Raw genomic sequence first — 56223 nt, 5'->3', positions numbered from 1 at the left:
GCAGCCGGTGCCACCAACGCCTCGCTCGTCACCCTGCTGGTGCCGCCGAGCGCCATCCTCCTCGGCGTGCTATTCCTTGGCGAAAGGCTGGCACTCGGCGAACTCGCCGGCATGGCGCTGATCGGTTTCGGACTCGTCATTCTCGATGGCCGCGCCTATCGCGTGCTGATACGCACCGCCTGAAAGTCGGTTGCAGTTTCCCTATATTTTCAACCGCTTGCGCGCCGGCCATGTTTTAGGCGCATAGGTAAATCTGTGATCGCCGGATTTAACGCCACGTTAAAAATTGTGAACAAAAATTTCGCGATAATTACATATTGATTTCAATTACTTGCGGAAATGCTGTTCGACTTATCCACCGCGCCCTTCTGCAGCGCAGCATAGAATTCGCTTTCCAACCGACATATTTCAGACATAATATCGACCGGTTAACGCGAGGAGACAGACATGGGACTCACGCAATCCTTGAATGTTCTGTTGGTCAGTGCAGCGTTTGCTTTCGTCTTGTCCATGCTCTTCATCTGAGCCGGCCGATACCGAGGCGTAATGACTGGTAGTACCTGAACTCCCCTGATCAATCCGCCAATAAAAAAAGCGCATGTCCCGCCCGACATGCGCTTTTCACTTTTGAACTCGAAAGATCAGGCGGCCGCGCCCGCACTTTTCGCCGCCCGCCGCGAGAGACCGAGATTGTCGAGCACAGCGGAAACCAGCGGCGAACGGTTCATTGTATAGAGATGGAACTCATGAAGGCCCCGCCGGACGAGATCGTCGATCTGCTCGGCGGCGACATCGGCTGCGACCTTCGCCCGTTCTTCGGGCTTGTCGTCGAAGCCGGCGAAGCGCTCGTCGAGAAAGGCCGGGATGATCGTGCCGCAGGCACCGGCGAAACGCTTCAACTGCGTCAGGTTCTGGATCGGCATGATACCCGGCACAATCGGGATCGAGATGCCGGCAGCGCGCACCTTCTCCAGGTAGCGCTCGAAATTGTCGTTGTCGAAGAAGAACTGCGTCAGCGCCCGGTCGGCGCCATTATCGGCCTTGCGCTTGAGCATGTCGATATCGGCAGCCGTATCGCGGCTCTCCGGGTGTTTTTCAGGATAGGCGGAGACCGAAATCTCGAAATCACTGATCGCCTTGAGGCCAGCCACCAACTCCGCCGCATTGGCGTAGCCGCCGGGATGCGGCTGGTAGGGCGCGCCTGCGCCTCCGGGCGCATCGCCGCGCAACGCCACGAAATGCGTCACGCCGACCTTGCGGAAGGTCTCGATCATCTGATGCGTCTCTTCCTTCGTCGCGCCGACGCAGGTCAGGTGCGAGGCGGTGGCAAGCGGCGTCTGCGACAGGAACCGTGTGACGGCAGTCAGCGTCGGCGCCTTGGTGGTGCCGCCGGCCCCATAGGTCACCGAGACGAAATCCGGATCCCAATCCTGCAGTTCGCTGACCGTCTGCCAGAGCTGGCCCTCCATCTCTTCCGATTTCGGCGGAAAGAATTCGAAGGAAATCCCGATATTGCGGCCGCGTTCCTCGTTATTCAAAGCCATGTCATACTCTCCCGGCAAATGTAGGTTCGGCGCCTTCGCTTAGTTGCGAAGCCATGAGGCGCCTCGGATCGCGCGCGAGCCAGACGGTGACCGTCAACCCCTGCCCGCTCTGCTGACCCGGATGAAGATCGACGACCTGCTCGACGTCGAGCCCGGCCCTGTGCAGCCAGTCGGATATCGCCTGGTGCGAAAAACCGAGACGGACATGCGCATGCTCGTCGCGGAGATATTCGAGCGTGTGCGGCGCAAGGTCGATGACCACGAGCCTGCCGCCCGGCCGCAGCATGCGCGCCGCTTCGGCGATCGCAATCTCCGGCTGGTCGAAGAAATGCAGTACCTGATGGATCGTCACCAGGTCGAAATCCTGGCCTTCGAACGGCAGGTTGAGGATATCGGCGTGGCGCACGGTGGCCTTGGTGATGCGGGATTTGTCGAGATTGGCGCGCGCCACGCTTAGCATGTCGCGGCTGGCATCGACGCCGATCGCCCGGCGGTAGAACCCCGACAAAAGCTCGAGGATGCGGCCGGTGCCGGTGCCGAGATCGAGCAGCGAATCGATCGGCTGGCTGCCGAGCAGCCGGATGACGGCGGCGTCGACCTCTTCATCGGCGGCATGCAGGCGGCGAAGCTCGTCCCATTCCGCCGCGTTGCGGCTGAAATAGGCCTGTGCCCGCTCGGCCCGCTGACGCTTAACCTGCGACAGCCGTTCGCCGTCGCGAAGCACGGTCGGATCGTTTTCGGAGACATGCTTGAGCAATGCCCGCACCAGCATGGCCGCCTTGCCGTCCTGCTTGAGGCGGAAATAGGCCCAGGCGCCTTCCTGGTAGCGTTCGATCAGTTCGGCCTCGCCGAGCAGCTTCAAATGCCGGGAGATGCGAGGCTGGGATTGGCCGAGAATTTCGGTAAGATCGGTCACCGTGAGGTCGCCGCCGTCGAGAAGCGCCAGAAGACGCAGGCGCGTGGGCTCGCCGGCCGCCTTCATGACGTCCACCAGGCCATCCAGTCCTAGCTTCAAGGGTTCGCTCATCTCTAGTCCAATCAAGATATAAAGATATCTTTATGTGATTTGGATTACGGTGACAAGCGACAATTCGCACTTGAGCGAAATTGCCTGCTCAAATTGCGACAGCGGGAATACAAAAAAAGCCCCGGCCGAACCGGGGCTTCTCGACTGCAAAAACGGCTGCGATCAGCGCGTCAGGCGCTTATGAGCCTGGCTGCCTGGGTTGAGCGCGTCGGGACCGAGACGGCGAATCTTGTCCTGTTCATAATCCTCGAAGTTACCTTCGAACCATTCGACATGGCCTTCGCCTTCGAAAGCCAGAATGTGCGTCGCCAGACGGTCGAGGAACATGCGATCGTGGCTGATGATGATGGCGCAGCCGGCGAACGCCTCAAGCGCGCTTTCCAGCGCACCCAGGGTTTCCGTATCGAGGTCGTTGGTCGGTTCGTCGAGCAGCAGAACGTTGCCGCCAGCCTTCAGCATCTTGGCAAGGTGAACGCGGTTGCGCTGGCCGCCCGAGAGGTTGCCGACCTTCTGCTGCTGATCGCCGCCCTTGAAGTTGAAAGCGCCGCAATAGGCTCTGGAGTTCATATCGAACTTGCCGAGCTTGATGATTTCGGCGCCGCCCGAGATTTCCTCCCAGACGGTCTTGCTGCCATCCAGTGCATCGCGGCTCTGGTCGACGTAACCGAGATGGACCGTCTCACCGATGCGCACGGATCCGGCGTCCGGCTTTTCCTGGCCGGTGATCATCCGGAACAGCGTCGTCTTGCCGGCGCCGTTCGGGCCGATGATGCCGACGATGCCGCCCGGCGGCAGCTTGATCGACAGGTCGTTGATCAGCGTGCGGCCCTCGAAGCCCTTGGTGATGCCTTCCATCTCGATGACCACCTGGCCGAGGCGCTCGCTGACCGGGATGATGATCTGTGCGTCGCCGGGGCGCTGCTTTTCAGCCGCTTCCACCAGTTGTTCATAGGACTTGATACGCGCCTTGGATTTGGCCTGACGGGCTTTCGGGCTAGAGGCGATCCATTCCTGTTCGCGGCTGATCGCCTTCTGGCGTCCTGCCTCTTCCCGGTTTTCCTGCTGCATGCGCTTGGCCTTGGCGAGCAGGTAGGCCGAGTAATTGCCTTCGTAGGGAATGCCGCGGCCGCGGTCGAGTTCGAGGATCCAGCCAGTGACGTTGTCGAGGAAGTAGCGATCGTGGGTGATCATCATCACGGCGCCCGGATAGTCACGCAAATGCTTTTCGAGCCAGGCAATCGTCTCGGCGTCCAGGTGGTTGGTCGGTTCGTCGAGCAGCAGCAGGTCCGGCTGCGAAAGCAGCAGGCGGCAGAGCGCGATACGGCGGCGCTCGCCACCCGACAGGCTGGTGACATCGGCGTCGCGTGGCGGGCAGCGCAAGGCTTCCATCGCCATCTCGACCTGGCTTTCCAGATCCCAGAGGTTCTGGCTGTCGATGATGTCCTGGAGCTTTGCTCCCTCTTCCGCCGTCTCGTCGGAATAGTTCATCATCAGCTCATTGTAGCGCTCGAGTACGGCTGTCTTCGAGGCAACGCCTTCCATGACGTTTTCGAACACCGTCTTGTTGGGATCGATGTGCGGCTCCTGCTCGAGGTAGCCGACCGTCGCTCCTTCGGCGAGCCAGGCTTCGCCGGTATATTCCTTGTCCTGGCCGGCGATGATGCGCAGCACAGTGGATTTACCGGCGCCGTTTGGCCCGAGAATACCGATCTTGGCATCCGGGTAGAAGGAAAGGTGGATGTTCTCCAGGATCTTCTTGTTGCCATAGGCCTTGTTGAGGCCGGACATATGATAGATGAACTGACGTGCCATGCTGCGCTGCTCCGGGCGGGAAACTTCGATTGTGCCGCTATGTAGGCGAAACAGCGCCTGCGGGCAACGCCGAAACCCGGTTTAGGCAGGATTTCCGGTCAGAAGCCCGCAGCGTCGACGACGCCCTCGTCGCAGCCGAACGTCGTTTTTCCCGCGCCCTGGATCAGATCCGCAAGGCCGGCGCTTTTCGCCGACGCCGCCCCGGCGGCTTCAGAAAGCCCGATCGTCAACCCGCTGACCATTTTGACATTGCCGGCCCGCCGGCAGCTCATCTTGACGCGATCGCCGGCACCAGGGCCGAAGCTCTTGTCGAAAGCCGCCTTGATTGCCTCGGCCTTAACCGGCTTGCCGATATTGGCGGCGAAGAGATCGCGCACGGCCGAGGTGTTGAGCGCGCCCAGAAGATGCACCCCGACGCCGAAATAATCTTCGGCGCTCATTTTCGTACAGGTGCCGTGCTTCGTCCATTCATGCCGTTCCAGGCCGGATTGTGTGCCGGGCATCGCCTTGGACAGCGCCGCCTGCGTCTCGGCCGAAAGCGTCACCTCAGGCAATGTGTTCCACTTGCCGTCCTTGTCGGCAGCCTTCTGCTCGGCGCTCACGCCGCAATAATCCTGCCGCATCGGCCAGAGCCCGTGCAGCGAAAAATTCGTCGCATCGGGGCGCTCGCCGGTCTGGCTGGCGCATTCAGCTTTCTTCTGGTTCGTCTGGCAAAAGGCCGGCTGCCAGCTCGCCGCCAGAATAAAGCGGGTCGTCCCGCCGCCCTCCTGCGCCATGGCGGCGCCGGCAATTACCATCGATACGGCGACCGTCAAGGTACGCAACTGCATGCTGCTCATTTCAACCCCCAAAAAAGAACAATACAGGAACAAATAAGCACGAAGATGAAAAGTCCGCAACCCTGAATCGTAGCGTTGCCGCATTTTGTTATCGGATGAACCCGGAATGGATGTTGCTTTTGGACGCTGATCTGGTCTGTTGCGTCGGGGAGGATCCAGATGTTTTCTGAAACGCAAAGGCTCGCGGCGCCGGGAGCATCGCTCGCCTATCACCATGCCGAGGCCGCCGGCCCGGGGCGCGGCATCCTGTTGATATCGCACGGTCTCGCCGAACATTCGAAACGCTATCTCACTTTTGCCGAAGCGATGGCGGCGCGCGGTTATCACGTCTATGCCCATGACCACCGCGGCCACGGCGAGACGACGGCGCCCGACGCGCCGGTCGGCCGTTTCGCCCGGCGGGGCGGCGTCGACAGGGTGACCGGCGACGTCCTTACCATGCGCGCCCACGCGGCCATGCTCCATCCCGGCCTGCCGGTCATCCTCTTCGGCCATTCGATGGGCGGCCTCATCGCCCTCAATACAGCCGTCACGGCGCCGGCCGATTTCGACGCCGTCGCCGTCTGGAATTCGAATTTCGCCGTCGGCCTGGCCGGCCGCGCCGCCCAGGCGATCCTTTTGGCCGAGCGCATGCTGAAGGGCTCCGATGTGCCGAGCGGCCTGTTGCCGAAGCTCACCTTCGCAGCCTGGGGAAAATCGATTCCGGGCCGCCGCACCGAGTTCGACTGGCTGTCGCGCCTTCCCGGTGAAGTCGACAAATATATCGCCGATCCGCTCTGCGGCTTCGATGCTTCGGTGTCGCTGTGGCTCGATCTCTTCGAACTGACGTTTCGCGCGCCGCAGAAGCTCTATTTGGACCGGCTGCCGCGCGATATGCCGATCCATCTGGTCGGCGGTGGAGAGGATCCGGCCACCGAACGTGGAAAAGCCATCCTCTGGCTGTCAAACCATTTGAAAGCCTGCGGCTTCTCTCGTATCAGCACTCAGATATATCAGGACATGCGGCACGAAACGCTGAACGAGATCGGCGCTGATGCAGCGATTGCAGCCTTCGTGGAATGGTGCGACGAGGCCGTCGTAAGATCCTGAGCGAAAGAGATTCCGTCATGAGCAGCACCTCCGCCCGCCCTGCTTCCTCAGCCTCCGAGGTGACGACGGGGCTCGCGCTGATGTTTCTGTCGGTGATGTTTTCGCCGCTCATCGATATTTTCGCCAAGCTTGCGGTTGTCACCATCCCGTCCGCCGAGGTCACCGCCGGCCGCTTCGTCGTGCAGGCGCTGTTCATGCTGCCGATCGTCATCTGGCGGCAGAGCTTTGCTGATTTCTCCTGGCGCCAGAGCCTGTTCCACGCTATCCGCGGCTTAATCATCACCGTCTCGATGATCTCTTTCGTCACCACGCTGAAATACATGGCGGTTGCCGACGCGATTGCGATCTTCTTCGTCGAGCCGATCATCGTGACGATCCTCGGCGGCATTTTCCTGAAGGAGACGATCGGCTGGCGGCGCTATACCGCCTGCGGCGTCGGCTTTTTCGGGGCCATGCTGATCATCCAGCCGAGTTTCCAGGAGGTCGGCTTTATCGCCCTTCTGCCTGTCCTTAGCGCCCTCTGCATCGCGATCTTCGTGCTGATGACCCGCGTCCTCTCGCACCGGGAAGATCCCTGGGCGATGCAGTTCCAGATGGGCATCTGGGGTCTACTCTTCTGCACTATCCTGCTTTTTATCGGCGAAGGAAGCGGCTCCGATCTTTTCGACCCCGTCATGCCGGTGGGTAGCGCCTGGTTCTACCTCGCCGGCGTCGGCGCCATGGCCGCGATCGCCGGCATCTTCGGCGTCTATGCCTATCGCGCAGCACCGGCCTCGACGCTGGCGCCGCTGCAATATTTCGAGATCGTCTCGGCGACGATCTTTGCCTGGCTGGTTTTCGGCGACTTTCCGAATGCGGTCAAATGGCTCGGCATCATGATCATCATGGCATCGGGCTTCTACATCCTCTGGCGCGAGCGCCGCTTTGCTTCAAAGCCTGTATCCGATACATCTGAGGTGACGCTGGCGCCGTAGAAACCGACGAGGGAATATGACGGAGACGACGAAGAAGCCGCCGCTTGCCGGCATCCGGGTGATCGAGCTTGCCCGGGTGCTCGCCGGCCCCTGGGCGGGGCAGATGCTCGCCGATCTCGGCGCCGACGTCATAAAGGTCGAAAACCCGGACGGCGGCGACGATACCCGCCAATGGGGCCCCCCCTTCGTCGAAGGTGCCGATGGCAAAAACCTCTCGGCCGCCTATTATCACGCCGCCAATCGCGGCAAGCGCTCGATCACCGCCGATCTGAAGACCCCCGAAGGCCAGGATCTCGTCCGCCGTCTCGTATCGACTGCCGATGTAGTGATCGAGAATTTCAAGCTTGGCGGCCTCGTCAAATACGGCCTCGATTACGACAGCCTGCGCAAGCTGAATCCGAAGCTCGTCTACTGCTCGATCACCGGCTTCGGCCAGACAGGCCCCTATGCCGGCCTCGCCGGCTATGATTACATCGTCCAGGGCATGTCCGGCTTTATGTCGATAACAGGCGAGCCGGACGGCCAGCCGATGAAGGCCGGCGTTGCCATCGCCGATATCTTCACCGGCATCTATGCCGTTTCGGCGATCGAAGCTGCGCTGATCCACGCGTTGAAAACGGGCGAAGGCCAGTTCGTCGACATGGCGCTGCTCGACGTGCAATCGGCCGTGCTCGCCAATCAGAACATGAACTACCTGGTCTCCAGCGCCGCACCGACCCGCCTTGGTAATGCCCATCCGAATATCTCGCCCTATGAGGTCGTGCCGGTGGCGGACGGTTATCTTATTCTCGCGGTCGGAAACGACGGCCAGTTCCGCCGCCTCTGCACCATCCTCGGCCTGGAGACAATTGCCGGCGACGAGCGCTTTTCCACCAACAAGGCCCGCGTCGCCAATCGCGGCGATGTCCGCCTTCTCATCTCCACCGAGACGCTGAAATGGCAGAAGGCGGATCTCCTGAAAGCCTGCGAGGAGAATGCGGTTCCATCAGGCGCGATCAATACGATCGAGGAGATGTTCGCCGACCCGCAAATTGAGGCCCGCGGCTTGCGCATCGACCTTACGGACGCCGCCGGCACCGTAATCCCCGGGGTCAGGACGCCCGTGGTGCTGTCGGAGACGCCGTTGCGTTACACCAGGCCAAGCCCGCGTCTCGGCGAGCATCAAACAGAAATTCTGGCGGAACTCACCGAGCTTGAGAGGAAGGCATCGTCATGAAAAAGGCATCACTATGAAAAAGACGGGCGGGGAACTGATTGTCGAGGCGCTGAAGGCGAACGGCGTCAAGCGTCTGTCCTGCGTACCAGGCGAGAGTTTCCTCGCCGTCCTCGACGCGCTGCGCGACAGCGAGATCGACGTGCTCGTCTGCCGCCAGGAGGGCGGGGCGGCGATGATGGCGGATTGCTGGGGCAGGCTGACCGGAGAACCCGGCATTTGCATGGTCACCCGCGGCCCCGGCGCCACCAACGCCTCCGCCGGCCTGCATATATCGAAGCAGGATTCGATCCCGATGATCCTCTTCATCGGCCAGGTGCAGCGCGAAGCCCGCGAGCGCGAGGCCTTCCAGGAGGTCGAATTCCGCCGCGCCTTCACCGAATTCGCCAAATGGGTGGGCGAGATCGATGATGCCGCCCGCATCCCCGAATTCGTCACCCGCGCCTTCGCGATCGCCACCTCCGGCCGCCCCGGCCCCGTGGTGCTGACGCTGCCGGAGGATATGCTGCGCGACGAGGTCGAAGTGCCCCGCGCCAAACACTATGTCAGCGTCGAGGCCCATCCCGGCCGCCGCCAGATCGACGACTTTTATCTAAGACTCTTGAAGGCCGAGCGGCCGATGGTGATCCTCGGCGGCACGCGCTGGGATGCCGATGCCGTCGCCGATTTCGCCATCTTTGCCGAGCGTTTCCAACTGCCGGTCGGCTGCTCCTTCCGCCGGCAAATGCTGTTCGATCATCTCCATCGCTGCTATGCCGGCGATGTCGGCATCGGCATCAATCCGGCACTCGCCAAGGAGATCAAGGAGAGCGACCTGCTGATCCTGCTCGGCGCCCGCATGTCGGAAATGCCCTCCTCGTCCTACACGCTGATCGACATCCCCTACCCCCAGCAATCGCTCGTGCATATCTACCCCGATGCCTCCGAACTCGGCCGTCTCTACCGCCCGGATCTCGCGATCTGCGCCGCACCTGCCGATTTCGTCGCGGCACTTGCCGATTTGGAAGCACCGGCCGAGCCGCACTGGGCGGAACGCACGCAGCGCATGCACCAGGCCTATCTCGCCTGGTCGAAGCCGCCGGCGACAGGCCCAGGCGCCGTCCATATGGGGCCGATCATGGAGTGGCTGGAGGCCAATACCGGGCCGGACACGATCTTCACCAACGGCGCCGGCAACTACGCCACCTGGGTGCATCGCTTCCATCGTTTTCGCCGCTTCAATACCCAGGCCGCCCCCACCTCCGGATCGATGGGTTACGGCCTGCCCGCCGCCGTCGCCGCCAAGCGGTTGTTTCCCGAACGTGAAGTCATCTGCTTTGCCGGCGACGGCTGTTTCCTGATGCACGGCCAGGAATTTGCCACCGCCATCCGCTACGGCCTGCCAATCATCGCGGTCGTCGTCAATAACGGTATCTACGGCACGATCCGCATGCATCAGGAGCGCGAATATCCCGGCCGCGTCAGCAATACCGATCTGACCAATCCCGACTTCGCAGCCCTGGCCCGCGCCTATGGCGGCCATGGCGAGACGGTGGAAAGCACGGAGCAATTCGCGCCCGCCTTTTTGCGGGCGCGCGAAAGCGGCAATCCGGCGATCATCGAGGTGAAGCTCGATCCTGAAGCGATCACGCCGACACGCACGCTGTCGGAAATCGCGCAAACAAAAAGCCGGTAGGTCCGTGACTGACCCCAATCAGGGTCAGTTCACGCACCCACCGGCTTCGAGGAACAGACCTGCGGCGACCTTTAGTCGATCGCGGCCGTGACGATGAACTCGACCTTGTATTTCGGGGCGGCGAGCTTGGCTTCGCTGGTGGCGCGGGCCGGCGGATTGGCCGGATCGATCCAGGCTTCCCAGGCGGCGTTCATCTCGGCAAAATAAGCGATGTCGGAGAGATAGATGATCGTTTGCAGGATCTTCGACTTGTTGCTGCCGGATGCAGCCAGCAGCCGGTCGACTTCGGCAAGCGAGGACTTGCACTGATCGGTGACGCTTTCGCCCTCGCCGACCTGGCCTGCGAGATAGACCGTGTTGCCATGAATGACGGCGCCGCTCATGCGCGCGCCGACGTCGATACGCTTAATGCTCATTGTAGTCTCCTGAGTGAATGGAAGGTGGCGGCGCTGCGGTCCAGCGCCGGAAAATCGGCAGCCGGAACGAGCTTAGCTACGGATATGGTGGGTCTTTTGGTAGATCGCCGTCGAGCGGGCGCCGGAGCGGCAATAGCCGAGCATCGGCCGCGGGAATTCGTCGAGCGCATCGACCATACCCTGCACCGCTTCTTCGGTCACCCCCATCGGCCCGACAGGCACATGAGCGATATCGAGTCCAAGTTCTCTAGCGCGCGCCTCGATGACCGAGAACGACGTCTGATCGGGGCTCTCATGGTCGGGGCGATGGCAGACGATCGATTTGAACCCCAGCGCCTTGATCTCGTCGAGCTCCTCAAGCGTGATCTGGCCCGAAACAGAATATTCATCGTCGATCTGGCGAATATCCATCGTCTTGTCTCCTCAAAATCGTGGGCTGAAGGTCTACGACGGGAGGCCGGCAAGCGTCAACAACACTTCACTTACACAAAGGCAAAGGTTAGCGCGTAGCTGCGGCTTTCGCCGGGCGCCAGCATGTTGAACTCGCCGGCTGCCTCAAGCTCGTCGCGCAACACCCAGCGATGCGAAACCGGCTCGATGCCGATGATATGAGCCGGCGCCTTCTGGTTTCGCCAGACCTGCAGATAGGGCAGCGTGTCGGCGCGGAAACGGACACGGAGCGTCCTGCCGCCGATCGCAGCGATCGGTCCGAGGCGGATTTCCGCGAAGCCCTCCTCCGTCGCCGGCGCCGGCACGCAGAAGATGCCGCCCGGCTCCTCGCCGAACGTCCAGGGGAAACCGCCATTTTCCAGCATCTGGCCTTCGAGCCGTGTGTCCTCGTCCAGCCATTTGCCGCCGGTGTTCATGTGGTACATCAGGAAGGTCGGCACCGTCTGGTCGCTGGTGTTGACGACCCGGTCCTCGAGCTGCACCTCACCGGTCGCCCCGTCGATTCGCCATAGCCGCTCGATGCGCTGCGGCAGTCCCTCGATGGTTACGATGTCGATGTCGGCGCGGCATTCGGCATTGCCCTTCTCAAACTTCGTCCACAGCACCTTGGCCGCATGGCCGGAGGCCGATCCGTGCAGCGGATAGACATTACCGTGGGCGCGGCCGGCGATCGGCTGGCGATGGCGGATATGGTCCGGCCCGCAGGTGAAGAGGAAGCCTTCGAGCGAGTGATCGATTCGCGGATCGCCGTCGTCGGGAATGGCGCGCTTCGGCGCGATGTCGACACCTTCGACGATGCATCCGCCGATATCCAGCACCGATGTTTCATCCAGCATCAGGTGCGGCCCGCTTGCGGCGGCAAATTCGATCATCGCAGTCTCCTTGAGGGTTTATGCCCGCCTCAGCGTTAGGTTTTGCGCCGTCATTCGTCAATCGGCGCCATTCCCATCTTGTGTTTTTGCCGCAACCAGGGATTTTGCGGAACTGACACGGAGACGCAAACGTTTATGAGTAAAAGGAAATCTTAGTGATTTTCATATTTTGTTCAGCACGCTTTCATAAATTCCACACTAGCGTCAAAATTCGCAGGTGTGTGTCGGCCAGTCACTGTTCGAGGTGTGAGACGTGAATCGCTTTTTGAAGTCGGCATTTTCGCTTGCGGCCGTGCTGGCAGCCATTACGGCGGCAGCACCGGAGGCCGGCGCGCAGCAGTTCCGCGACCGCCGCCAGAGCGACGTCGTGCTGGTCACGCCGACCGGCGAGATCCTCGATTATGTCCCGCGCGGCTATAACTACGCCCGCGACCGCAGCGGCAACCGCGTGCTGATCGATGACTACGGCAACGTTGTCGCCACCGAGATGCGCGCCCGCGGCTACTATCCGCCGCGGCCCGGTCCGCGCGATGTCTATGCCGACCAGGGCGGCAACGATCCCTATTATGCCGACGACAACACCTATGGCGACACGCGTTATTCCGAGCGTGGTGCGGTCACCGGCGGCATCCCGCGCGATGCGGCGATCGAACGCCGGCCGCTCGGCGAGCAGCCTTATCCCCAGGACAACAGCATCGGCAATCCGCAGTCCGGCGACAACTATGCCTCGATCGACCCCGACCAGCAGATCCCGCCCGCCGACGCGCCCACGGCCGCGCCTGATGAACCGGTTATCACGCTGAAGAACAAGTCGAAGCCCGAGATCGTCGCGTTGCAGGTCTTTCTCGATCGCGCCGGCATCTCGCCCGGCGTCATCGACGGCCATATGGGCTCGAATGTCACCAAGTCGATCTATGCCTATGACCAGATGACCGGCTCCAAGCTCGACCCCAACGACACGGATGCCATTCTGGAAGAACTACGCATGAACGGCGGCCTGCCCGTCGTCAGCTACACGATCACCCCGGCCGATGCGGCAGGCCCCTTCGTCGCACAGATCCCGGAAGACTATTCGCATAAGGCGCTGCTACCGTCGCTTGCCTATACATCGACCACCGAAATGCTGGCCGAGCGCTTCCACATGGACGAGGCCTTCCTGAAGGAGATGAACCCCGGCGCCGATTTCAGCGTTGCCGGCACCGTCATCAAGGTCGTCAATCCGGGCGAGCCGAAGAGCGGCGAGGTCGCCCGCATCATCGCCGACAAAGCCCGCAAGCAGGTCTTTGCCTATGACGGCGCCGGCAATCTCATTGCCGCCTATCCGGCATCGATCGGCTCCACCGACACGCCCTCGCCGTCAGGCACCGTGACGGTCGAGCGCGTCGCATTCAATCCCGGCTACACCTATAATCCGAAGATCAATTTCCAGCAGGGCGCCAACGACAAGATCCTCAACATTCCGCCCGGCCCGAACGGCCCCGTCGGCACCGTCTGGATGGCGTTGTCCAGGCCGACCTACGGCATCCACGGCACGCCAGAGCCTTCCAAGATCGGCCGCACCCAGAGCCACGGCTGTATCCGCCTGACCAATTGGGATGCGACCGAGCTTGCCAAGATGGTTAAGCCGGGAGTGACGGTCGAATTCGTCGATTGAACCCTATTGCAGCAATGTGGCCGCCGGATCGCTCCACAGACCGCAACTGAAATGTGTCGCGAAACTCCAACCGTTGCGAGTGAGTTTCTCGACGGCCTACAATGGCTTTCGGAAGAACACGACGCGCTGCGTCTCCTCAAACCCTAAAGCGGTATGGAGCGCATGGCTGGCTGAATTCTCAAGCAGCGCGTCAGAGCCAAACTCGACACAGCCAAGCGACTTCCCCCAATCGGCAACGGAATTGCAAAGCAACCGTGCGATACCCTTTCGCCTGTCAACGGGGCGGACATAAATGCCTTCGAGAAACAGAACGGGTGAACTGCTGCATCCGTTCACATAATCATGTCGCAGAGTGGCCTCAGCAAACCCGACAGCTTCATTCGCAGCATTTCGAGCTATGAACGCGACGGCTTCTCCACTTTCTGAAAGAAACGCCCGGCCCAACTCTGCTCGATGATCTTCAAGCGAGTGATGCGGCCATAGCGCAAGGCGAAGCTGCGCCCATGGCTCAACATCCTTTATAGTCCCAGCCTCAATAATCGCTTCCATATTGCGGTTCCCTTCTTGTCGGAAAAAACCCAATCAAAGCGACAGTTTTGCGTCCCATGCCACAAGGGATTCGGCACCAGTATCTACTGGATTTCACATTTCGGTTAGGGGCTGGGGATCGCTTCGACGGCCTTTTTCGTGCGAAGGATGTTCAGGCCGCCGTGGCCATACGGGCCGAGGCCGTTAGCCTGACCGGCATTTTGCTCATTATTTCCTCGGCAAAGCATGTGGCATTCTCACGCGCCTTGTCGAGATTGCTGACGCGCGCGGGGTCGACCGTGTGCAGCGTGCCGCCACAGTCGAAGATGTCGCGGAAGGCCGAGCGTTCGATGATCGCGGTGTCCAGCACCGGCACATGCCGCTCGCTGAGCAGCGACTTGACGAGCTGCAGCGCCCGGGTCGTCACCATCGAGTTGACGCGGGTCAGCACCACCGAATGACCGATCTTGATGCCCGCCTTTTCGTCCAGATACTGCAGCAGCTCGAGCACCTGTGCGCCGCCGCGCGCATCCATTGCACAGCCCTGGATTGGGATCAGCACATGATCGGAAAGGCCGACGGCTGTGGCAAGCAGCGGATTGCGCGCACCCGGCAGGTCGACGATGAAATAGTCGGTATTGTGCTTGTTCTCGCTGATATGCAGCGGCAGCGAGGCCGTGGTCACGAAATCGATCACCGAAACATTGGGCACATGACCGGATATGTCGTGCCAGCGCGAAATCCAGTGCTGCGGATCGGCGTCGAGAACGGTGACGCGGTAACCCTTGCGGGCAAGCTCGGTGGCGAGCAGGAGAACAGCGGTCGTCTTGCCGGCGCCGCCTTTGGTGTTTGCAAATGTAATGACAGGCATGTTCGGTCCTCGGGAGGAAATAGCGCGAGCCGGTATCGCTCTCTTACGCACTGTCGGAGCATCGTGCGGTTAAGCTATCCTTTACAATCATGGTTAACAAATCCCAAACGCGCCCGCCGAAATTGCAGCCTGTATTTTTCACATCCCTAAAATTGGGGATGCCGCCACTACAAAAAAGCCCGGAAGACCAAAGCCTTCCGGGCCTATCCGCAGGCTCGGCATCTAGCTCAGAAGCAATCCCTGAAAAGCGCCTTGGTATTTTCGAGCGTCAACGCCACCGGGTTGCCGCCCGCGCTCGGATCCTCGATTGCCATGGCCGACAATTCGTCGATGCGGTCGGGGGCGATTCCCATCGCCGACAGAGTCTCCGGCACGCCGAGCTCGGAGCGGAGCTTCAATACATAGTCGTAGAAGCCGTCGAAGCCGCCCGAAATACCGAGATAAGCGGCGGCGCGGCAGATCTTCTCCTCGATCGCCTTGCGATTGAAGCGCAGCACCGCCGGCATCACCACCGCATTGGTCATGCCGTGATGGGTGTTGTAGACGGCGCCGATCGGGTGCGACAGCGCATGGATGGCGCCGAGCCCCTTCTGGAAGGCGACCGCACCCATGGCGGCAGCCGCCATCATGTTGGCGCGGGCTTCGAGATCGGTGCCTTCCCTGTAGGCGCGCGGCAGGAATTCCTTGACGAGCCGCATGCCTTCGAGCGCGATGCCGGCCGACATCGGGTGATAGAAGGGCGAAGAATAGGCCTCCAGGCAATGGGCGAAGGCATCCATGCCGGTGCCGGCCGTGATGATTTTCGGCATGCCGACCGTCAGTTCTGGATCGGAGATGACGACGCCGGGCAGGAACTTCGGATGGAAGATGATCTTCTTTACATGCGTTTCGGAATTGGTGATGACGCTGGCGCGCCCGACTTCCGAACCGGTTCCGGCCGTCGTCGGCACGGCGACGATCGGCGCGATGCCGTCGATACTCGCCCGCGTCCACCAGTCGCCGATATCCTCGAAATCCCAGACCGGCCGGGTCTGGCCGGCCATGAAGGCGACGCACTTGCCGAGATCGAGACCAGAGCCGCCGCCGAAGGCAACGACACCGTCATGACCGCCATCCTTGAAAGCCTTGACACCGGCCTCAAGGTTCTTCTCGTTCGGGTTCGGATCGACATCGGCAAAGATCGCCCGGCCAAGGCCGGCATCTTCGAGGATGTCGAGCGCATTCTTGGTGATCGCCATCGAGGCGAGACCGCGGTCGGTGACGAGCAACGGCTTTTTGATGCCGAGGCTCTTGCAGGCGTCCGCCAGTTCCTTGATCCGGCCCCGGCCGAGCTTGACCGAAGTCGGGTAGCTCCAGTTTGCGGTGATGTTGCTGCTCATGCTGTGACTTTCTTCAGGTGGAAGGATTTCGGACGCGTCAGATTCTGGAAACCGATGATCGACAGCGAGCCACCGCGGCCGGTCTCCTTGACGCCGGTCCAGCAGAGCGCCGGGTCGAGATAGTCGGCGCGGTTCATGAAAACGGTGCCGGTTTCGATCTCCCGGCCGAGCCGCGCCGCCCGTTCGACATCCTTGGTCCAGAGCGAGGCGGTCAGCCCATACTGGCTGTCGTTCATCAAGGCGAGTGCTTCCTCGTCGCTCTTCACCTTCATGATGCCGACCGCCGGACCGAAGGTCTCTTCGCGCATGAAGGCCATGGAATGGTCGACATTGACGAGAACCTGCGGCGCGAGATAGGCGCCGCCGTCATCCTGCGGAAAAAGCTTGGGATCGACAAGCGCCTTGGCGCCCTTGGAAACCGCGTCCGCAATCTGCTCGCGCACCACCTTGGCGAAGCGCTTGTTCGCCATTGGCCCGAGCGAAGTCTCGGGATCGAGCGGATTACCGAGTTTATAGTTCGACGCCCAGGCGACCGATTTTTCGACGAAGGCGTCGTAGAGCGATTCATGCACGTAGATGCGCTCGATACCGCAGCAGCACTGGCCGGAATTGTAGGTCGCGCCGTCCATCAGCGTGTCGACAGCCGCCTCGAGGTCGGCGTCTTCCATGACGTAACCCGGATCCTTGCCGCCGAGTTCGAGGCCGAGGCCGGTGAAGGTGCCTGCGGCGGCCCGCTCCATCGAACGCCCGCCCTCGACCGATCCGGTGAAGTTGACGAAATTGAAGCTGCCGGCGGCAATCAGCGCCGACGTGGTCTCATGGTCGAGGAAAACGTTCTGGAACACATCCTCGGGAACGCCGGCCTCGATAAAGGCCTGCACCAGCCGTTCGCCGACGAGCAGTGTCTGAGAAGCATGTTTCAGCACCACGGTATTACCGGCCATCAGCGCTGGCGCGATCGTGTTGATCGCCGTCATATAGGGATAGTTCCAGGGTGCGACGACGAAGACAACGCCATGCGCTTCGCGCTCGATGCGGCGCTCGAAGCGGTCGCTCTCCTCGACGATAACAGGCGCCAACGCATCCGCCGCGATCGAGGCGACATAGTTGGAGCGCTCATTGAAGCCCTTGTATTCGCCGCCGTATTTGATCGGCCGGCCCATCTGCCAGGCAAGCTCAGGCACGACGGTGTCGGACATCTCGTTCAGCCGCGCGGCACCCTTCAGGACAAGCTGGACTCGCTCTTCAAGCGGTCGTCTCGCCCAGGCCTTCTGGGCCTTGCGGGCGCGCGCCACCACGTCTTTGGCGGCATCGAGCGAAAGCGCCGGACGTTCAGCGTAAACCGATCCGTCGACCGGTGAAATGCATTGGATCATTGCCATGATCGGTTCCTGTCCTCGTATTGATCAAAATTTCGTCGAGGGCATAGCCCCTCACCCGCCTGCCGGCACCGACGGGTCGAGCCGTGGTCTCGACCCGTCCTTTGGACCCCCGCTCGCGGGCGAAGGAGATGGTCGCAACCTCTCCGTTCCTCGCCAACGTCTCGCAGGGCACGTCCCCTCTCCCCGTAAAACGGGGAGAGGTTAGGGTGAGGGGCAAGCCCGCAAATGCCTATTAAGCTCTTTCGAAACCGCGCGCCACTTCCCAATCGGTGATGCGGCGGTCGTATTCTTCCTGCTCCCATTCAGCGGCACGGGTGTAGTGGTCGATAACGTCGTCGCCGAAGGCTTTGCGCAGCATCGTCGATTCCGTCATTTCAGTCGTTGCCGCGCGCAGCGTGCGCGGGATTTCGCGAACACCCTTGCCGCCATAAGCGTCGCCGACGAACGGGGCTTCGAGCTCCAGCTTGTTCTCGATCCCGTCGATACCGGCGGCAAGCAACGCGGCGAAGGCGAGATAGGGATTGAGATCGGAGCCACCGACGCGGCATTCGATGCGGATGCCCTTGGTTTCCTCACCGCAGAGGCGGTAGCCGGCGGTACGGTTGTCCTTGCTCCAGATCGCCTTGGTCGGCGCAAATGTGCCGGCCATGAACCGCTTGTAGGAATTGATGTAGGGCGCCAGGAAATAGGTGATCTCGCTCGCATGGGCGAGAAGCCCGGCGATATAATTGTGCATCAGCGGCGACATGCCATATTTGCCGGTGTGATCGAAGAACAGCGGCTTTTCTTCCAGGCTCCAGAGCGACTGGTGGATATGCGAGGAACTGCCGGCGGCGTTGTAATTCCACTTGGCGAGGAAGGTGATAGCCTTGCCCTTCGACCAGGCGATTTCCTTGCAGCCGTTCTTGATGATCGCATGCCGGTCGGCCATGGCGAGCGCATCGGCATAACGCACGTTGATCTCCTCCTGGCCGGCGGAAGCCTCGCCCTTGGAGTTTTCAACCGGAATGCCGGCGCCCTGCAGCCCGGTGCGGATCGCCCGCATCACCTCTTCTTCCTTGGTGGTCTGGAAGATGTGATAGTCCTCGTTATAGGCGCTGGCGAGCTTGAGGTTTCGGTATCCCGCGGTATGCGCCGCCTCGTAGCTCTGGTCGAACAGGAAGAATTCGAGCTCGGAGGCCATATAGGCTTTCATGCCCATGTCTTCGAGGCGCTTCACCTGCTTCTTCAGGATCGCGCGCGGCGAATGGGCGACTTCCTCATGGGTGTGATGATCGAGCACGTCGCAGAGCACCAGCGCCGTGCCATCGAGCCAGGGAATGCGGCGCAGCGTCGCAAGATCCGGCTTCATCGTGTAATCGCCGTAGCCTTTCTCCCAGCTAGTCGCCTTGTAGCCGGAGACGGTCTCCATCTCCATATCCGTAGCTTGCAGGTAGTTGCAGCTATGCGTTTCCTTCCAGGCGCTCTCGACGAAATATTCCGCCTGAAAGCGCTTACCCATCAGCCGGCCCTGCATGTCCACCTGGCAGGCCAAAACCGTATCGATGCGCCCTTCGGCAACATCCTTCCTGAGATCGTCGATTGTGTAGCTGCTCATGATTGATCCGCCTGAACGAGAAATGGGAAAATCGGAAATCGGGGCAACGAAACGGCATACCATCGCCGCTTTTTCCGGCCGGATGCCTTTTCGTTGGACCGCTGGCGGGGCCGCGAATGCGGCCCCGCCACTTGAGAGGGAAGCCTCGATGCTCAGTGTCCGCCGCTTTCACCGACGGCTGCTTCGGCCGCCGCGATCTCGGCCTGGCGTTTTGCTACGTCGGCTCCGATCGGTGGGCCTTTGAAGCGCCGGCTTTCAAAGCCGAACCAGACAATCGCGGTGACGAGGAGGAAGCCGACGGTAATGTAGAGCGCCCATTCGTTCGGCGGCTGAATGCCGAGGATGAAGATTAGGATCATCGCGATCACAGTCAGCACGGCAAACAGCTTGAAGACGCCTTCGCCGAGGTTCCACGGACCCATCTTGTCCCACTTCGATGTACCCCAGGCGAAGAGACCGAGCGTGATCGGGATCGCGAAGGAGAAGAACAGGAAGATGACCGTGCAGGAGACGACGATCGTATAAACAGGCGTGTCGCCGATCGTAACGAGCGAGGAGCCCCAGACAAACAGGACCGACAGGATCGAACCGGTCCAGATCGCAGCCACCGGCGTGCGGTACTGCGGGCTGACCTTCGACAGCGCCTTCGAGGCTGGCAGGCCACCGTCACGCGAGAAGGCGAAGATCATCCGCGAGACCGAGGTGACGGTCGCAAGGCCGCACAGCCACTGGCTGACCAGGATGGCGAGATAAAGAATGTCCTTGACGATCGGGTTGACCTGGCTGTCCATCGCCCAGAAGAACACGTTCCAGCCCTGCTTTGCCGCATCATCCATATTCGGCAGCATCAGAACGAAAGCGCACAGCATGATGTAGCCGAACAGCGCCGACCACAGGACCGAGGCGACCATGCCGCGCGGCACCGATTCGGCGGCCTTGACCGTCTCTTCCGACGTATGCGCCGAGGCGTCGTAGCCGGTGATGGTGTAGATCGGTAGCAGCAGGCCGAGAAGGAAGACCCAGGCACCGGAGGTGGAAGGCCAGACGTTGCCGCCGACTTCGCCGGAATAGTTGGCGAAGGTGAAGAGACGGCCGAATTCATAGGAGGGTGCCGCCGCCAAGCAAACCACTGCCAGCGCAATCGAACTCGCAAAGATCAGATAACCTGAAAAGTCGGTCAGCTTGGCGGTCAAACCGATGCCCATGTGGTTCACGAGCGCCTGCGCGCCGGTGATGATCACCAGGAAGATGATGCGCACCGTCGTCGTGTCGGTCAGGCCGAAATAGGTGGTGCCGAAGGAACCCATGAAGAAATAATAGGTACCAACGTTGATGGCGCCGAGCACGGTGACGAGACCGAGCAGGTTGAACCAGGCGGTCAGCCAGCCGGTGAAGCGGTTACCGAGGATCGAGCCCCAATGATAGAGCCCGCCGGCCGTGGGATAGGCCGAGCTGATCTGCGCCATGGCAATGGCGAAGACGAGCGAGATGAAGCATCCCACCGGCCAGCCGATGCCAATGGCGGCTCCGCCGGCACCGGAAGTGGCCTGCGCCAGCGAATTGATGCCGCCGGAAAGAATGCAGATGATGGAAAATGAGACGGCGAAGTTCGAGAACGAGCTCATGCGTCGTTCGAGTTCCTGGGCATAACCCATGGAATGCAGGATGTGCACATCCTGCTTCTTGTCCAGATCGGTATAGTCCGACATGACTTCCCCCTGTTCACGATCGGCCGCGGGATTGCGGGCCGGTTCAGTGCCAAATTGCCCGCGGCATTTGCGCCGTGCGGACGTCCGCAGTTAGACTGCTCCCTCGGGTCTTCTTTTTATCAGGCGTCCAGGCTTTGCTGGATCAGCCCTTTTAGATAGTCGGCCATGACCCCTTGGCCGACATCGTCTGCGACGAGGTCGTTGCGGACCTCGATCATCACATTGCGCAAGCCGTTCGAAAGCCCGTGCAGGATCAGCGTGTGGGTCACGCCGTCCTCGGGCCCGTAAGGCTGGTTGCGTTCCGTCCTGTAGAGCGGCGCCTCGGTCGCAGCCGCCAGCATGCGGTCGGCGAGCCGGCTGTCCTCATCGTGCAATATGCCGAGTTCGACGGCACGTTCGCGGCCATGATAGACCGGCGTGAAGCTGTGGACCGTCACGATAATGCTGTCCTGCCCCCTCGCCCGGCGATCGCGGATCAGCCCGCGAATGGCGTCGTGGAAGGGCACGTAGAGCGCGTCGGTACGGGTAAGGCGCTCTTCGGCGCTCAGATCCTTGTTGCCGGGAATGGCGTAGATCTCGCTCGTCTCCGGCATGGCGCCGGGAGAACTGGGTGGCCGGTTGCAGTCGTAGATCAACCGTGAGAACCGCTGATAGACGAGCGTCGCGTCAAGGCCTTCCGATATGCCGCGAGCGACTGCGAGAGCCCCTGGATCCCAGGCGATATGGCTCGACAGGGCTTCGTCAGGCAAGCCGAGATCGCCGAAAGATGCGGGAAGCGCGTTCGAAGCGTGCTCGCAGACGATCAACACCGGGCTCCGGCCGTCGACCCGCTCCATTCCGACGCAGTCGCCGTCCGCTTCGCTGAGGATTTTCGGCCGGGCCAGCACCAAAGGCGCCACTCCTTATCCATTAATAAAATATTTAAGAAAAGAATTCTTCAGGTTTCGCCCCCTGTCAAGCGTCCTCTGAAAATTTCTTTTCATGACAGCAGTTGACATGGATTATGACAGCGTTGTTAAATTTGGTTGGGAAAGTGGCGCTAGACCATCCCGGGGAGCATTTAGGTGACAGTTGCGTCGAAGACGGTTTCGGACGTTATACACTCGCATTTCGGGGTCTTGACGCGCGCCGAAAAACAACTGGCCGAAAGCCTTCTCGACAACTATCCGGTTTCCGGCCTCGGCAGCATCACCACCATCGCCGAGAACGCCGGCGTCTCGACGCCAACAGTGGTGCGTATGGTGCAGAAGCTTGGCTTCAAGGGCTATCCGGACTTTCAGGCGCATCTGCATCTGGAGGTCGAGGCGACGATCTCGAACCCCATCGCCAAGCACGATCGCTGGGCCCAGAACGCGCCGGGCACTCACATCCTCAACCGTTTCGCCGATGCCATCATGGGCAATCTGCGCCAGACGCTGACCGATCTCGACACCGCGACCTTCGACAGCGTCGCCGCGCTGCTGTCGGACCGCAAGCGCGGCCTCTATTTCGTCGGCGGCCGCATCACCGGCGCGCTTGCCGAGTATTTCTTCACCCACATGCAGGTGATTCGGCCGGCGACGACGCTGCTATCGTCGAACTCCAGCAGTTGGCCGCAATATGCCCTCAACATGAATGCCGGCGACATCCTGATCATCTTCGACATCCGCCGCTACGAGCAGGAGATGGCGAGCCTTGCCACCGCCGCCCGCAAACGCGGGGCCGAAATCGTCGTCTTCACCGATCAATGGGGCTCGCCCGCCGCCAAGCTCGCCCGACATGCCTTCCGCGTCCGCATCGAGGCGCCGTCGGCCTGGGATTCCTCCGTGGTCACCCTCTTCATCGTCGAAGCGCTCATCGAGGCCGTTCAGAATTCCACTTGGGACGAGACGAAGGAGCGCATGAAGACGCTTGAGGGCTTGTTCGAGCAGACCAAGCTTTTCCGCAAACCGGGTTAGGAGGGACAAGACAAACAGAGGGCAATGAAGGACGGATTTTCCGCAGAAACAGGTAGTGCCGTCGCAAATAAAACACGTGTCGCAAACGCCTGCTATTCATAGCAAAGTTAACGTCATCCACCCGTCACACAAGCTTCATGTAAGCTGATTAACAGCATCGCCAGACACTGAAAACCCGAAGGAGAACAACAGTGATCTCTAACATTTCTCGACTTCTGTCGCTCTCTACTGCGATGATCGTGGCTTCGACCGCGATTGCCGCTGCTGAGCCTAGCGCTGAACTTATCGCTGCCGCCAAGAAGGAAGGCACACTGACGACGATCGCTCTTCCGCACGACTGGTGCGGCTATGGCGATGTCATTGCCGGCTTCAAGGCCAAGTATGGCCTCGAAGTCAACGAACTGAACCCGGATGCCGGTTCGGGCGACGAAGTCGAAGCCATCAAGGCCAACAAGGGCAACACCGGACCGCAGGCTCCCGATGTCATCGACGTCGGCCTCTCCTTCGGCCCATCCGCCAAGAAAGACGGCTTGATCCAGCCTTACAAGGTCTCAACCTGGGATTCCATTCCGGATAGCGCCAAGGATGCCGAAGGCTACTGGTATGGTGACTATTACGGCGTCCTCTCGTTCCTCGTGAACAAGGACCTCGTCAAGGAATCACCGGCCGACTGGGCCGACCTGAAGAAGAGCGACTATGCAAACACCGTCGCCCTCGCAGGCGATCCGCGCACCGCCAACCAGGCTGTCCAGGGGGTCTATGCCGCTGGTCTTTCCGCATCCGGCGGTGACGCAGCCAAGGCTGGCGAAGAAGGTCTGAAGTTCTTCGCCGAACTCAACAAGGCCGGCAACTTCGTACCGGTTGTCGGTAAGGCGGCTCCGTTCGCACAGGGCTCCACGCCAATCATCGTCGCTTGGGACTACAACGCCCTTTCTTGGGGCCAGAGCCTCAAGGGCAATCCTCCGTTCGAGGTCATCGTTCCGAAGACGGGCGTCGTTGCCGGTGTTTACGTCCAGGCGATTTCGGCTTTCGCTCCGCACCCGAACGCTGCCAAGCTCTGGATGGAATACCTCTATTCCGACGAAGGTCAGCTCGGCTGGCTGAAGGGCTATTGCCATCCGATCCGCTTCAACGATCTTGCCAAGAACAACAAGATCCCGAAGGACCTGCTCGACAAGCTGCCGCCGGCAGCTGCCTATGAAAAGGCCGTCTTCCCGACGCTCGAAGAACAGGCCGCCGGCAAGGAAGCCATCACCAAGAACTGGGATTCCGTCGTCGGCGCCGCCGTCAAGTAATCTCCGATCCGGCCTCCCCGCTCAAAAGGCGGGGAGGTTTTCTCACTCCGACGCCCCAGGATGAGCTTTTCCATGAGCACCGTTTCAACGCCTATGGTGCGCAGTGCCCCCTTGATCAACAGAGATCGCGTGATCGACTGGCTGGGCATTGCACCCTTTATTATTTTCTCTTTGCTGTTCCTGATCATCCCCACGCTTTATCTTGTGGCGGGCGCGTTTCTGACGCCCGAAGGCAATCTCACGCTGAAGAATATCGGCGATCTCTTTACTCCGTCCATCATGAGCGCTTACTGGATCAGTATCCGCGTCTCGGTCGCCTCCGCGCTCGGCGGTGCACTGATCGGCTTCTTTCTCGCCTGGGCCGTTGTGCTCGGTGGCCTGCCCCCCTCGGTCCGCTCGACGCTTCTGACCTTTTCCGGCGTCGCCTCGAATTTTGCCGGCGTGCCCCTTGCCTTCGCCTTTCTCGCAACGCTCGGCCGCACCGGTCTTGTGACGATGTTCCTGCGCGAGTGGTTCGGTTTCAATCTCTACGGCACCGGTTTCAACCTTCTGTCCTTCCTCGGACTCACCATCACTTACATGTATTTCCAGATCCCGCTGATGGTGCTGATCCTGACGCCGGCCCTCGACGGCATGAAGAAGGAATGGCGCGAAGCCTCTGAGATTCTCGGCGCCACCAACCGCCAATACTGGACCATGGTTGCCCTGCCGATCCTGTGGCCGAGCCTGCTCGGCACGACGCTGCTGCTCTTTGCCAATGCTTTCGGCGCCATTGCCACCGCCTTCGCGCTGACCGGCAGCTCGCTCAACATCGTGCCGATCCTGCTCTACGCACAGATCCGCGGCGACGTCCTGCACAATGCCAACCTCGGCTATGCCATCGCGCTCGGCATGATCGTCATAACAGGCGTCTCGAACATCCTGTACCTCATGCTGCGCATGCGCGCCGAACGGTGGCAGAAATGAAAGCTCAACGTTTCGGAGCCTGGCTCGCCATCATTCTGGGCGCTTCCTATTTCGTCATTCCGTTGATCGGCACCATCGAGTTTTCGCTGCGCATGCGCCGCGGAGAATACAGCCTGGATGCCTATGAGTCGGTTTTCTCAGACATTCAGTTCCGCGAGACCTTCGGTTATTCGATGTTGATGGCGTTGCTGACCATTGTCTTCGGCATGCTGCTCGTCGTGCCGACCGCCTATTGGGTGCGGCTGCGCCTGCCGCAGATGCGCCCCGTCGTCGAATTCATCACGCTGCTGCCGCTCGTTATTCCGGCGATCGTCATCGTCTTCGGTTACCTCAGGATGTACAACTCGTCATCCTACCTGCCGATGACCGGTTCGACGACCGGCACCAACATCCTGCTGGTCTTCTCCTATATTACGCTGTCGCTGCCCTATATGTACCGCGCCGTCGATACCGCCATGCGCGCCATCGATGTCCGCACGTTGACGGAAGCGGCCGAGAGCCTCGGTGCCCGCTGGACGACGATCATGTTCAAGTGCATTTTTCCCAACGTCATGAGCGGGGTGCTCTCGGGCGCCTTCATCACGCTGGCGATAGTCATGGGCGAATTCACCTTCGCCGCCCTGCTCAACCGCCCGGCCTTCGGCCCCTACCTGCAGCTTGTCGGCGCCAACAAGGCCTACGAGCCTTCAGCGCTCGCCGTCATCGCCTTCTCGATCACCTGGCTCAGCATGGGCCTGCTCAACCTCGTTTCCCGCTTCGGCAAAGCCCGCCCGGCAAAGGCTTAAGGTATCCGGCTCATGTCTTTTCTCACTCTGAACAACATCCAGAAGTCCTTCGGCCCGGTTCAGGTCGTCAAGAACTTCAACATGAACATCGAGAAGGGTGAGTTCGTCTCCTTCCTCGGACCGTCGGGCTGCGGCAAGACGACCGTTCTGCGCATGATCGCCGGCTTCGAAACGCCGACCGGCGGCACGCTGACCATCAACGGCAAGGACCAAAGCGCGCTGAAGCCGAACCAGCGCAATATCGGCATGGTCTTCCAGGCCTACGCGCTGTTTCCCAACATGACGGTGCACGACAACGTCGCCTTCGGCCTTAAGGTCGCTGGCGCCCCCAAGCCGGAGATTGACGCCCGCGTTAAGGAAATGCTCGGCCTGATCAAGCTCGATCACCTGGCCGACCGCTTCCCCTACCAATTGTCGGGCGGCCAGCAGCAGCGCGTTGCGCTCGCCCGCGCGCTTGCCGTCAAGCCGCAGGTGCTGCTGCTCGACGAGCCGCTCTCAGCACTTGACGCCAAGATCCGCGTGTCGTTGCGCGAGGAAATCCGTCAGATCCAGCAGCAGCTCGGCATCACCACTGTTTTCGTCACCCACGATCAGGAGGAGGCGCTATCGATCTCCGACCGCATCGTCGTTATGAATGCGGGCAAGGCTGACCAAATCGGCTCGCCTTTCGAGATTTACAACACGCCGGCAACACGCTTCGTCGCTTCCTTCGTCGGCACGTTGAACCTGATCGAAGCCAAAGTCGTCGATCCCGACGCCAATCTCATCCAGATCGGCGATCAGAAGATCACGCTAAAACAGTCGGTCGCAGCCCAAAAGGCCGGCGAAACCATCTCGCTGGCACTGCGCCCGGAAGCGGGATCGCTCTCCGACACCGCCAGAAGCGATACCGCGCTGACCGGCCAGGTCGTCTCAGCTCACTTCCTGGGCTCGGTCATCCGTACCCGCATGAATGTCGGCGGCAACGTCATCTCCTTCGATATGTTCAACAGCCCGGGCGTAACTCCGCCGCAGGCCGGCGAGACTGTGACGCTGCGTTTCATGGCGGCCGATCTGCTGGTCATCCGCGACTGAGCTTGACAGACCAGCATGCAAAGGGCGCCGCAAAAACGGCGCCTTTTCCGTTACTCAGATGAACCCGTATCGGTGAATCTAAGGGTGCGGCCATGTTCCGATGGCATCCCGTCTCCTTACAGGTCCATCGGCCAGGTATCGGAGAGGCGGTAGCCGGCCTGGAACGGATCGGCCGGATCGACCATGAGCTGCTTTGTGCCGATGACCCATGCACGACCCGAGATAATCGGGATGATGCCGGGCTTGCCGTTGATGTCGACTTCGCTATCGATGCTGCAATGGAACTCCGTGTCCAGCAGCGACGTGCCGACGAATTTTTCGCCTGCCTTCATCTGACCCTTGGCGTGGAGCACGGCCATGCGAGCCGAACATCCCGTGCCGCAGGGGGAACGGTCAATTTTGCCCGGACGGATGGCGACCGCGTTCTTACCCCAGAACGCGCCATCCCTCATCTCAACCGGATCGGTAATTTGGCAGAAGGAGATGTGGCCCCAATCATTGCCTGGGTGCTTGAAGCCAAGCTGCTCGTTGGCGGCTTCGGTGATCTTGACGCCCATGCGGGCGATATCGCGGGCGTGGTCCGGTCGAAGGCTGAGCCCTACGGACGCCGCATCGACGATAACGAAACTGTCCCCGCCATAGGCCGTATCGACCGTGACCGTGCCGATACCTTCTACCTCAATCCTGGCATCGAGCTTATCGGCAAAGGACGGGACGTTACGGACGCGGATGCGTTCGGCCTTGCCGTTTCGGCACTCGGCCTCGACCTCTATCAGGCCGCCTGGGGGTTCGAGGATCATCCGCGTGATCGGCTCCTGCATCGGGATGATGCCGGTATCGAGCAGCACAGTCGATACGCACATGGAGTTTGAACCCGACATTGGCGGGGTGTCGGCCGGCTCCATGACGATCCAGCCCATCTGCGCCTTGGGGTGCTTCGGTGGGACAAGCAGATTGACATGGCGGAACACGCCGCCGCGGGGCTCGTTCAGTACGAAATTTCTAAGCGTCTCATCCTTAGCAATCCACCGCGACTGCTCCCACACCGTTGCGCCGGGTGGCGGCGCGACGCCGCCAACGATGACGTCACCGACCTCACCTTCCGCATGGCAGCTGACGATATGCACGATCTTGGAAGTACGCATTGGTGTTCCCCGCTCTTATTGATCGAGACCGAAGCAATTCCAGCAAGCGTCGCAGCAGTTTTGCAGCCGCAGCGCACGAAAATCTCATGAAGGAGGTTATGCTGCGACAATTAGAATAACGTATACGATCTACAATAACGGAGTCAAGCGTAAGTCTACCAGGCAGAGCGATAGCCGATGAACAGACGGCGGCTTCCGACAGGACTTTCGCTGGTAACCTGAGGTCGACCAGCTAAAGGAATGGACGCAGTGCCGTTTGTAAGCCGGGAGCGCTTATGCAGAGTCGGACACCCTTGGCATCAGAGGGGCCTGCCTGTCTCTCCCGCAGGCATCCGCAGCGACGCGCGCCGAAGGCGTGCGACGTCAGCAGTGCCGACACCGGGCCGATCATCACCGCGCCGTGATTTGGAATTTGCGCCAATGCCTTCCGAAAAGGACCCGGTTTTCGGCCTATGCTCGGATCGCCTGGTCGTCCACATCGAAACGGTGGACACGAGCCTGATCCGGCGTCGCATAGACGATCTCGTCGGGCTCGTACTGGTGTTCGCCGAAGAGGCGCGCCGTCAGCAGGCCGCATTGATCGGATTCCAGATAGATGATCGTATCGGCGCCGAGATGCTCGACATGCACGACCTTCGCCGCCCAGGTCCCCTGCTCGCGCGACAGCGTCATATGTTCGGGACGCACGCCGATCGTCTTGGCGCTGTGGTCGCCGACCTTCTCGGCCGCGATGAAATTCATCTGCGGCGAACCAATGAAGCCGGCGACGAAGACATTGGCCGGGCGATTGTAAAGCTCCATCGGCGAGCCGATCTGCTCGATCGCGCCGGCATTCAGCACCACGATCTTGTCGGCAAGCGTCATCGCCTCGACCTGGTCATGGGTGACATAGATCATCGTCGCCTTCAGGCTGCGGTGCAGCCGTGCGATTTCGAGGCGGGTCTGGACGCGCAAGGCCGCATCGAGGTTCGATAGCGGCTCGTCGAACAGGAAGAGTTCCGGTTCGCGCACGATGGCGCGGCCGATCGCGACGCGCTGGCGCTGGCCGCCCGAAAGTTCGGCCGGCCGCCTTGCGAGGTAGGGCGCCAGCGACAGCATGCCAGATGCCTTGCCGACGCGCTTGTCGATCTCGTCCTTGGCAGTGCCGGCCTGCTTGAGGCCGAGCCCCATATTGTCCTTGACCGTCAGGTGGGGATAAAGCGCATAGGACTGGAACACCATGGCGATGCCGCGCTTGGCCGGCGGCGTCAGCGTCTCGTCACGGCCGTTGATGACGACGGCGCCCGACGTGACGTCCTCGAGGCCGGCAATGCTGCGCAAGAGCGTCGACTTCCCGCAGCCCGACGGCCCGACGAAGATGACGAATTCGCCGTCCTCGACCTCGAGATCGATGCCCTTTAGCACCTCATGCGTGCCATAGGTTTTGCGGATGGATTTGAGTTGAAGTGATCCCACTGATTTTTCCTTACAATCTGACCGGCTGGCCGGTACGCACGCTCTCGTCGGCGGCAAGGCAGACGCGTAGCGACGCTATCGCATCCGCCATATGGCGATTGAGGTCGAGATCCTCGCGGATCGCCCTCAGCACGAATCCCTGTTCCAGGTCGCAGAGCGCCTGATGACCGGGCTCGCCCGTCATCTTCATATCCTGGTCGGGCCGGATGAATTTGCCGTCCGGGCCGGTCTCGGCGGTATGCAGACGGATCACGGAGGTCTTGGTGTGCGTGTCGATATCGTCGGACTTGGCGTTCGGATCCATGACGATCGAGACCGCGCCCTTCGGCGACATCACATCCTTCACGAAGAAGGCCGTCTCCGAGATCATCGGTCCCCAGCCGGCCTCGTACCAGCCGACCGAACCGTCTTCGAACAGCACCTGCAGCTGACCGTAATTATACATGTCGGCGGCGATCTCGTCGGAGAGGCGCAGCCCCATGCCGCGCACCTCGACTGCCCTGGCATCGGTGATCTGGCACATCACGTCGACATAGTGCACGCCGCAATCGACGATCGGCGAAGTGGTCTGCATCAGCGACTTATGCGTCGCCCAGGTCGGTCCGCTGGACTGCTGGTTGAGGTTCATGCGGAAAACGTAAGGCGGGCCAAGCTTGCGCGCCTCTTCGATCAACTTCGTCCAGGAAGGGTGATGGCGAAGGATATAGCCGATCACCAGTTTGCGGCCCGCCTTCTTCGCGGCCGCGACCACGCGCTCGGCGTCGGCGACGGTTGTCGCCAGCGGCTTTTCCACGAAGACGTCGCAGCCGGCCTCGAAGGCGGCGACGGCATAATCGGCATGGCTGTCGGAATAGGTGTTGATCGAGCAGAGATCGGGCTGCAGCTCGGCAAGCGCCGTCGTGAAGTCGGGATGGATCGTATAGGCCTGCAGCTCGGGCTCCAGCTTCGGCGTCGAGCGGTTGACGAGCCCGACGATCTCGAAACCCGGATTGTTGTGATAGGCAAGCGCATGGCTGCGGCCCATGTTGCCGAGGCCGGCAACGAGGACGCGGATCGGTTTTTCCTGACTCACTTGACGGCTCCTGACGTGATGCCGCGGATCAGCTGCCGCGAGAAGATGACGTAGAGAACGAGGATCGGCAGGATCGCCAGCGACAGTGCCGCCAGCACCGCATTCCAGTTGGTAACGAACTGGCCGATGAAGATCTGCGAGCCGAGCGTCACCGTCTTGGTCGCCTCGGACGGCGCCAGGATCAGCGGAAACCAGAGGTCGTTCCAGATTGGGATCATCGTGAAGACGGCGACCGTCGCCATGGCCGGGCGCACCAGCGGCAACACCAGGCGGAAGAAGATCGCATATTCCGAGAGCCCGTCGATGCGCCCGGCATTCTTGAGATCGTCCGAAACCGTGCGCATGAATTCCGACAGGATGAAGATCGCCAGCGGTATGCCCTGCGCGGTATAGACGAGGATCAGCGCCGTCAGCGTATTGACGAGGCCCGCCGCCACCATGCCCTGCAGGATCGCCACCGTGCCCAGACGGATCGGGATCATGATGCCGATCGCCATGTAGAGCCCGAGCAGCATATTGCCGCGGAAGCGATATTCCGAGAGCGCGAAGGCTGCCATCGCACCGAAGAGCAGCACCAGCAAGATCGAGACGATCGTGACGACGAAGCTGTTCTGGAAATAGACGGCGAAATCGCCCTGACCCAGCACCGTCTGATAGCCGACCAGGCTGAAGGTCGACGGCGTCGGGATCATCAGCGGCTCGCGGAAGATCGAGGCGCGATCCTTGAACGAGTTGACGATGGTCAGGAATACCGGAAACAGCGCGACCAGCGTATAGGCGCTGAGCGCCAGGTGCACGAGGCCGGTGCGGATGGGAGATGTGCGTGCTTTGGACATGCGCGCTCCTCAGAACTGGTAGCGGCGCATGCGCCGCTGGATGACGAAGAGATAGAGCGAGACGCCGGCGAGGATGATGAGGAACATCACCGTGGCGATCGTCGCGCCCATGGAGCGGTCGCCGAGCTGAAGCTGGAAACCGAAGAAGGTGCGGTAGAGCAGCGTGCCGAGAATATCGGTCGACATGTCAGGTCCGGCAAGCGCTCCCTGCACGGTGTAGATCAGGTCGAAGGCATTGAAATTGCCAACAAAGGTCAGGATCGAGATGATGCCGATCGCCGGCAGGATGAGCGGCAGCTTGATCTTCCAGAACTGGGCCCAGCCGGTGATGCCGTCGCATTCGGCCGCCTCGATCACCTCTTCGGGAATGCTGAGGAGCGCCGCATAGATCAGCATCATCGGAATGCCGATATATTGCCAGTTAGAGATCAGCGAAACGGCGATCAGCGCAGGACCGGACTGGCCGAGCCAGGGCGCAAAAAGCCATTTCGCACCGACAAGGCTCATAAGCCAAGGCGCCACGCCCCAGATCGGCGAAAGGATCAGCTTCCAGATGAAGCCGACGATGACGAAGGAGAGCAGCGTCGGCAGGAACATCGCCGTGCGGTAAAAGGCGACCCCGCGCAGCTTCGGCACCGAAAGCAGGGCGGCAAGCGCCACTCCGATCGGGTTCTGAACGCACATATGGATGGCAAAAAAGATCAGGTTGTTGACGAGGGCATTCCACAAATCATGCGCCCAGCGCGGGTCGCCGAACAGCACCTTGAAATTCGCCAGCCCGACGAAGGCCGGCTGCCCGTCGACGATATTGTAGAGCGAAAGCCTGAGCGTTTCGATGAGCGGCAGCACCATGACGGCGGAATAGACGATCACGGCGGGCAGCATGAAGACGAAGATGTGCCAGCGCACCGGGCGCTTGATCGGGACGATATCGATCGCGTTGTCGGTTTGGCTCATGGCTTCTGCCTGTTCTTGTCGACTGGCCGCAAGGCGCAGCTGAGATGGAAAACGTTGCGCCTCGCCTCAGCCTTTCTCCGCTTGGCGGGGAAGGCAATATACCCTGCTTGAATGCCAGTCGGGTTGGGAGGTCGCTTGCGAGTCTCCTTCTCCCCGCTCGCGGGGAGAAGGTGGCCGGCAGGCCGGATGAGGGGCTGCAAAAGCCGCCCCTCGTCACATCACTTGGCCGGCTTGTACCAGCTGTCGAGGCCCTTCTGCAGCTTCTCGGCGGCGACCTTCGGCGTATCCGTGCCGTTGATCACGTTGGCCGATTCCACCCAGGTCTCGTTTTCGAGGTTCGGCGTGCCGCGCGACAGGATCTGATAGGTCGAGCGCATGGTCGACTTGTACGGGCCGCGCCAGGAGACGAACTCCTGAGCGAGCGGATCGGACATCTTGACCGGGGTGGAGTTCAGGCTGAAGAAGCCCGGCAGTGAGTTCGCATAGATGTCGGCGAACTCGGGCGAAGCCACCCAGCTGAGGAACTTCTTGGCTTCCTCGGCATGCGTGCTCTTGGCGTTCAGGGCGACGCCGATGTCCGGATGGTCGGAGATGTAGCCGGTGTCACCGGCCTTCGGAACCGGCGGCGGGAAGGCGCCCATCTTGAACTGCGCTTGGCTGTTGAACAGCGAGATTTCCCACGAACCGGCCGGGTAGATGGCGGCGCGGCCGAGTGTGAAGAGATTCTGGCTGTCCGAATAGGTCTGGGCTTCGAAACCGTCGCCGAGATAGGGCTTCCACTTGGCAAGCTCTTCATAAGGCTTGACCCATTCGGCGTCGGTCAGCTTCTGCTTGCCTTCGATCAAGGCCTTACGGCCTTCCTCACCCTTCCAGTAGTTCGGGCCGATATTCTGGTAGCCCATGGTGGCGGCCTCCCAGAGATCCTTGGTGCCCATGGCGAGCGGGATGTAGGTGCCGTCGGCCTTAATCTTGTCGAGCGCTGCGTAGAACTCGTCCTGCGTCTTCGGCACGGAGATGCCGAGCTTGTCGAAGGCGTCCTTGTTGTAGATGAAGCCGTGGATGACCGATGCCATCGGCACGCAGAAGGTCGACTTGCCGTCGTCCGTAGACCAGGCGGCCTTGGCGACCGGAGAGAAGTTCTCCATGCCAGGCAGACTGGTGATGTCGACGAGCTGCTTCTTGTTGAAGAGCTCGAGCGACGTGAACGGACGGCAGGTGATGATGTCGCCTGCGGAACCGGCATCGAGCTTGGCGTTCAGCGAAGCATTGTATTCGGTCGGCGCGGTCGGCGAGAAGACGATCTTGATGCCCGGGTTCTTCGCTTCAAACGCCGGAATGATCTTTTCCTGCCAAATCTGCAGGTCGTCGTTGCGCCAGCTTTCGAGCGTCAGCGTGACGTCGGCGGCATGGACGAGACCTGCCGATGTCAGCAGGCTCGAGGCAAGCAGGAAGCTTTTCAGAGCAGTGTTTTTCATTTCCCTCTCCTGTGTTTTAAGCGCCCGACGGCGCTGTTTTGATCTGAAACAAGCAGTTGGCGTGCCTGAGGAAACACCCAAACGCCCCTTGGAGGACCGCCAGCGACTGCCGGTCCCGAAAGCTCGATGGACGCGAAGGCGGATCGCCTGCGGCCGGACTGCGCGCTTTTCCGTGACCTGCACCGGACGCGCGAAAATAATCGGAAAGCCAATGGATGCCTGAATTCCATCGCCGGCCCGACAGGGCCGCTGGCATTCTGGCAATCATCTTCGAAGCGGTTCCGGCTTGGCTTTGCTGCCGGTTTTCGTGGGCTTCGAAACGCTGTTCCCTTTTGTTGAATTAAGGCCAAAAAAATACCAATTGTCCAGACGAATTTTAACTTTTAGGCCGACATGGCTTCATTAAAAATTTTTATCTAGTAAAATCAAATAGATAAAAATCAAAAATTTCTCCGTCATTCGCACTTGGTAAATGGTATTTTTTTGGTATTGTATGAAAAACAGGTGGGAACGGCGTATTCGGAGGTCCGATGACGGAGCTTGCAATCGGGATAGATGGCGGCGGAACGAGCTGCCGGGCCGCGATCGCGGACAGAAACGGCACTATCATCGGCCGCGGCAAATCGGGGCCTGCCAATATCCTGTCCGATCTGGACAATTCTCTTCTCAATATCGCCGACTCCGCCCGGCAGGCTTTGCGCGATGCCGGGCTCGCCGCGGAAACCATCTCCTCCGTCGCAGCGGTGGTCGGAGTCGCTGGCGCCAATGTCACGGATTATGGCCAGCGAATCGAAAAGGCCCTGCCCTTCGCCGAAGGCCGCGTTGTTACCGACGCGCTGATCGCGCTGCAGGGCGCGCTCGGCGATGCCGACGGTATCGTCGGCGCCTTCGGCACCGGCTCGGTCTATAATGCTCGGAAAGATGGTCGGCTGAACGGCATCGGCGGCTGGGGCTTCGTCGTCGGCGACCAGGCAAGCGGCGCCCGCCTCGGTCGCGACCTCATGGAGCGGTCGCTGCTCGCCCATGACGGCGTGCGCCCGGCATCGCCGATCACCGATGCGGTCATGGCCGAATACGGCAATGATCCCGAGCACATCGTCGAATTCGCCCATTCGGCGCGACCGACGGATTTTGCCCGTTACGCGCCTGTCGTTTTCGAACATGCCGCCAAGGGCGATGCGGTCGCGGTCGGCATCGTCACGGACGCGGCAACGGCGATCGGCGAGAGCCTCGAAGCCTTGCTTTGGCCCAATTGCCCATCCATCTGCCTGCTTGGCGGTCTTGCCGAAGCCTATGAACCCTGGCTTTCCCGCTATAGGCCGCTGCTAGCCAAACCGAAAAACGATGCCCTTCACGGCGCGGTGGAACTTGCGGTTAAGCTCCTGAACGAGCGACAGAGAGGTTCGGCATGACCGATGATCTCGCCACAATCCTCTCCCTGGAACGCCTGCAGGCGGCCGGCACCGGCCCGCTCTACGTCAAGCTGCGCCGCACGCTCGAAGAGGCCGTGCGCGCCGGCACACTTGGTCACGGTGACGCGCTGCCGCCGGAGCGCGACATCGCCGAACTTGCCGCCGTCAGCCGGGTCACCGTGCGCAAGGCGATCGACGAACTCGTCGCCGACGGTCTGTTGGTGCGCCGCCACGGCTCGGGCACCTTCGTCGCAAAGCCGGTGTCCAGGGTCGAGCAACGGCTGTCGCAGCTCACCTCCTTCACCGAGGACATGGCGCGCCGCGGCATGTCCTCTCGCTCCGAGTGGCTGCATAAGGGCATCCATACTCCCTCACCCGATGAAATGATGATCCTCGGTCTGGGCACCGATGTGAAGGTTTCGCGCCTCTCCCGCCTGCGCATCGCCGACGACCAGCCGCTGGCAATCGAGAATGCCAGCGTCTCCGGCGAATTCCTCCCCGATCCCTCCGTCGTCACCACGTCGCTCTATGCCGAGCTCGAACGCCTGCAGGTCCGCCCGGTGCGCGCCGTGCAGCGCATCTCGGCGACCAATATGAAGGAAGCCGACGCCCAGCTTCTCGGCGTTTCCGTGGGTGCGGCCGGCTTGTCGATCGAACGCATTTCCTATCTCGGCTCCGGCCGCGCCGTAGAGTTCACCCGCTCGCTCTATCGCGGCGACGCCTATGATTTCGTCGCCGAGCTGACGATCGGGGTGAGCTAAGGCTGGACATCTATCAAGCAGAAGGAATTCACTATTTCCTTTTCCAGGCCGCGAGCGCCCCTTCGTCCATCAGCTCGAAGAATTCCGGCCCGTCTCCAGTGATTCGCCCTTTGAGTAGACCGATTTTGAAAGAAGATCTTTCAATCGGAACGACCCTCGCCACGGGCTTGCCCCCTTTGGCGATGATCACCTCATCACCTGAAAGAACGGCATCGATCAATTTCGACAGGTCGGCCTTTGCTGCGCGGATGGTTACTTGCATTGCGGCCTCATTCCTAAGAATGCCATTCCATCGTCATTTCCGCTATCGAATTCAAACAGTCTGACCACGGGAAGTTATCAAGCCACATCAAAAGCATGAAGCCGGAATCACTTTCCGGCTTCATCGTCTCTTGATTCATTGCATTAAGACGCGGCAAGCGGTCGTTACGCCGCGTCGTCGATCTCCTCATCCGTCTTGCGCGGCACATAATTCAGCACCGGCCCGAGCCAGCGCTCGACTTCGGAAACCTCCATGCCCTTGCGCTTGGCGTAGTCTTCGACCTGATCGCGCTCCACCTTGGCAACGCCGAAATAATAGGAGTCGGGATGGCCGATATAGAGGCCGGAGACCGAGGAGCCTGGCCACATCGCATAGCTCTCGGTCAGCTTCACGCCGGCCGTCTTTTCCGCGTCGAGCAGTTTGAAGAGCGTCACCTTTTCGGTGTGGTCTGGCTGGGCGGGATAACCGGGCGCCGGGCGGATACCGGCATAGGCTTCAGTGATGAGATCCTCATTGCTGAGTGTCTCGTCCTTGGCATAACCCCAATATTCCCGGCGCACCTGCTCATGCATGCGCTCGGCAAAGGCTTCGGCGAAACGGTCGGCCAGCGCCTTGACCAGGATCGAGGAATAGTCGTCGTTCGACCGCTCGAAGCGTTCGGCGATGGCGATTTCCTCGATGCCAGCCGTCACCACGAAGCCGCCGACATAATCCTGCACGCCGCTTGTGACAGGCGCGACGAAATCGGAGAGCGCCACGTTTGGCCGACCATCCCGCTTCGAAAGCTGCTGGCGCAGCGTGTAGAAAGTGGCAAGCTCCTGGCTGCGGCTCTCGTCGGTAAACAGGCGGATATCGTCGCCGACGGCGCCGGCCGGCCAGAAGCCGATGACGGCGCGCGGGCGGAACCACTTTTCGTCGATGATCTTCTTGAGCATCGCCTGCGCATCGGCCCAGAGCGCACGCGCAGCCTCGCCCTGCTTCTCGTCTTCGAGAATGGCGGGGTAGCGGCCGCGCAGTTCCCAGGTCTGGAAGAACGGCGTCCAGTCAATATATCGGGCAAGCTCGGCCAGATCGTAATCCTCGAACACTTTCGTGCCGAAGAACTCAGGCTTGGTCGGCTGGTAGGCGGACCAATCGACCTTATGCGCATTGTCCCGGGCCCGTGGCAACGGCAGGCGGACCTTCTCGGCCTCGCTGCGCGCATGGGCGGCCGCCACCTTGGCATATTCGGCCCTTGTATCGTCGACATAGCCCTGGCGCGTTTCCGGCGACAGCAGTGCCGAGACGACGCCGACGGCGCGGCTGGCATCGGTGACGTAGACCGCCTGCCCCTTATTGTAGCCGGGGTGGATTTTCACGGCCGTATGCACGCGGCTGGTCGTCGCCCCGCCGATCAGCAGCGGAATTTCGAAGCCCTGACGTTCCATCTCGGCCGCGACATGCACCATCTCGTCGAGCGACGGCGTGATCAGGCCGGAGAGGCCGATGATATCGACCTTTTCGGCAATCGCCGTTTCGAGGATCTTCGTCGCCGGCACCATGACGCCGAGGTCGACGATCTCGTAATTGTTGCAGGCAAGCACGACGCCGACGATGTTCTTGCCGATATCGTGCACATCGCCCTTGACCGTCGCCATCAGGATCTTGCCGGCCGAGCGACGTTCTTCGCCGCCGTTCAGGCGCTTTTCCTCTTCCATGTAGGGCAGCAACACGGCGACCGCCTGCTTCATGACACGCGCCGACTTGACCACCTGCGGCAGGAACATCTTGCCCGAGCCGAACAGGTCGCCGACGACATTCATGCCGGCCATCAACGGGCCTTCAATGACATGCAAAGGCCGGGCGGCCTGCTGGCGCGCTTCCTCGGTGTCAGCCTCGATATATTCGGTGATGCCGTTGACCAGCGCATGTTCAAGACGCTTCTCGACGCTCCATTCGCGCCACGACAGATCCTGGACGCGGCCTTCCCTGGCACCGGCGCCACGGAACCGTTCGGCCACTTCAAGCAGCCGCTCGGTGCCGTCGGGACGGCGGTTCAGCACCACATCCTCGCAGGCCTCGCGCAGTTCGGGATCGATATTGTCGTAGACGGCGAGTTGGCCGGCATTGACGATGCCCATGTCCATGCCCGCCTGGATGGCGTGGTAGAGGAATACGGCATGCATCGCCTCGCGCACCGGCTCGTTACCGCGGAACGAGAAGGACAGGTTGGAGACGCCGCCGGAGATATGGACGAGCGGCATGCGCTCCCGGATCGTCCGCGTCGCCTCGATAAAGTCGACGCCGTAATTATTGTGCTCTTCGATGCCGGTCGCGACCGCGAAGATGTTCGGGTCGAAGATGATGTCCTCTGGCGGGAAACCGATCTTCTCGGTCAGCAACTTATAGGCGCGCGTGCAGATTTCCACCTTGCGCTCATAGCTGTCTGCCTGTCCCGTCTCGTCGAAGGCCATGACGACGACGGCAGCACCATAATTGTGCAGGAGCCGCGCCTGGGCGAGGAAATTTTCCTCGCCTTCCTTCAGCGAGATCGAGTTGACGATCGGCTTGCCTTGGACGCGCTTCAGGCCAGATTCGATGATCGAGAATTTCGAACTATCGATCATGACAGGCACGCGGGCGATATCGGGCTCGGCGGCGATCAGGTTGAGGAACTCGACCATCGCCTTTTCGGAATCGATCAGGCCCTCGTCCATGTTGATGTCGATCACCTGGGCGCCGTTCTCGACCTGGTCGCGCGCCACATCGAGTGCCGCCGTGTAATCGGCATTGGTGATCAGCTTGCGGAACTTCGCCGAGCCGGTGACGTTGGTGCGCTCGCCGACATTGACGAAGGGGATGTCCTTGGTCAGCTCGAAAGGTTCGAGACCCGACAGCGACATGAAGGGGCGATGCTCGGGGATCGGACGCGGCTTGTACTTGGCGACGGTCTCGGCGATCGCCTTGATATGCTCAGGCGTCGAGCCGCAGCAGCCGCCGACGATATTGACGAGGCCTTCGCGGGCGAAGCTGTCGATCTGCGCAGCCATCAGTTCCGGCGTTTCGTCGTACTGGCCAAACTCGTTCGGCAGGCCGGCATTCGGATAGGCGCAGATGAAGGTATCTGCGACACCGGAAAGCTCCTGCAGATGCGGGCGCATCGCATTGGCGCCGAGCGCGCAGTTGAGGCCGATCGTGAAGGGATTGGCGTGGCGTACCGAGTTCCAGAAGGCCGACGGCGTCTGGCCTGACAGCGTGCGGCCGGAAAGGTCGGTGATCGTGCCGGAGATCATCACCGGCAGGCGGATCCCCTTGGCCTCGAAACGTTCCTCGCAGGCAAAGATCGCCGCCTTGGCGTTCAGCGTGTCGAAGATCGTTTCGATCAGGATGATGTCGGCGCCGCCGTCGATCAGCCCGTCGATCTGCTCGCCATAGGCGGAACGCAGATCGTCGAAAGTGACGGCGCGGAAGCCGGGATTGTTGACGTCGGGCGAGATCGAGGCGGTGCGGTTGGTCGGCCCGATGGCGCCGGCGACGAAACGGCGGCGGCCATCCTCGCGCTCGGCGCGCTGGGCGGCCCGGCGCACAATCTCGGCACCTTCCTTGTTGAGGTCGTAGACCGCGCCTTCCATCTCGTAATCGGCCTGCGCGATGCGCGTCGAGGAGAAGGTGTTGGTCTCCAAGATATCGGCGCCGGCCTTGGCGTAGCGGTAATGGATCTCTTCGATCGCATCCGGCTGGGTCAGGATCAGAAGGTCGTTATTGCCCTTCTGGTGACAGGCGCAGCCGATGAAACGGGTTCCGCGGAACTGGTCTTCGTCATAACCGAGCCCCTGGATCTGCGTGCCCATGGCGCCGTCGAGGACAAGGATGCGCTCGCTCGCGGCCTTTCTCAAAGCTGCGAAAACTTCATTGCCGTCACGTTTGCCCGTTTCCGGACCAAAGAGGGTATCAAACACGGGAAGGCTCCTTGACGTCGTAAGACCAGTCTTCCAGATCACATAAAGATATCTTTATGTCAATATATGCCTATCGATTTCGTGCTTCGCAAGTCTTCAGCGATGACAGACTCGCCCGACCTCTATATAGGCGTTTGCGACGCCTGTGCACGAAATCGGAGGAACATCATGGCACCCGCAACCGGCAGCCCCGTGCTTGGAAACTGGACAAGCCGTGCCTATCATCGCGGCTGGCTGCTTGCCCAGGCAAACGGCCTCTTCGATTTCTTCCAACATAATTCTCGCAATCCCAAGGGCGGCTTCTACGACCTCGACAATGTCGGCCAACCTCTCGATGCCGAGGGCCAGGTTCGCAGCATCCATATCGCGGCGCGCGCCGTGCATTGTTTCTCGATCGGCACGCTGCTCGGCCGTCCGGGTGCTAGCGATCTCGTCGACCATGGCATGGACTACCTTTGGAACCACCATCGCGACCGGAAAAACGGCGGCTATTTCTGGTCGCTTAACAATGACGGTCCTGTCGACACCAACAAACAGGGTTATGGCCACGCCTTTGTGCTGCTCGCCGCCTCATCCGCCAAGACGATCGGCCACCCACTCGCCGACGGCATGCTCGACGATATCACCGAGATCCTGAACACCAGGTTCTGGGAAGCGCGGCACGGCGCCATCGCCGAGGAATTCACCGCCGACTGGCAGCCGCTCGACGGCGGCGCCTATCGCGGCCAGAACTCCAACATGCATCTGACCGAAGCGCTGATGGCCGCTTTTGAGGCCACCGGCGACCGGGAGTACCTGACCAAAGCCGAAAGCATCGCCGATCTCGTCATCCGCCGGCTGGCCGGTTCCGTCGACTGGCGCGTCGCCGAGCATTTCGACGCCGAATGGAAGCTCGACAAGACCTACTATCATCCGAACGAAATGTTCCGCCCGGCCGGCACGACGCCCGGCCACTGGCTGGAATGGGCCCGCCTGATCCTGCAGCTCTGGGCGCTCGGCGGCAAACGCATCGAATGGATGCCGGACGCGGCGAAGGCGCTCTTTGCGCAATCCATGGCGCTCGGCTGGGACAATGACAAGGGCGGCTTTTTCTATACGCTCGACTGGGACGACAAGCCCGCCAAGCGCAACAAGCTCTGGTGGCCGGCTTGCGAAGGTGCGGCTGCCGCCCATTTCCTCAACGAACACCTGCCGAGCGATTTCCACGAGGAGAGCTACCGCAAGATCTGGAACGTGATCGAACGCGCCTTCATCGACCACAAGAACGGCGGCTGGCACGAGGAACTGACGGAGGATCTCGTTCCCTCGCATTCGCTCTTCCCCGGCAAGGGCGACATTTACCATGCTTTGCAGGCCTGCCTCATCCCACTCTTCCCCGCAACCGGCAGCCTGACGAAGGGCATCGCCGAGGCCGGCGGCAAGCTCTGAGGTCAGTGGTTCGACGCCCGCCGGCGCAGCAACGGCCCGCTCAGAGCGGCGCGGCGAGCCGCAGCGTATCCAGATCCTTGGCAAGCATCAGCGCCAGCGCCTCGACCGCGAGATTGTGGTCGTCGCGCTGCGGCAGGCCGGAGACGGTGACCGCGCCGATGCAGCCGGTGCCCTTGACGTTGATCGGAAAACTGCCGCCATGCGGCGCATAGTCGGCGCCATCGAGCCCGTTATCCTCGACCGTCTTGCCGTCTTTCGCGAGCTTCAGGCCGGAGGCATAGCTGCTGCGGAAATAGCGCAGCACCATGTTACGCTTGCGCCGGACCCAATTGACGTTATCGGGCGTCACGCCCGGCAAGGCGGCATAGAAGACCGGCATCGCATGCAGGGTCACATCGATCGCGATGCCGAGGCCGCGCTCGGTGGCGAGTTCCTGCAGGAGCTTACCGAGCTGCCATGCCGTCGTCAGATCGAAGGCGTCGAAGCTCAGCGCCTTCTCCTGCTCGGCGATCCGGCTGAGATCCTGTTCGATTGTCATGGCTAAGCACTCCTCTGCCGTGATGATCCGCTGGACCATTCTTGCCGGGAGCAAAAAAGTAAAGCAAAAACTTGGGGCTACCCCATGACTCAGAGCTTCGGCGTCAGCATCTCGAAACGATCGCGGATGGTGGCGCAGGTATCGCCGCCGAGCCGCGCAATGGCATCGACCGCAGCCGGATCGACATGCAGCCGCTCCGGATCGACGACGCCGTCGCGGTAATGGGCATAGACGATCTCACCCAGGATAATCTGCCGCGAGCGGCCAAGCTCCAGCGTCACATGCCGCCGGCATTCGAAGGCAGCCGGTGCCTCGGCGATGAAGGGCGAAGCGACTTTCTCGCCCGGCACCGCCGTCAATCCAGCTTCCTTCAGCTCGTCGACGCCGCGCGGATACTTGCTGCCGCAGACATGCATTGCCTCGGCGATGGCGAAGGAGACGATGTTGACGGTGAAGACCTCGGTCATACGGATATTGTGACCGGTATCCTTGAACGACATGTCGGCATTGTTTTCGACGCCGATCGCCAGGATCGGCGGATCGGCCGACAGGCAATTGAAGAAGCTGAAGGGCGCCGCGTTGATCCGGCCATGCTCGTCGACCGTCGTCACCAGCGCGATCGGCCGCGGGATGATCGTGCCGATCATAAGCTTATAGCGTTCGCGCTCGCCGAGCTTTTTGAAATCGAAGGAAACCGCCATGAGGCTCAGCCGATTTTCAGCGCCGGCGAGAAGGCGCTTAACGCGCCCACAAAAGGTTTCGGCAGCGGCGAGGCATAGGAGCCGCGCTTGCTGGTGGAAAGCCCGAGCGAGACCAGCGCCTCGGCCTGCTTGACGGCGGCGGCCACACCGTCGACGACGGGCACGCCATAGATCGCCTGCAATTGCCTCGCCAGATCCGTCATGCCGGCGCAGCCGAGCACGATCGCCTCGGCGCCGTCGGCAAGCGCCCGCTCGATCTCGGCTCTCAGCTTGCCGATCGCATCCGAGGCAGCGTTCTCCAGCTCCAGCACCGGAATATCGGAGGCGCGCACTTTGGCCCGGTCGCCCATGCCGTAGCGGCGCACAAGATTGTCGATCAGCACCCGCGACCGCTCCAGCGTCGTCACCACGGTGAAGCGCTGCGCCAGGAAGCCGGCGGTCACGACGGCGGATTCGCAAAGACCGAGAATCGGCACATCGGCGAAACTCCGCGCCGCTTCGAGCCCGGTGTCGTCGAAGCAGGCGATGACCGCCGCGTCGTAGCCCGCCTGCCGCTCCTTCAGTTCGTGCAGCAGTCCGGGGATGGCCAGCGCCCCGTCATAATGGCCCTCGATCGAAACGGGCCCCATGCTGGATGTCGCGGCAATGATCTCCGTGCCGGATGCCGCCACCGCGCGGGCGGCGGCCGCGGCCTTCTCGGTCATGGAGGCGGTGGTATTCGGATTGATGATGAGAATGCGCATGTCAGCTAATCTTTGCCTGCCGCCGGCTGAGCATGGTCATGATGCCGAGCGCGATGAGAATGATGGTGAAGGAAAACAGCGTCGTCACCGTGCCGAGCGCATAGAGCACCGGCGTCGTGACGTTGGTCGTCATGCCGTAGATTTCCAGCGGCAAGGTATTGTAGCTGCCCGAGGTCATCAAGGTGCGGGCGAATTCGTCATAGGAGAGCGTGAAGCCGAACAGGCCGACGCCGATCAGGCTCGGCGCGATCATCGGCAGAACGACGTGGCGGAACGTCTGCCAGGAGGTAGCGCCAAGGTCGCGCGCCGCCTCTTCATAAGCAGGCGAGAAACGGTTGAAGACGGCAAACATGATCAATACGCCGAACGGCAGCGTCCAGGTCAGATGCGCGCCGAAGGCCGAGGAATACCAGGCGGGCTTCAACCCTCCCTCCTGAAAGACGACACCGATGCCGAGCGAAATGATGATCGACGGCACGACGAGGCTGGCAACGGTAGCGTAGAACAGCGCCGTCGAACCGCGGAAACGGCGGCGGAAGGCAAGGCCGGCAAGCAGCGAGACAACGACGGTCACCGCCATTACCATCAGCCCGAGGGTGAAGGAGCGGCGGAACGAGGCGCCGAAATCGCCGACCGCCTGCTTCTCGAACAGGTTGAAGAACCAGTGCGTGGAAACGCCGTTCATCGGGAAGGTCAGGCCGCCGTCCGGCCCCTGGAAGGAAAGGATCAGGATCGCCGAAAGCGGGCCGTAGAGGAACAGCACGAAGACCGCGAAGAAAATCGCCAGCAGATAGAATTCCAGGCCGCGTTTCTCGTGGCTCATCTCAAAGCTCCTTGCGGATATCGACGACGCGCAGGATCGCCGCGACCATTAGCAACACGACAGCGAGCAGCACCACGGCATTGGCGGCAGCCGCCGGATATTGCAGCAACGACATCTGGTTCTTCATCATCAGCGCCACCGAGGCGCTCTGGCCGCCGGACATCACCTGCACCGTCGAAAAATCGGCCATGACTAGGGTGACGACGAAGATCGTGCCGATCGCCATGCCGGGCTTGGCCAGCGGAATGACGACGTTCCAAAGCACCTGCCAGCCCGACGCGCCTGCGTCGCGCGCCGCCTCGAACAGCGACCGGTCGATGCGCATCAGCGTGTTGAAGATCGGCGTCACCATGAACAGCGTGTAGAGATGCACCATGGCGAGTACGACGGCGAAATCGGAATAGAGCAGCCATTCGATCGGCTGCGGGATGATACCCATCTTGATTAGCGACGAATTGACGAGACCATTGCGCCCGAGCACCGGGATCCACGAGATCATGCGGATGATGTTCGATGTCATGAACGGCACGGTGCAGACGAGAAAGAGGATCATCTGCGTCGAGGTCTTGCGGATGTGGAAGGCCAGGAAATAGGCGACCCAGAAACCGATGACGAGCGTCAATAACCAGACGATGGCGGTGAACTTCAGCGTGTTGAGATAGGTCTTCCACGTCACCCATGAACCGAGCGTATCGGTGTAGTTCATGGTGAGAAAATCGGGATAGAGACCGGCGAAATCGTAATCCCAGAAGCTGACAATGCCGATCATCGCAATCGGCAGCAGGAAGAAGAAGCCGAGAATGACGAACAGCGGCGTCGCCTGGAGATAGGAGATCGCCGAGGGGGAAAGGCGCAGGGCGCGGCTGCGCGTCGGCTGCGAAGCCGGATCCGTCTGCTCTGAAGCGATGGTCGCCATCCCTTGCCCTTTCATTTGTCGAAGTGATGAAAGGAGGGCTCACAAAAGACCCCTCCCCAACCCTCCCCACAAGGGGGAGGGAGCTTTGTGCCGCACTGCCTCACCTGACCCCCTCCGCCTTGTGGGGAGGGTTGGGGAGGGGAAAACGGCAAACGCCGACTTGGCTTTAAGCCGCGATGAACTCGTTCCAGCGGCGGACCATGTAGCGGTCTTCGTCCATGACCGAGTTCCAGCAGGCGACGGCACCCATCCGGGCTTCGAAGGAGCCGCCGTCGCGAACCGCACCGGCCTTCTCCATGACCTTGCCTTCAGGAGACAGGATGTCGCCGGTCGCTGCCTTGCCTTCGATCCAGTAGCCCCATTCGTCGGCCGACATGAATTCCTTGGCGGTGTCCATGCAGGCGGAATAGTAGCCCTGGCGGTTGAGGTAGCCGCCGACCCAGCCTGATGTGTACCAGTTGATATATTCATAAGCCGCATCGAGCTCGGCGCCCTTGAGATGCGAGGCGAGGCCCAGACCGCCGCCCCAGGCGCGATAACCTTCCTTCAGCGGCTGGAAGGTGCAGGCGATGCCCTTGGAGCGGACGGCGGCCACAGCCGGCGACCACATCGACTGGATGACGACTTCGCCCGAGGCCATCAGGTTGACGCTCTCATCGAACGACTTCCAGAAGGCGCGGAACTGGCCGTCGCCCTTGGTCTTGATTAGGAACTCGATCGTCTTGTCGATCTCTTCCTTCGTCATGTTGCCCTTGTCGGCATATTTGATCTTGCCGGCGGCTTCCATGATCATCGCCGCATCCATGATGCCGATAGACGGAATGTTGAGGATCGCCGTCTTGCCCTTGAAGGCCGGATCGAGAATATCGGCCCAGCTGGTGATCGGACGGCCGGTGAGATCGGGGCGGATGCCGAGCGTATCGGCATTGTAGATGGTGGGAACCATCGTCATCCACTGCGTCGGCTCCTTGGCGAACTTCTTGGAACCCTGCGCCTCGACGAAGCCGACCGTGTGCGGCGCCGTCCCCTGGGCAATCACACTGTCTGCCTTCAGCTTGCCGTTGATGAACAGCGGCACGATCTTGTCGTAATATTTGAGCTTCTTGACGTCCATCGGCTGCAGAACGCCGGTTGGAAACACCTTCTTGGCGATCCAGTATTCGATGTCGGCAATGTCGTAGCTGTCGGGCTGGGTGACGGCGCGCTGGGCAGCGGCGTCGGAATCGGTCGCCGTCATCTCCAGCGTGATGCCGAGATCGGCTTTGCACTTCTCGGCGATGGCATTGATGTTGGAAACGCCGGTGCCGAACTGGCGAAGCGTGATGTTGGTCTTCGCCCAGATGGTGGGAAAACCGGTGATGGCGCCGGAGCCGGCAATGGCGCCGACGGCAGCGGCACCCGTCTTCAGAAGCGTGCGGCGGGAAAGACCCTTCTCCGCCTTGGTCGATGTCATTTCAGTCGTCATGTCAGTTCCCCTTTTCTTGATATGGAAGGTACATGGTTATTGATGGTGATGGCTTATGCAGAAGGTCGGCCGAGCAGCACGGCATCGTCGAGCGCCCAGCTGAGCGCGACGGTATCGCCGACCGAGACCGGCCGGTCGAAATAATCGCCGTCGTCTGATATGACGGTGAAGTCGTCGCTGCCGGCGCCGAGAACGGTGATCTTCACCGAAGAGCCGCGATATTCGATATTGGAGACGATGCCGTTGAAGCCGAGCGTCCATTCGGTTGCCACCTTCAGCAGCACGCGATCGGTGCGGATGCCGATATCGATAGCCTCGCCGACCTCCCTGCGCTCGCCCCGTACGGAAAAGCTCTGCCCCTCCGGCACGGTCATGACGAGCACGCCGTTCTCGCTCGATGTTACCTGGCCGGAAAGCACGTTGTGATCGCCCATAAAACGCGCGACGAAGGCGGTTGCCGGCTTCTCGAAGACCTCGCGCGGGGCGGCCGCCTGCTCGATCCGGCCGTCATTCATGATCACCATGATATCGGCGAGCGCCATCGCCTCTTCCTGGCTGTGGGTGACATGCACGAAAGTGATGCCGAGCGACTTCTGCAGTTTCTTGAGTTCGGCGCGCATGCGGATCTTCAGGAATGGATCGAGCGCCGACAGTGGTTCGTCGAGCAACAGCGCCTCCGGATCGGTGATGAGCGCGCGCGCCAGCGCCACGCGCTGCTGCTGGCCGCCGGAAAGCTGGGCCGGGCGCCTGTTGGCATAGGGCTCCATCTGCATCAGCCTCAGCATTTCGAGCGCCTTGGTTCGCCGCTCCGCCTTGTCGACGCCCTTCATCTTCAGGCTGAAGGCGACATTGTCGATAAGGTCGAGATGCGGGAACAGCGCGTAGGACTGGAACATCATCGCCGTGCCGCGCTTGGCCGGCGGAAAATCGGTGACGACTATTCTGCCGAGCCGGATATCGCCCGACGAAATGCTCTCATGGCCGGCAATCATGCGCAGCGTCGAGGTCTTGCCGCAGCCGGACGGGCCGAGGAAGCAGCAATAGGAGCCGGCCGGAATCTTCAGGCTGATCGCATCGACCGCGGTCGTCGCCCCATAAACCTTCGAAACGGATACTATATCGATCTCTGCCGCTTTCGACATCATGCCTTCCCCTGTTTGGGAAAAGGCGATGCACATGCCGTGCCAATTCGCTGACAACTTCTCAACGTGTTGATAATCAGCGGCTTTATCTGCCACACATCCGGGAAAGGTAATTTATGAGCAGAAAGGCGTCTGCACAGGATTTAGGCTATCGTCTGCAATTTATGCAGATGATCGTATACAATACGTCCCAAGCTTCGAGCACAAATTCCGTTTAACTTTTGCGAGGAAGCCGGATATGGTTTGCCGATCATCAGGAAATCGATTTTCATGAAATCCGCTGCCAAGGCCACGCAGGCCGAAGACTCCGCTGAAACCAGCACACAACTGATCCGCGATTCCATTCGCGTAGCAATCGTCGAGCGCAGACTTTCGCCCGGCACAAAGCTATCGGAAAACGATGTCGGCAATCTCTTTAATGTCAGCCGCACGCTTGCCCGCGCGGCGCTACAAGCACTATCCTATGAAGGCCTCGTCAGCGTCGCGAAGAACCGCGGCGCCTTCGTCGCCTATCCCTCGCCCGATGAGGCTCGCCAGATCTTTGCCGCCCGCCGCCTAGTCGAGCCTGGCATATTGCGCGAAGCGGCGGCGCGGATCACCCCCGATGACATCAGCCAGCTGAAACAGCTTCTGCTGGAGGAAGGCCGCCTGATGAGCGAGCGTGGCCAGACGGCACGCCGCGCCGAGATCAAGGCATCCGGCGATTTCCATCTGCGGCTGGCGGAAATCTCCGGCAACGCGATCATGCAGCGCTTCATGGAAGAGCTCGTTGCCCGCTCATCGCTGGTGATCGCGCTTTATGGCCAGTCGACCGTATCGAGCTGCGGCCATTCCGAACATGGCGACATCATTGCGGCGATCGAAGGCGACGAACTGGACCGCGCCTGCCGGCTGATGCTGCATCACATCGCCCATATCGAGGCCGATCTCGACCTGCGCGAACGCAAGAGTCTCGGCCTCAAGGAAGCCTTCGAGCTTTAGCAATACCCTTTAGAGCGGTTCAGGTTTTCGTAGAAGCGCAGAATCGCTCTAACCTTTTGTATTTGCACAATTCCCGGCAAAAGCGCTTCGCGCTTTGCCTGGGAAAACCGCTTCGCACTTTTCCTGGAGTTACTCCAGACAATCGGCATGCGGAGACGCCGGACACACAGCTTCGCCACGCCCCGTCGCGTTACGCGCAGGCCCAATCCCTACCAAGGCGTCTGCTTCGGCAGCATCTCGAAGGCCGCAAAGATATCCTCCGCGGTCCTTGGCTCGCTGGAGCGCAGTTTGACCGTCCCGTCGCGCCCGATCAGGATCAGCCCGAACTCGCCGGACGGCGGCCCCTGCAGCCGCTCCCTGACATCGTCGGCATCGAGTTCGGAGCCGTCGTCAAGCAGCGAGAAAGCGCCGCCGCCGGCGATGATGAAGACCTCGACGTCTTCCTCGATGAGACGCATATGCGCGTTGCGCAGCCATTCGTCCTGGATGACGGCCCGGTCGTCCTGGGCGTCGGCAAAGATGATCAGCACCCGCTTCCTGTCGCGAAACTGCTCGAGCGACTGCGGAAGTTCCGGCTCACGCCGAGGCGTGCCGATGATTTCATGAACGATAGATTTCAGCATGGTGCTCATTCCTCACCCGCACTGGCGGCGGGCATGCCGGTAAACGGCTGGCAATGGGCGAGGTTCCGCCAAGGAGCGGAAAAGGATCGCAGCCCTGGCCGCGATCCTCATCCTGTCAGTCGCGGCTCTGATCTTCGGCCGCGTGGGCCGAAACGGCGACGAGATCGACCGTGCCATTGGCAAGGAGGCGCTTGCGCACCAGCACGCGCATGACGCGCGCCGCCGTCGAGAAAGTCATCTGGTCGAGTGGGCCTTCGCCCTCCCACGGCTTGGTCAGCCGCTCGGTGACGGCGCCGACGATGTTCATCGGCACGATGTCGGTGCATTCGCGCATAGCCTCGAAAACGAAACCGATGGGGATGACTCGTCCTTCGTAGGTTACGATCGGTTCGGTCAATTCGCTGTCCCATTCCTCGAAGGCGTAGAGCGCTTCACGAAACAGCTGCTGGAGGGTAAACGGCGCGTGGCCGTCATGAAGTGGCGGCAGGGCATTCATCATGTCTGTCTCCTCTTGATGGGTTGAGGCCAAAGTCCTCCGGTATCGGTCGCGCCAACGCGGGGAATGGAAGGTTTTGCTGCCCCTGCGAACCGAATAACACTATTGATTCTATAGACTAACGCGCTGGGGTAAAGCCCAATTATGCGCCATTCCGGAAGCCAATTCCATAACGCACTGATTTTCTTGCGCGTTTTAGACGAAATTTTCTCAACGACGACCCTTCCTGAAAATCCATGCCACCGCCTGCAGATCGCCCCGCAATGGCACGATCAGGCGAAAAAACCCTGAAAATTCACGGAACTTTTGCCGCTGTAATTTGTTTTGTCCTCACACTTTGCAAAACAGTCTGGGGTAACCACCGATGACGCAAATCCGTGAACCGGAGCGCCGAAGCAGAATCCTGCGCGGCCGCCCCTATAGCCTTGATGAATTCGCTTCCAAATATGGCCTGGGTGGCGAGCAGGCCGAAAGCCTTTTCACCCGTTTCGGGCCCTCCTCGATCGAACTCGACCTGCTGATGGCCGCCAAGCGCCGCCTGCCCGTTCGGCAGGACGCACCAATTCCGCAGGACAGAATTGCCGAATAACACCTTGATCGAACGGAATTAACAGATGAGCGACCGACGTCACGAATGGATCAGCAAGAGAGCCTACGCCATCTGGGAAGAACAGGGCCGTCCCGACGGACGCGGTGACGATCACTGGCGCCAGGCGGTGGCCGAACGCAACGCACTGGAACGCACGCAAGCCTCTGTCGACGGCCGCGAGGTGTTGGTGAAGTTCCGACCAAAGCCGCCGCGGCCCGAACTGCCCCGCCAGGATTGGGTCAATCCATCGACGAAGGTTGGCTGATCCCAATCGCGTTGTCAGCGCTCGGCATCATATGGCACCCGGTGGCCGCTAAACGGCACACCGATCAGCGCGCATTCTTGGCTACACCATAAGGGGCCTGGAAGGACAATGGCGGATGGCCAGCCCGATCCTTCGAGGCTACGCCCCGCGGATTCGCTATCCCTGCGTGCATTCGCGGCTGCACCGCTCACCCTCATCTGTCTGCCGGCATCTCGCCCGCTGGGGAGAGGAGAATCGTGGAAGCGCCTCGTTCCCCTTAAGCCTGTGCTACAGGAATGATGACCGTGCACTTGCGCCCTTCTTCCCAGTGGGGAGAAACTGCCCGCAATGATACAGCGCAACCGATTCCCCGACCGCCACTGCTCCGGCTGGAAACGATTCATCAAGCATATTGGCATAAATCCATGGAGTACCGGCTTTCCGTCTGTCCGCCCGCGACATTGCCGCTCGACACTCTCTTCGCAAAATCGGAAACGGATGGGAATGAAAACGCGGTCGCTCGCAGGACACGGATTTCATCTCGCCGTGGCCAATCCCGGCGCTAGGCCTGTGCTGTAATCTCGGGGAAAAGCCTGAACGCCCTGCCGGGGGCGGCCATGTCAGAAAACCTTGTTTTCCACGCTAAGCGCCCTGTGGACCTCGGTCCAGAATAGCGCCAGGGGGGTGTCGCCGTTGCGTTCGGCAACGAGGGCGCGGATCAGCGCTTCGGAGCCCGCCATGTCCTGCCAGCTTGATTTCAGGCCCTTTGCGGCCTGTTGGCATTCGGCAATCTCGAAGGGTCTCTTGCTGTCCATATGAGGTCTCCTCGTGGAAAGGCGCTAGCAGGCGGAGCCGGGGTTGTCATTCCCCGCATATGTGGGGATGCCTTGTATTTAAGACAGTCCTCACGGTAGGATTGAGGGAATTGGGGCAGTGGAAATGATTGAGAATACCTATAGCGAAAAGTTCGAACCCGCCTTCGAACAGATCAAGGCCGCGGCCAACGTGGATGCGGCCATCCGCATTCTGCAGGCGGAGTATGGGCTCGATTTCGTCACCTACCACCTTGCCCAGACGATCGCCAGCAAGATCGATTCGCCCTTCGTGCGCACCACCTATCCGGATGCCTGGGTCTCCCGCTATCTGCTGAACAGCTATGTGAAGGTCGATCCGATCGTCAAGCAAGGCTTCGAGCGTCAGCTGCCTTTCGACTGGAGCGAGGTCGAGCCGACGCCGGAAGCCTATGCCATGCTGGTCGACGCCCAGAAGCATGGCATCGGCGGCAACGGCTATTCCATTCCCGTCGCCGACAAGGCGCAGCGCCGCGCGCTGCTGTCGGTGAATGCCCGCATCCCGGTTGACGAATGGACCGAGCTTGTGCGCCGCTGCCGCAACGAATGGATCGAGATCGCCCATCTGATCCATCGCAAGGCCGTCTACGAGCTGCACGGCGAAAACGACCCGGTGCCGGCGCTGTCGCCGCGCGAGATCGAGTGCCTGCACTGGACGGCACTCGGCAAGGATTACAAGGATATCTCGGTCATCCTCGGCATATCCGAGCACACCACGCGCGATTATCTGAAGACCGCCCGCTTCAAGCTCGGCTGCGCCACGATTTCGGCGGCCGCCTCACGGGCGGTGCAGTTGCGCATCATCAATCCCTGAGAATCGCAATCGATTTTGCGAAAACAAGATGTGTCGATCCAAAGAAGGATCGCGATCCTTCCCGGCCGCGCCTCGATTTCGCGTGTCGTGACCACTCCTGATACTTTCGGGCTAATCCCCTCATCTGGGGGGGCCCATCTGAGGGAATTTCCGATCCGGCCCGGCTGAACCATTCTGCTCTCCACGAACTTGAAAACGCTGGAGGGCAAAATGTTCGTTATCATTCAGGCACATGAGTATCAGAAATACGCTGCCGTACTCGACCAGATGTTTCGCCTGCGCAAGAAGGTGTTCGCCGATACGCTCGGCTGGGACGTTCCCGTCATCGGCCCTTACGAACGCGACAGCTACGACGCGCTGGCTCCCGCCTATCTGGTCTGGTGCAACGACAGCCGCACCCGTCTTTACGGCGGCATGCGCCTGATGCCGACGACCGGCCCGACCCTTCTCTACGACGTCTTCCGTGAGACGTTCCCCGATGCCGCCGATCTCATTGCGCCGGGTATCTGGGAGGGCACGCGCATGTGCATCGATGAGGAGGCGATCGCCAAGGATTTCCCCAATATCGATGCCGCCCGCGCCTTTTCGATGATGCTGCTTGCGCTTTGCGAATGCGCGCTCGATCACGGCATCCATACGATGATTTCCAACTACGAGCCCTATCTCAAGCGCGTCTACAAACGCGCAGGCGCCGAAGTGGAAGAACTCGGCCGCGCAGACGGCTACGGCAAGTACCCCGTCTGCTGCGGCGCCTTCGAAGTGTCGGACCGCGTGCTGCGCAAGATGCGCACAGCCCTCGGCCTGACCCTACCCCTTTTCATCAGACATGTTCCGGCCCGCTCGGTCGTAACCCAATTCCTGGAGATGGCAGCATGAGCCGCATCGTTGAAACCGCATTGCAGAAAGATATCGGCGCCTTGGAGCGCCACGTGCTCGCCTCCCGCGACATCGCCACGCAAATTGGGGATCCCTTCCTCTCCTATCTTCTCTCGATGGCGCTGTTCACGATCTACGAGAAGAAGGCCCATCACGAGAACGAGGCCCTGAAGAGCAACTTCAGCTGAGGGCGTGACCCCCTCCGTGCGCCTGAAGAGGAGGCAAGTCTCCCGGCGCCTCGCGCGCAGCCGCAAAACCAGTCCCCGTTTTGCGGCTGCGCGCCCCTATCATGTCATCAAGGAATCGCCCTCATGACATCAAGGAATCTATGGTCGAGATTAGCGCGTCGTGCATGTAGGGCTTCGGCAGGAAAGCGGTATTGGCGGGCAGCGCCATCGGGTCGAGCCGCACCATGCCCGAGGTGATGATGATGCGGATATTCGGCCGCATCGCCCTCACCCGCTTGGCAAGCTGGATACCGTCCATCGAACCGGCCATGTTGACATCGGTGAACAGGATATCGACATCCTGCCGGCCCTTCAGCACCACCATCGCCTCGTCGGCATTGGCCGCCTCCAGCGCTATATGGCCGACATCTTCAAGCACATCGAGGACACTGAAACGGATCAGCGGCTCATCCTCGACGATAAGCACCACGGCACTGTTCAACCCCACCATCTACGATCGCCTTCTTCATCGAATCCAATCTCTGTAATTGTCGCCGGCGCCACAAGGTTCCAGTGCCCGCATCCATGAAATATGCATCGTCCACAGATGCTTGCGCTCTGCGCTTGTGGCTCCCTGCAATTTGCGTTAGAGCGAACCGATGCTGCGGGAACCATTGCCCCGGCATCACGGTGCCGGCCTCCGGCACCAAGGCGCCGGACACCGACGCTGAGGGCCTGTAGCTCAATGGTTAGAGCCGGCGGCTCATAACCGCTTGGTTGGGGGTTCGAGTCCCTCCGGGCCCACCATTCCCTTTTTTCGCCGTTGATTTTCCACGGTTTGTAGCCGGACGCGAATTTTCGGAATTTTGACACGAGAAACCGGAATTTTTGAAATTCGAGAACTCGTGTCAAATCGCCTTCAAAGACCCCTCAAAGGTTCGTTAGAACGCCATCGCATCCACGGCCAGTTCATCTGCCGGATTCATAGAGTGGCCATTCCCGGCACTTTCGTTGCGCGTCATCCAGCCTCGTACGTCAAATCTGACCACCCAAATAGACAGCCGCAGATGAATCTAGATATTTAGTTTTCAAAGAATCGGGTTTTATGGCGGGGCGAATGACGGACCAGTCACCAAGGAAAGCAGAGTCATGGATGATCACTTCACGCAGTACCTCAAATGTGATGTGGAACTGAACTTCACCGGACCATCACCCGCAGTCCTGAATAAATGGGCGGCCGACGTCCTCAGGGCTTTAGCCGATCGGATCGAAAAACAGGAATTTGACGATGGCCACCATGAGGTCAAAGACCGCGTTGGAAAGCCTGTAGGAACGATCTACGTTGATTACAGCGAAGGCGACGAACTCTGAGTGAAGATGGGCGGTGAGATTATCTTAGCCTGACGATACGCCCGCGTCTTACCACCGGCATGTCTTCCTTATCGCCGAAGAACTCATTGCTCTTGGTGATCACCACTTTTCCGTTTTGGGTCGGAGAGACTGATGTCGCCGGGACCAACTGCCCTCGATACACGAGAGTAACTTCCGCTCTCCAGGGCATCTGCAGAAGCCTGAATATTAGTTGATACACCTTCATAAGCTTGCCCCCTTGTCCGATCCGAGAATGGACCGAAGATCTCGAGTAGACAAGAAATGATGGGGCGGCGGGCTAAGCGCATGCTGTAATTGCGGATGCTAGATGTCCGGAAAATCCCCACTTTGGGACGTCACGTATAGTAATGCGTTCTTGAATTGAAGCTGATTTAAAGGCGCTCTACGGCGTGCATCCAAGATAATTGGCTCGATTATTGTTCTGCCGACATCCCCCCTCGTCGCGTCCATCCGCGTATGAAGATGAATACCCAATTGAGGCGATATTGGCAGAAAGACCTGGGATCCCTGTGCCGTGATGGTAAAATGCGCTACTACGTTCGAAGCGAGCTGAATGCTTGGATTCATCACGGTAACCGGATCATCCCCCAATAAAAACTCGCCTTCATGCAGCTTATGCAGATAAAGATCGGCACGCTGCAGCACTAAGGCCAGATTGAAGACTTCACCCGGCATCGCGAACAACCTCATATCCCTCAAAAGGTCTTCGCCATCACCCGCCTTCCCAAGAGGACGCATCTTGTTCGCGGGGTGAGGCAATGTCGGAATGAGCCTGCGCAAGTCCTCCTGCTGCTTAAAAAACCTCCCAGGCGTTCGATACCACTGCAACACGACGAATGCCACGAGCGCGAAACGTTGCTCGGGCTGCAAATCGAGGCGCTCCGTCTGAACAATATCCTTGATGATGTCTCCAGCGGGTGTCTCAAATGATCTACCGAGCAACTCTTCCAAATCAGGGACAAGCGTAAGCGCGAATTTCCGTGCGCCTTCTGAAGCGCAGTGCTCTGAGGCATGAAGTGTCCACCAAAAGATA

55 protein-coding genes and 1 tRNA gene (1 of these 56 only partly in view) are annotated in these 56223 nt (G+C 60.7%); 22 read left to right on the top strand and 34 right to left on the bottom strand.

From position 1 onward, the window contains the following. Positions 1 to 183, top strand: the 3' portion of a protein-coding gene (locus tag ATY29_RS33775) for a DMT family transporter (protein ID WP_097534095.1). The gene continues 723 nt to the left of window position 1, outside the view; the window shows 183 of its 906 coding nt (coding positions 724–906); its start codon lies off the left edge, out of view; it ends in the stop codon at positions 181 to 183. Positions 184 to 641: 458 nt separating this feature from the next. On the opposite strand, the gene metF is transcribed toward ATY29_RS33775, so the two are convergent. The 4 genes from metF to ATY29_RS33755 form a co-directional block, all read right to left on the bottom strand. Beyond that, positions 642 to 1544 carry a methylenetetrahydrofolate reductase [NAD(P)H] gene (metF, locus tag ATY29_RS33770; RefSeq protein WP_097534093.1) on the bottom strand — a complete coding sequence of 301 codons (903 nt, stop codon included), beginning with the start codon at positions 1542 to 1544 and terminating at the stop codon, positions 642 to 644. Position 1545: 1 nt separating this feature from the next. Then, the gene (locus tag ATY29_RS33765) at positions 1546 to 2571 is read right to left on the bottom strand and encodes an ArsR/SmtB family transcription factor (protein WP_003565096.1); all 1026 of its coding nucleotides are present in this window, start codon (positions 2569 to 2571) and stop codon (positions 1546 to 1548) included. A 162-nt stretch (positions 2572 to 2733) separates the two neighbouring features. After that, on the bottom strand, positions 2734 to 4383 hold the full coding sequence (gene ettA / locus ATY29_RS33760; protein ID WP_003565098.1) for an energy-dependent translational throttle protein EttA: 1650 nt from the start codon (positions 4381 to 4383) through the stop codon (positions 2734 to 2736). A 98-nt stretch (positions 4384 to 4481) separates the two neighbouring features. Then, on the bottom strand, positions 4482 to 5222 hold the full coding sequence (locus ATY29_RS33755) for a ribonuclease T2 family protein (RefSeq protein WP_003565100.1): 741 nt from the start codon (positions 5220 to 5222) through the stop codon (positions 4482 to 4484). Between the two features lie 159 nt (positions 5223 to 5381). Between ATY29_RS33755 and ATY29_RS33750 the strand changes: the two genes are divergently transcribed. The 4 genes from ATY29_RS33750 to ATY29_RS33735 are packed head-to-tail and all read left to right on the top strand — an operon-like array spanning position 5382 to position 10173. Further along, complete coding sequence (locus ATY29_RS33750; protein WP_097534091.1) at positions 5382 to 6311, top strand: alpha/beta fold hydrolase; 930 nt, start codon at positions 5382 to 5384, stop codon at positions 6309 to 6311. Positions 6312 to 6328: 17 nt separating this feature from the next. Beyond that, the gene (locus tag ATY29_RS33745) at positions 6329 to 7285 is read left to right on the top strand and encodes a DMT family transporter (RefSeq protein WP_097534089.1); all 957 of its coding nucleotides are present in this window, start codon (positions 6329 to 6331) and stop codon (positions 7283 to 7285) included. Positions 7286 to 7301: 16 nt separating this feature from the next. Further along, positions 7302 to 8501 carry a succinate--glutarate CoA-transferase gene (caiB, locus tag ATY29_RS33740; protein ID WP_097534087.1) on the top strand — a complete coding sequence of 400 codons (1200 nt, stop codon included), beginning with the start codon at positions 7302 to 7304 and terminating at the stop codon, positions 8499 to 8501. A gap of 13 nt (positions 8502 to 8514) precedes the next feature. Next, positions 8515 to 10173, top strand: coding sequence for a thiamine pyrophosphate-binding protein (locus ATY29_RS33735; protein ID WP_097534085.1), 1659 nt, complete (start codon positions 8515 to 8517; stop codon positions 10171 to 10173). A 71-nt stretch (positions 10174 to 10244) separates the two neighbouring features. Here ATY29_RS33735 and ATY29_RS33730 read toward each other — a convergent pair whose 3' ends face one another. The 3 genes from ATY29_RS33730 to ATY29_RS33720 all read right to left on the bottom strand — a co-directional run bounded on the left by ATY29_RS33730 (position 10245) and on the right by ATY29_RS33720 (position 11911). After that, positions 10245 to 10589, bottom strand: a complete 345-nt coding sequence (locus ATY29_RS33730; RefSeq protein WP_003565109.1) for a RidA family protein — start codon at positions 10587 to 10589, stop codon at positions 10245 to 10247. A gap of 72 nt (positions 10590 to 10661) precedes the next feature. Next, complete coding sequence (locus ATY29_RS33725; RefSeq protein ID WP_003565111.1) at positions 10662 to 11000, bottom strand: protein tyrosine phosphatase family protein; 339 nt, start codon at positions 10998 to 11000, stop codon at positions 10662 to 10664. Positions 11001 to 11071: 71 nt separating this feature from the next. Next, entirely contained in the window at positions 11072 to 11911 is an 840-nt protein-coding gene (locus ATY29_RS33720; protein ID WP_097534083.1) for a DUF4432 family protein, read from the bottom strand. A gap of 253 nt (positions 11912 to 12164) precedes the next feature. Here ATY29_RS33720 and ATY29_RS33715 point away from each other — a divergent pair, with 253 nt between their 5' ends. Continuing rightward, positions 12165 to 13565, top strand: coding sequence for a L,D-transpeptidase (locus tag ATY29_RS33715; RefSeq protein WP_097534081.1), 1401 nt, complete (start codon positions 12165 to 12167; stop codon positions 13563 to 13565). Positions 13566 to 13661: 96 nt separating this feature from the next. Here ATY29_RS33715 and aac(6') read toward each other — a convergent pair whose 3' ends face one another. From aac(6') to ATY29_RS33680, 7 genes are all read right to left on the bottom strand, one after another. Then, positions 13662 to 14114 (bottom strand): aminoglycoside 6'-N-acetyltransferase, encoded by a 453-nt coding sequence (aac(6'), locus tag ATY29_RS33710; RefSeq protein ID WP_003565116.1) that lies wholly within the window; start codon positions 14112 to 14114, stop codon positions 13662 to 13664. Positions 14115 to 14265: 151 nt separating this feature from the next. After that, positions 14266 to 14964 (bottom strand): AAA family ATPase, encoded by a 699-nt coding sequence (locus ATY29_RS33705; protein ID WP_003565118.1) that lies wholly within the window; start codon positions 14962 to 14964, stop codon positions 14266 to 14268. A 227-nt stretch (positions 14965 to 15191) separates the two neighbouring features. Next, complete coding sequence (locus ATY29_RS33700; protein ID WP_097534079.1) at positions 15192 to 16343, bottom strand: iron-containing alcohol dehydrogenase; 1152 nt, start codon at positions 16341 to 16343, stop codon at positions 15192 to 15194. Continuing rightward, positions 16340 to 17725, bottom strand: a complete 1386-nt coding sequence (locus ATY29_RS33695) for an aldehyde dehydrogenase family protein (RefSeq protein ID WP_097534077.1) — start codon at positions 17723 to 17725, stop codon at positions 16340 to 16342. The genes ATY29_RS33700 and ATY29_RS33695 overlap by 4 nt, the downstream gene beginning before the upstream one ends. A 232-nt stretch (positions 17726 to 17957) precedes the next feature. Then, complete coding sequence (locus tag ATY29_RS33690) at positions 17958 to 19322, bottom strand: glutamine synthetase family protein (RefSeq protein WP_003565126.1); 1365 nt, start codon at positions 19320 to 19322, stop codon at positions 17958 to 17960. Between the two features lie 152 nt (positions 19323 to 19474). Next, positions 19475 to 21031 (bottom strand): amino acid permease, encoded by a 1557-nt coding sequence (locus tag ATY29_RS33685; protein ID WP_097534075.1) that lies wholly within the window; start codon positions 21029 to 21031, stop codon positions 19475 to 19477. Between the two features lie 119 nt (positions 21032 to 21150). Next, a complete protein-coding gene (locus ATY29_RS33680; RefSeq protein WP_003565131.1) occupies positions 21151 to 21921 on the bottom strand; it encodes an N-formylglutamate amidohydrolase in 771 nt (256 codons plus the stop codon). Positions 21922 to 22095: 174 nt separating this feature from the next. On the opposite strand from ATY29_RS33680, the gene ATY29_RS33675 reads away from it, so the two are divergent. From ATY29_RS33675 to ATY29_RS33655, 5 genes are all read left to right on the top strand, one after another. Further along, positions 22096 to 22968, top strand: coding sequence for a MurR/RpiR family transcriptional regulator (locus ATY29_RS33675; RefSeq protein ID WP_003565133.1), 873 nt, complete (start codon positions 22096 to 22098; stop codon positions 22966 to 22968). 191 nt (positions 22969 to 23159) lie between these two features. Next, positions 23160 to 24263, top strand: coding sequence for an ABC transporter substrate-binding protein (locus ATY29_RS33670; protein ID WP_003565135.1), 1104 nt, complete (start codon positions 23160 to 23162; stop codon positions 24261 to 24263). Between the two features lie 72 nt (positions 24264 to 24335). Next, positions 24336 to 25229: an ABC transporter permease gene (locus ATY29_RS33665; RefSeq protein WP_003565137.1), complete on the top strand. Its 894-nt coding sequence runs from the start codon at positions 24336 to 24338 to the stop codon at positions 25227 to 25229. Continuing rightward, positions 25226 to 26014, top strand: a complete 789-nt coding sequence (locus ATY29_RS33660; protein WP_003565138.1) for an ABC transporter permease — start codon at positions 25226 to 25228, stop codon at positions 26012 to 26014. The genes ATY29_RS33665 and ATY29_RS33660 overlap by 4 nt, the downstream gene beginning before the upstream one ends. Before the next feature lie 12 nt (positions 26015 to 26026). After that, complete coding sequence (locus ATY29_RS33655) at positions 26027 to 27088, top strand: ABC transporter ATP-binding protein (RefSeq protein ID WP_003565140.1); 1062 nt, start codon at positions 26027 to 26029, stop codon at positions 27086 to 27088. A gap of 116 nt (positions 27089 to 27204) precedes the next feature. Here ATY29_RS33655 and ATY29_RS33650 read toward each other — a convergent pair whose 3' ends face one another. The 6 genes from ATY29_RS33650 to ATY29_RS33620 form a co-directional block, all read right to left on the bottom strand. After that, complete coding sequence (locus ATY29_RS33650) at positions 27205 to 28233, bottom strand: trans-3-hydroxy-L-proline dehydratase (RefSeq protein WP_097534073.1); 1029 nt, start codon at positions 28231 to 28233, stop codon at positions 27205 to 27207. Between the two features lie 450 nt (positions 28234 to 28683). After that, a complete protein-coding gene (locus tag ATY29_RS33645) occupies positions 28684 to 29688 on the bottom strand; it encodes an ABC transporter ATP-binding protein (protein WP_003565144.1) in 1005 nt (334 codons plus the stop codon). Between the two features lie 10 nt (positions 29689 to 29698). Continuing rightward, a complete protein-coding gene (locus ATY29_RS33640) occupies positions 29699 to 30760 on the bottom strand; it encodes a Gfo/Idh/MocA family protein (protein ID WP_003565146.1) in 1062 nt (353 codons plus the stop codon). Further along, complete coding sequence (locus ATY29_RS33635) at positions 30757 to 31596, bottom strand: carbohydrate ABC transporter permease (protein WP_003565148.1); 840 nt, start codon at positions 31594 to 31596, stop codon at positions 30757 to 30759. The genes ATY29_RS33640 and ATY29_RS33635 overlap by 4 nt, the downstream gene beginning before the upstream one ends. A 9-nt stretch (positions 31597 to 31605) precedes the next feature. Then, positions 31606 to 32553 (bottom strand): carbohydrate ABC transporter permease, encoded by a 948-nt coding sequence (locus tag ATY29_RS33630; protein ID WP_003565150.1) that lies wholly within the window; start codon positions 32551 to 32553, stop codon positions 31606 to 31608. Between the two features lie 218 nt (positions 32554 to 32771). Then, positions 32772 to 34028: an ABC transporter substrate-binding protein gene (locus tag ATY29_RS33620; protein WP_003565151.1), complete on the bottom strand. Its 1257-nt coding sequence runs from the start codon at positions 34026 to 34028 to the stop codon at positions 32772 to 32774. 530 nt (positions 34029 to 34558) lie between these two features. On the opposite strand from ATY29_RS33620, the gene ATY29_RS33610 reads away from it, so the two are divergent. After that, entirely contained in the window at positions 34559 to 35440 is an 882-nt protein-coding gene (locus ATY29_RS33610; protein WP_097534069.1) for a glucosamine kinase nucleotide-binding domain-containing protein, read from the top strand. Then, a complete protein-coding gene (locus tag ATY29_RS33605; RefSeq protein WP_097534067.1) occupies positions 35437 to 36201 on the top strand; it encodes a GntR family transcriptional regulator in 765 nt (254 codons plus the stop codon). The genes ATY29_RS33610 and ATY29_RS33605 overlap by 4 nt, the downstream gene beginning before the upstream one ends. Before the next feature lie 31 nt (positions 36202 to 36232). Here ATY29_RS33605 and ATY29_RS33600 read toward each other — a convergent pair whose 3' ends face one another. Both ATY29_RS33600 and metH read right to left on the bottom strand, forming a co-directional pair. Further along, positions 36233 to 36463 carry a type II toxin-antitoxin system Phd/YefM family antitoxin gene (locus ATY29_RS33600; RefSeq protein ID WP_097534065.1) on the bottom strand — a complete coding sequence of 77 codons (231 nt, stop codon included), beginning with the start codon at positions 36461 to 36463 and terminating at the stop codon, positions 36233 to 36235. Between the two features lie 164 nt (positions 36464 to 36627). Next, the gene (gene metH, locus ATY29_RS33595) at positions 36628 to 40401 is read right to left on the bottom strand and encodes a methionine synthase (RefSeq protein ID WP_097534063.1); all 3774 of its coding nucleotides are present in this window, start codon (positions 40399 to 40401) and stop codon (positions 36628 to 36630) included. A 168-nt stretch (positions 40402 to 40569) separates the two neighbouring features. On the opposite strand from metH, the gene ATY29_RS33590 reads away from it, so the two are divergent. Beyond that, entirely contained in the window at positions 40570 to 41829 is a 1260-nt protein-coding gene (locus ATY29_RS33590; protein ID WP_097534061.1) for an AGE family epimerase/isomerase, read from the top strand. Between the two features lie 40 nt (positions 41830 to 41869). Here ATY29_RS33590 and ATY29_RS33585 read toward each other — a convergent pair whose 3' ends face one another. From ATY29_RS33585 to ATY29_RS33555, 7 genes are all read right to left on the bottom strand, one after another. Next, a complete protein-coding gene (locus ATY29_RS33585) occupies positions 41870 to 42367 on the bottom strand; it encodes a heme-degrading domain-containing protein (protein ID WP_003565164.1) in 498 nt (165 codons plus the stop codon). Positions 42368 to 42456: 89 nt separating this feature from the next. Continuing rightward, the gene (locus ATY29_RS33580) at positions 42457 to 43068 is read right to left on the bottom strand and encodes a flavin reductase family protein (RefSeq protein WP_003565165.1); all 612 of its coding nucleotides are present in this window, start codon (positions 43066 to 43068) and stop codon (positions 42457 to 42459) included. A 5-nt stretch (positions 43069 to 43073) separates the two neighbouring features. Beyond that, positions 43074 to 43811 (bottom strand): aspartate/glutamate racemase family protein, encoded by a 738-nt coding sequence (locus tag ATY29_RS33575; RefSeq protein WP_003565167.1) that lies wholly within the window; start codon positions 43809 to 43811, stop codon positions 43074 to 43076. A gap of 1 nt (position 43812) precedes the next feature. Further along, positions 43813 to 44634, bottom strand: coding sequence for an ABC transporter permease (locus ATY29_RS33570; protein WP_003565169.1), 822 nt, complete (start codon positions 44632 to 44634; stop codon positions 43813 to 43815). 1 nt (position 44635) lies between these two features. After that, complete coding sequence (locus tag ATY29_RS33565; protein ID WP_003565170.1) at positions 44636 to 45550, bottom strand: ABC transporter permease; 915 nt, start codon at positions 45548 to 45550, stop codon at positions 44636 to 44638. Between the two features lie 166 nt (positions 45551 to 45716). Beyond that, positions 45717 to 47015 carry an ABC transporter substrate-binding protein gene (locus ATY29_RS33560; RefSeq protein WP_003565172.1) on the bottom strand — a complete coding sequence of 433 codons (1299 nt, stop codon included), beginning with the start codon at positions 47013 to 47015 and terminating at the stop codon, positions 45717 to 45719. 53 nt (positions 47016 to 47068) lie between these two features. Continuing rightward, complete coding sequence (locus tag ATY29_RS33555; protein WP_025416674.1) at positions 47069 to 48157, bottom strand: ABC transporter ATP-binding protein; 1089 nt, start codon at positions 48155 to 48157, stop codon at positions 47069 to 47071. A gap of 270 nt (positions 48158 to 48427) precedes the next feature. On the opposite strand from ATY29_RS33555, the gene ATY29_RS33550 reads away from it, so the two are divergent. Beyond that, on the top strand, positions 48428 to 49138 hold the full coding sequence (locus ATY29_RS33550; protein WP_025416675.1) for a GntR family transcriptional regulator: 711 nt from the start codon (positions 48428 to 48430) through the stop codon (positions 49136 to 49138). 209 nt (positions 49139 to 49347) lie between these two features. On the opposite strand, the gene ATY29_RS33545 is transcribed toward ATY29_RS33550, so the two are convergent. Continuing rightward, positions 49348 to 49761 carry a DUF4174 domain-containing protein gene (locus ATY29_RS33545; protein WP_025416676.1) on the bottom strand — a complete coding sequence of 138 codons (414 nt, stop codon included), beginning with the start codon at positions 49759 to 49761 and terminating at the stop codon, positions 49348 to 49350. Positions 49762 to 49876: 115 nt separating this feature from the next. Further along, positions 49877 to 50260, bottom strand: a complete 384-nt coding sequence (locus tag ATY29_RS33540) for a BRA0787 family protein (protein WP_003565180.1) — start codon at positions 50258 to 50260, stop codon at positions 49877 to 49879. A gap of 361 nt (positions 50261 to 50621) precedes the next feature. Between ATY29_RS33540 and ATY29_RS33535 the strand changes: the two genes are divergently transcribed. Together ATY29_RS33535 and ATY29_RS33530 are read left to right on the top strand one after the other, a co-directional pair. Next, entirely contained in the window at positions 50622 to 50846 is a 225-nt protein-coding gene (locus tag ATY29_RS33535; RefSeq protein WP_003565183.1) for a hypothetical protein, read from the top strand. Positions 50847 to 50871: 25 nt separating this feature from the next. Beyond that, positions 50872 to 51111: a DUF2934 domain-containing protein gene (locus tag ATY29_RS33530; protein ID WP_003565184.1), complete on the top strand. Its 240-nt coding sequence runs from the start codon at positions 50872 to 50874 to the stop codon at positions 51109 to 51111. 599 nt (positions 51112 to 51710) lie between these two features. Here ATY29_RS33530 and ATY29_RS33525 read toward each other — a convergent pair. Next, positions 51711 to 51905: a hypothetical protein gene (locus ATY29_RS33525; RefSeq protein ID WP_003565186.1), complete on the bottom strand. Its 195-nt coding sequence runs from the start codon at positions 51903 to 51905 to the stop codon at positions 51711 to 51713. Positions 51906 to 52029: 124 nt separating this feature from the next. Between ATY29_RS33525 and ATY29_RS33520 the strand changes: the two genes are divergently transcribed. The 3 genes from ATY29_RS33520 to ATY29_RS33505 all read left to right on the top strand — a co-directional run bounded on the left by ATY29_RS33520 (position 52030) and on the right by ATY29_RS33505 (position 53819). Next, positions 52030 to 52755, top strand: a complete 726-nt coding sequence (locus ATY29_RS33520; protein WP_003565188.1) for a LuxR family transcriptional regulator — start codon at positions 52030 to 52032, stop codon at positions 52753 to 52755. A gap of 210 nt (positions 52756 to 52965) precedes the next feature. Further along, positions 52966 to 53631 (top strand): acyl-homoserine-lactone synthase, encoded by a 666-nt coding sequence (locus tag ATY29_RS33510; protein ID WP_003565194.1) that lies wholly within the window; start codon positions 52966 to 52968, stop codon positions 53629 to 53631. Continuing rightward, positions 53628 to 53819, top strand: a complete 192-nt coding sequence (locus ATY29_RS33505) for a hypothetical protein (RefSeq protein ID WP_003565196.1) — start codon at positions 53628 to 53630, stop codon at positions 53817 to 53819. The genes ATY29_RS33510 and ATY29_RS33505 overlap by 4 nt, the downstream gene beginning before the upstream one ends. Positions 53820 to 53940: 121 nt before the next feature. Here ATY29_RS33505 and ATY29_RS33500 read toward each other — a convergent pair whose 3' ends face one another. After that, positions 53941 to 54309 (bottom strand): response regulator, encoded by a 369-nt coding sequence (locus ATY29_RS33500; protein WP_003565199.1) that lies wholly within the window; start codon positions 54307 to 54309, stop codon positions 53941 to 53943. Between the two features lie 220 nt (positions 54310 to 54529). On the opposite strand from ATY29_RS33500, the gene ATY29_RS33495 reads away from it, so the two are divergent. After that, positions 54530 to 54605: transfer RNA gene (locus ATY29_RS33495), tRNA-Ile, on the top strand. 342 nt (positions 54606 to 54947) lie between these two features. After that, positions 54948 to 55169 (top strand): hypothetical protein, encoded by a 222-nt coding sequence (locus tag ATY29_RS33490; RefSeq protein WP_097534059.1) that lies wholly within the window; start codon positions 54948 to 54950, stop codon positions 55167 to 55169. Positions 55170 to 55493: 324 nt separating this feature from the next. Here the strand turns inward: ATY29_RS33490 and ATY29_RS33480 are convergent. Beyond that, a partial coding sequence (locus tag ATY29_RS33480) for a DUF4238 domain-containing protein (RefSeq protein WP_165779373.1) occupies positions 55494 to 56223 on the bottom strand: 730 nt, incomplete at its 5' end.

The sequence above is a fragment of the Rhizobium hidalgonense genome (genome assembly GCF_002914525.1).
GTDB classification, from domain to species: domain Bacteria; phylum Pseudomonadota; class Alphaproteobacteria; order Rhizobiales; family Rhizobiaceae; genus Rhizobium; species Rhizobium hidalgonense.
This window is presented reverse-complemented; position numbering and strand designations above follow the sequence as displayed.

What these genes read in the sequence shown, in the direction of transcription:
- ATY29_RS33500 (WP_003565199.1), bottom strand. Translation starts at nt 54,309, where the DNA reads ATGGTGGGGTTGAACAGTGCCGTGGTGCTTATCGTCGAGGATGAGCCG.
- ATY29_RS33655 (WP_003565140.1), top strand. Translation starts at nt 26,027, where the DNA reads ATGTCTTTTCTCACTCTGAACAACATCCAGAAGTCCTTCGGCCCGGTT.
- ATY29_RS33570 (WP_003565169.1), bottom strand. Translation starts at nt 44,634, where the DNA reads ATGAGCCACGAGAAACGCGGCCTGGAATTCTATCTGCTGGCGATTTTC.
- ATY29_RS33765 (WP_003565096.1), bottom strand. Translation starts at nt 2,571, where the DNA reads ATGAGCGAACCCTTGAAGCTAGGACTGGATGGCCTGGTGGACGTCATG.
- ATY29_RS33530 (WP_003565184.1), top strand. Translation starts at nt 50,872, where the DNA reads ATGAGCGACCGACGTCACGAATGGATCAGCAAGAGAGCCTACGCCATC.
- ATY29_RS33730 (WP_003565109.1), bottom strand. Translation starts at nt 10,589, where the DNA reads ATGAGCATTAAGCGTATCGACGTCGGCGCGCGCATGAGCGGCGCCGTC.
- ATY29_RS33720 (WP_097534083.1), bottom strand. Translation starts at nt 11,911, where the DNA reads ATGATCGAATTTGCCGCCGCAAGCGGGCCGCACCTGATGCTGGATGAA.
- ATY29_RS33685 (WP_097534075.1), bottom strand. Translation starts at nt 21,031, where the DNA reads ATGTCGGACTATACCGATCTGGACAAGAAGCAGGATGTGCACATCCTG.
- ATY29_RS33660 (WP_003565138.1), top strand. Translation starts at nt 25,226, where the DNA reads ATGAAAGCTCAACGTTTCGGAGCCTGGCTCGCCATCATTCTGGGCGCT.
- ATY29_RS33510 (WP_003565194.1), top strand. Translation starts at nt 52,966, where the DNA reads ATGTTCGTTATCATTCAGGCACATGAGTATCAGAAATACGCTGCCGTA.
- ATY29_RS33540 (WP_003565180.1), bottom strand. Translation starts at nt 50,260, where the DNA reads ATGATGAATGCCCTGCCGCCACTTCATGACGGCCACGCGCCGTTTACC.
- ATY29_RS33705 (WP_003565118.1), bottom strand. Translation starts at nt 14,964, where the DNA reads ATGCCTGTCATTACATTTGCAAACACCAAAGGCGGCGCCGGCAAGACG.
- ATY29_RS33605 (WP_097534067.1), top strand. Translation starts at nt 35,437, where the DNA reads ATGACCGATGATCTCGCCACAATCCTCTCCCTGGAACGCCTGCAGGCG.
- ATY29_RS33590 (WP_097534061.1), top strand. Translation starts at nt 40,570, where the DNA reads ATGGCACCCGCAACCGGCAGCCCCGTGCTTGGAAACTGGACAAGCCGT.
- ATY29_RS33690 (WP_003565126.1), bottom strand. Translation starts at nt 19,322, where the DNA reads ATGAGCAGCTACACAATCGACGATCTCAGGAAGGATGTTGCCGAAGGG.
- ATY29_RS33535 (WP_003565183.1), top strand. Translation starts at nt 50,622, where the DNA reads ATGACGCAAATCCGTGAACCGGAGCGCCGAAGCAGAATCCTGCGCGGC.
- ATY29_RS33630 (WP_003565150.1), bottom strand. Translation starts at nt 32,553, where the DNA reads ATGAGCCAAACCGACAACGCGATCGATATCGTCCCGATCAAGCGCCCG.
- ATY29_RS33635 (WP_003565148.1), bottom strand. Translation starts at nt 31,596, where the DNA reads ATGTCCAAAGCACGCACATCTCCCATCCGCACCGGCCTCGTGCACCTG.
- ATY29_RS33620 (WP_003565151.1), bottom strand. Translation starts at nt 34,028, where the DNA reads ATGAAAAACACTGCTCTGAAAAGCTTCCTGCTTGCCTCGAGCCTGCTG.
- ATY29_RS33550 (WP_025416675.1), top strand. Translation starts at nt 48,428, where the DNA reads ATGAAATCCGCTGCCAAGGCCACGCAGGCCGAAGACTCCGCTGAAACC.
- ATY29_RS33725 (WP_003565111.1), bottom strand. Translation starts at nt 11,000, where the DNA reads ATGGATATTCGCCAGATCGACGATGAATATTCTGTTTCGGGCCAGATC.
- ATY29_RS33580 (WP_003565165.1), bottom strand. Translation starts at nt 43,068, where the DNA reads ATGGCGGTTTCCTTCGATTTCAAAAAGCTCGGCGAGCGCGAACGCTAT.
- ATY29_RS33490 (WP_097534059.1), top strand. Translation starts at nt 54,948, where the DNA reads ATGGATGATCACTTCACGCAGTACCTCAAATGTGATGTGGAACTGAAC.
- ATY29_RS33585 (WP_003565164.1), bottom strand. Translation starts at nt 42,367, where the DNA reads ATGACAATCGAACAGGATCTCAGCCGGATCGCCGAGCAGGAGAAGGCG.
- ATY29_RS33650 (WP_097534073.1), bottom strand. Translation starts at nt 28,233, where the DNA reads ATGCGTACTTCCAAGATCGTGCATATCGTCAGCTGCCATGCGGAAGGT.
- ATY29_RS33525 (WP_003565186.1), bottom strand. Translation starts at nt 51,905, where the DNA reads ATGGACAGCAAGAGACCCTTCGAGATTGCCGAATGCCAACAGGCCGCA.
- ATY29_RS33665 (WP_003565137.1), top strand. Translation starts at nt 24,336, where the DNA reads ATGAGCACCGTTTCAACGCCTATGGTGCGCAGTGCCCCCTTGATCAAC.
- ATY29_RS33520 (WP_003565188.1), top strand. Translation starts at nt 52,030, where the DNA reads ATGATTGAGAATACCTATAGCGAAAAGTTCGAACCCGCCTTCGAACAG.
- ATY29_RS33565 (WP_003565170.1), bottom strand. Translation starts at nt 45,550, where the DNA reads ATGGCGACCATCGCTTCAGAGCAGACGGATCCGGCTTCGCAGCCGACG.
- ATY29_RS33700 (WP_097534079.1), bottom strand. Translation starts at nt 16,343, where the DNA reads ATGAGCAGCAACATCACCGCAAACTGGAGCTACCCGACTTCGGTCAAG.
- ATY29_RS33600 (WP_097534065.1), bottom strand. Translation starts at nt 36,463, where the DNA reads ATGCAAGTAACCATCCGCGCAGCAAAGGCCGACCTGTCGAAATTGATC.
- ATY29_RS33735 (WP_097534085.1), top strand. Translation starts at nt 8,515, where the DNA reads ATGAAAAAGACGGGCGGGGAACTGATTGTCGAGGCGCTGAAGGCGAAC.
- ATY29_RS33560 (WP_003565172.1), bottom strand. Translation starts at nt 47,015, where the DNA reads ATGACGACTGAAATGACATCGACCAAGGCGGAGAAGGGTCTTTCCCGC.
- ATY29_RS33745 (WP_097534089.1), top strand. Translation starts at nt 6,329, where the DNA reads ATGAGCAGCACCTCCGCCCGCCCTGCTTCCTCAGCCTCCGAGGTGACG.
- ATY29_RS33750 (WP_097534091.1), top strand. Translation starts at nt 5,382, where the DNA reads ATGTTTTCTGAAACGCAAAGGCTCGCGGCGCCGGGAGCATCGCTCGCC.
- ATY29_RS33505 (WP_003565196.1), top strand. Translation starts at nt 53,628, where the DNA reads ATGAGCCGCATCGTTGAAACCGCATTGCAGAAAGATATCGGCGCCTTG.
- ettA (WP_003565098.1), bottom strand. Translation starts at nt 4,383, where the DNA reads ATGGCACGTCAGTTCATCTATCATATGTCCGGCCTCAACAAGGCCTAT.
- ATY29_RS33575 (WP_003565167.1), bottom strand. Translation starts at nt 43,811, where the DNA reads ATGCGCATTCTCATCATCAATCCGAATACCACCGCCTCCATGACCGAG.
- ATY29_RS33755 (WP_003565100.1), bottom strand. Translation starts at nt 5,222, where the DNA reads ATGAGCAGCATGCAGTTGCGTACCTTGACGGTCGCCGTATCGATGGTA.
- ATY29_RS33545 (WP_025416676.1), bottom strand. Translation starts at nt 49,761, where the DNA reads ATGCTGAAATCTATCGTTCATGAAATCATCGGCACGCCTCGGCGTGAG.
- ATY29_RS33555 (WP_025416674.1), bottom strand. Translation starts at nt 48,157, where the DNA reads ATGTCGAAAGCGGCAGAGATCGATATAGTATCCGTTTCGAAGGTTTAT.
- ATY29_RS33695 (WP_097534077.1), bottom strand. Translation starts at nt 17,725, where the DNA reads ATGGCAATGATCCAATGCATTTCACCGGTCGACGGATCGGTTTACGCT.
- caiB (WP_097534087.1), top strand. Translation starts at nt 7,302, where the DNA reads ATGACGGAGACGACGAAGAAGCCGCCGCTTGCCGGCATCCGGGTGATC.
- metF (WP_097534093.1), bottom strand. Translation starts at nt 1,544, where the DNA reads ATGGCTTTGAATAACGAGGAACGCGGCCGCAATATCGGGATTTCCTTC.
- ATY29_RS33610 (WP_097534069.1), top strand. Translation starts at nt 34,559, where the DNA reads ATGACGGAGCTTGCAATCGGGATAGATGGCGGCGGAACGAGCTGCCGG.